Below are 46,691 nucleotides of genomic sequence, written 5' to 3'. Positions count from 1 at the left end.
ACATAAAAAGTGTAGGGAAAATGATTTGAACATTCGTTTGCATTTTGCTTGCAAATTGGTTGTTGAACAAAGTATAATTATTAAGTACGAAAATTTAGGAGGTAGCAATGGCCAAAGATGAAAAGCAAGCTGCATTAGACGCAGCTCTTAAGAAAATTGAAAAGAACTTTGGAAAAGGTGCCGTTATGCGTATGGGTGAAAAAGCAGATACGCAAATTTCAACAGTGCCAACCGGTTCACTTGCCTTAGATGCCGCTATTGGTGTTGGCGGTTATCCTCGTGGCAGAATTATCGAAATTTATGGTCCAGAATCATCTGGTAAGACTACTGTAGCCCTTCATGCAGTTGCTGAAGTGCAAAAACGTGGCGGAACAGCTGCTTATATCGATGCCGAAAACGCAATGGATCCGGCTTACGCAGAAGCTTTGGGCGTGGACATTGATTCATTGATTCTTTCACAACCTAATACTGGTGAAGAAGGTTTGCAAATTGCCGATACCTTGATTTCCAGTGGTGCGATTGACATTGTGGTAGTTGACTCTGTAGCTGCCTTAGTACCACGTGCCGAAATTGAAGGTGAGATGGGGGATGCTCACGTCGGCTTGCAAGCTCGTTTGATGAGTCAAGCTTTGCGTAAATTATCAGGTACCATTTCTAAGACTAAGACAATTGCGATCTTTATTAACCAGATCCGTGAAAAAGTTGGTGTCATGTTTGGTAACCCTGAAACCACACCAGGTGGTCGAGCACTTAAGTTCTACTCAACTATTCGTCTTGAAGTAAGAAGAGCAGAACAAATTAAGCAATCAGGTGATGTTCTTGGTAACCGCGTTAAGATTAAGGTTGTTAAGAACAAGGTTGCTCCACCATTCAAGGTTGCCGAAGTTGATATCATGTATGGCAAGGGTATTTCACAAAGTGGTGAATTGCTTGATATGGCTGCCGACAAGGATATTATTGATAAGGCTGGTTCATGGTACTCATACAAGAATGACCGGATTGGCCAAGGGCGTGAGAATGCCAAGAAGTATCTTGAAGATCACCCAGATATTTATCAAGATATTCAAGAACAGGTTCGTAAGGCTTATGGAATTGACGAAAAGTCAATTGCTGATCGCGAGAATCCTGAAAAGATCAAGGAAAAGCGTGAAGAAGCACCACAAGAAGAATCTGATACCAAAGATGCTGAAAAAACTAAATAATATTAGTCTTTACCTTGGAATTTATTCCAAGGTTTTTTTATCATGATTGACATGGACTCATAGGTTCTTTATCATAAAAGTTGTGTGAATAATTCTAAAAAAAGGCGATAGTAATCATGAATACAATAATTATGATTCCCGTCGCAACTGCCATTGTTTCACTTTTGGTGGGTACAGGCATTGGTTATGCAATTCGTAAGCATTCTTGGGAACAAAAGGCCCAGAATGCGCAAAATGATGCAGACCATATTTTGGCTGATGCTAAAGCACAGGTAGCTGCCGCTGAAGCAGAAGTTAACGCACAAAAGCAAGCAGCAGAAGCTGTTAAGCAAAGTGCTGAAAATACTAAGAAAGAAAAGATTCTTGAAGCTCAAGAACAAATTCGTGATTTTAGGCAAAAAACCGAAGATGAGTTAAATGTCAAAAAGGACAACTTAGCTCGGGAAAAGAACCGTTTACAACAACGTGAAGATACCTTAGATCATAAGACTTCTTTGTTAGATGAAAGAGAAACTGAACTCACGCAAAAAGAAGATCAATTAAAGCAGCAAGATGCTAGCTTACAGGCGAAGTTAACTGAGGCTGATGAATTAGTTGAAACCAGACGGCAAAAACTTTATGACGTAGCTAAATTAGACAGGGAACAAGCTAAAAAGATTGTTCTTGATCAATTATCTGATGAATTAGTTAAAGAACGGGCTGAAATGATCAGAAACAGCAATGAAGAAGTTAAAGCTAAAGCTGATCATTTTGCCAATCAAGTCATTGTTGATGCCATTCAAAGCAGTGCAGCAGATACTGTAGCCGAGACTACCGTATCTGTTGTTGACTTGCCAAATGAAGAAATGAAGGGACGGATTATTGGTCGTGAAGGTCGCAACATCCGTTCATTTGAGGCTTTAACTGGAATCGATCTAATTATCGATGACACACCAAAAGTTGTCACACTGAGTGGTTTCGATCCTATTAGACGTGAAATTGCCAAGAGAGCAATGGAACGATTAATCAAGGATGGTCGAATTCACCCAGCTCGCATTGAGGAAATGGTTGATAAGGCCAGAAAAGAAGTAAACGACGATATTTACGAAGCTGGTGAAAGTGCCTTGATGGAATTAGGTATCCATCGAATGAACCCTGAGTTGGTTAAGACACTTGGTCGCTTGAAGTATCGTACTTCATATGGACAAAATGTTTTGTCTCACTCAATTGAAGTCGGCAAGCTAGCAGGTACTATGGCTGCGGAACTTGGTTTAGATGAAAAACTAGCGGTTCGCGCGGGATTATTACACGATATTGGTAAAGCCATCGATCATGATATCGAAGGTTCCCACGTAGAAATTGGGGTTGAATTAACCAGAAAATATCATGAACCCGATGTTGTAGTTAACGCGATTGCTGCTCACCACGGTGATGTGCCTAAGTTATCGTTTATTGCTGAACTTGTTGTTGCAGCAGATACGATTTCTTCAGCTCGTCCAGGTGCAAGAAGCGAGAGTTTGGAAAATTACATTAGACGTTTGACTGAACTAGAAAAAATTGCTAAGAGCTATCAAGGCGTTAAGCAAGCTTATGCTATTCAAGCAGGGCGTGAAGTTCGAGTTATGGTTGAGCCTGATGAAATTTCAGATGATCGAACAGTAATTTTGGCACGTGATATACGTAATCAAGTAGAAAAGGAACTGGATTATCCAGGAAATATCAAGATTACCGTTATCCGTGAAAAACGTGTTGTAGCAATTGCTAAATAAAGAAAAAGGTTTGGAATTCAAAGTTCCAAACCTTTTTTCGCTATTTGTACAAAAGCGTGTCTACTTGTATAATTAGAACAAGTATATAAGGAAAGTAGCCACATATGTTTAAAATTATTGTTGAATTATTCTTATTAGTAATTATTTCAGCGGCAATTACGCCTTTCATCAGACGTCTGGCCTTTGTACTAGGTGCCGTTGATAATCCTAATGCTCGTCGTGTTAATAAGAAGCCAATGCCAACTATCGGGGGACTAGGTATTTTTGTTACTTTTAACATTGGCGCTTTTGTGCTTTTACGAGAGCAGTTCCCTACTCATGAAATTTTCTCGATTCTGCTAGCTTCTAGTGTGATTGTGCTTACAGGATTGATTGATGATATTTTGGAATTGAAGCCCAGACAAAAAATGTTTGGTATTTTTATTGCCGCGCTAATTATCTATTTCTTAGCGGGTATTAGAATGAACGTGTTAAAGCTTCCTTTCATTACACATGAAGTCAATCTAGGTTGGTGGAGTTTCCCAATTACCATCTTTTGGGTATTGGCATTAACTAATGCAGTCAACTTAATTGATGGGCTGGACGGTTTAGCTGATGGGGTTTCAATGATTTCCTTAACTACCATGGGAATTGTTGGATATTTCTTTTTGCATACACACCAACTTTATGTGCCTATCGCATGTTTTATGCTGGCAGCTTGTTTATTAGGTTTTCTGCCTTATAACTTTCATCCGGCTAAGATCTTTTTAGGTGATACTGGTGCGCTTTATATTGGTTTTATGATTGCCGTTTTGTCATTAAAGGGGTTAAAGAATGTAACCTTTATTTCATTGCTGGTTCCAATCATTATTTTGGGTGTACCAATTACCGATACGGTTTATGCAATGATCAGACGTAAGCTTAATAAAAAGCCAATTTCTGAAGCTGATAAACATCACCTGCACCACCAATTAATGCGGATGGGATTGACTCATAGACAAACTGTCTTAACTATCTATGCGTTGTCATTAGTATTTTCATTTATTTCATTGTTGTTCTTGCTTTCACCAGCATGGGGCACTTGGCTTTTGATTATTGGATTGCTGTTTGCGCTTGAATATTTCGTGGAATCAATTGGTTTATTGGGAGAGAAATATCATCCTTTGATGCATGTAATTCAAAGCATTATTAATCAAAAGAAGAGAACAGATCCTACTGTTGAAGTTTGGCACTTAGGAGATGAAAAGCCTGATCAGCTGAAGAGTAAAAATGATCAAAGTAAGAAGGATTAGCATTATCGCTAATCCTTTTTTATTGCTCGTGGAAATTATTGTCTTTGACGGGGATTTCGTTGTAACGTTTTTGTCCCTTTGTAAATTCGACTTGACCAGATAACAAATTGGTCAGGTCGTTTTTGGTTTTTTCTTGATCATCATCGTCTAAGAAAATATGAATTTTCACATCTACACCATATTCAGTGTTGGCAATGAAAACATCAGTTGTCTTTAAGTAGTGGTCAATTTCGTCAAAACGGTTATAAGGAACACTGAAGATTAATTCTTGTTGCAAGACGCGTTTGATTACGCCAACTTTTTCTACGGCATTGGTTACGCTGTTAGAATATGCCCGAATTAAACCACCGGCTCCTAATTTGATACCACCAAAATATCTGGTAACGACAACAGTCACGTTCTTTAACTTCATCAATTGCAATGCCTTTAATTCAGGAACACCTGCAGTACCAGAAGCTCGCCATTATCACTTTCTTTGACCTGGTCATCGTTTAAGCCGATCGTATAAGCAAAAGTATTGTGGTTAGCATCGCGGTATTTTTTAGAAATTTCTTGAATAAAGGCGTTAGCTCTTCAACGGAATTAGTTCTGGCAATGCTGGCAATAAATCTGCTCTTTTTGATAATTAATTCACCACTACCATTTTCTTTAATAGTTAAAAAATTTTCTTTTTCTGACAAAAAAATCGCCTCTTTTTGCGTAATAAATAATAGAGGGGTGAAAACAATGGAAGATTCAACTCTATTATTTGGTCGTCAATGGGTTGTTAGTCAAAAGGATTCTAGCATACTTAAGCTTTCTAGCAAAATTCCAGCGATTGAAAATAAAAAATGTAATCGTTGTGGCACGAAGGTTGAATACAGATTGCCAAGTGGTAAATTTTATTGTCGCGGCTGTATTGGTATTGGTCGAATCGTTGAAGGTGATTTTTTAGTAAGACAAAATGAAAATTATGAATATCCTGCAAAAATAAATGGCGGCATGACATGGAATGGAAAATTAACATCGCTACAGCAGAAGATTTCTGATGAATTGGTGAGTAATTTTAAGCAGAAAAAACATAGTTTGGTTCATGCGGTAACTGGGGCTGGTAAAACCGAGATGCTTTTTCAATTGATTGCAGAATGTATGAAAAGCGGCAAAAGAGCCTGTATTGCCACGCCAAGAATTGATGTGGTAAATGAACTTTTCCCTCGTTTTGAGGCGGCTTTTGCGGAAATTGAAATTGGCAAATATCATGGTCGAGAATTCAAGGAACCAGGGTTAGAGCAATTGACTATTTGTACCACACACCAATTGATGAAGTTTTATCAGGCTTTTGATTTATTGGTAATTGATGAGGTTGACTCATTTCCATATGTGGGCAATCCCCAATTACACTTTGCAGCTAAGGTAGCTGTGAAGAAGAATGGTGTCAGAGTTTATTTAAGTGCTACGCCAACGGCAGATTTATTGGAAGAAGCAAAGCAAGGAAAGATTCAGATTTTAAAATTAAATCGTCGTTTCCATGGTGGACTTTTACCTGTACCGAGTGAAAAATTATTTATTAAACCATTTTTGGATAAAAAAAAGCAGATTCATCCAAAATTATTAAATGAGATTAAAAAGGTAATCAAAAGTGGACATCCATTATTGGTATTTGTCCCAAGAATTGAGGAAATACCGGTTTATTTGCAAATCTTGCAAAAGAAATTACAAGATGAACAAATCAAAATTGCTGGCGTTCATGCGCAAGATCCTAAACGACTGGAAAAAGTACAGGCATTTCGTGAGAAAAAGATAGATTTGCTTTTAACAACAACTATTTTGGAACGCGGGGTAACTTTTAAGCATGTTTGGGTAATCATCATTGCCGCAGATGATCCGATTTATACAGCTGCCAGTTTGGTTCAAATTGCAGGACGAGTAGGTAGAGCAAAGGATGATCCAAGTGGCTTGGTGCTTTACTGTTACCATCGTTACACTAAAAATATTCGTAGCAGCATCAAACAAATTAAGGAGATGAATAAATGAAAAAATGTCTGCTTTGTGAACAAGGCTTTACTCCTGTCATTTCTTTTGCGGAGATTTTTTCATTAAAGAAATATCGCGAGCTAAAAATATGCCGGCATTGTCAAAAGCAGTTTCAACGTTTGACTGGCAAGCAATGTGCAATTTGTTCGAGAATGCTGGATAAAGGAATTATTTGTAACGATTGCGAGCGGTGGAAAAGAATTTATCAAGGGGATGTTTTGCGCAATCATGCACTATATCGCTATGATTCGACCTTTCATGATTTGATGGTTTCTTATAAAAGACGCGGTGATTATGCTATGCGTGAGATTTTACAGGAATTGTGCTACGAATATTTGGTAAAAAATAAATATGATTATTACGTGCCAGTTCCAACGTCACCAGAACACCAGCAAAGACGACAATTCGATACAATTTCTGCAATTTACGGTGATATTTTGCCGCTTACAACGGTTTTAATTAAAAAGGAAGGTAGTCATGCACAGGGCGAGAAAAACAAAGAAGAAAGGCTAAAAACGCCGCAGAGCTTTTTAGTTGATAAAACTATAAATATAAGAGAGAATAAACAAACGGGAAAAGTATTAATTCTGGATGATATTTATACTACGGGACGAACACTTTATTACGCACGGGACTGCTTAAAAGAAGTTTTTCCGGGGATGCAAATTGAAAGCTTTTCAATTTGTCGATAGATTTGTTATGAAACGCTTTCATTTTTTGTTATAATGTAAGTGTAAAGAAAAACCGCATAGCGGTGAAAGGAGAATCTTATATGTTAAAGTACAATGTTCGTGGAGAAAATATCGAAGTAACTGATGCTTTAAGAAGCTATGTTGAAAAACGTTTAAACAAGTTGGAAAAATACTTTGAATTGAATCAAGATGTGATCGCACACGTAAACTTAAGAGTTTACCGTGACCGCTCTGCTAAGGTCGAAGTCACTATTCCTTTACCATACTTGGTTTTGAGAGCTGAAGAGACCACGGATGATATGTATCGTAGCATTGACTTCGTTTCAGAGAAACTTGAACGTCAAATCAGAAAGTACAAGACTCGTGTAAACAGAAAGAGTCGTGAAAAAGGTTTACAAGATTTCTTCGTGGAACAACCACAAGAAGAAGAAAAGAAGCCTAGTGAATTCGATATCGTTCGTAACAAGCGCGTAAGTTTAAAGCCGATGGATCCAGAAGAAGCAATTTTGCAAATGGATATGTTGGAACACGACTTCTTCGTATTTGAAGATGCTGAAACCAACGGCACTAGCGTTGTTTACCGTAGAAACGATGGTCGTTACGGCTTAATTGAAACTAACGAATAATTGGGTTAAAATACTCGTTAATTAAAAACCTCGCGTTTGTTTGAGCGTGGGGTTTTTTGTTTAGAATATTTTTATTTTGCTGATAAACATGTTAAAATTATTCTGTATTTTTAGACTTTACGACATATAAGGACCGATTTAATGGTAAATATTTTAAAGAAACTATATAACGACGATAAAAGAGAACTTAAGAAATTTGAAAAAATCGCAGCTAAGGTAGAAGCTCATGCAGATGAAATGAGCAAGCTATCTGATGAACAATTGCAAGCAAAGACACCAGAGTTTCGTGACCGTTTAAAGAAGGGCGAAAGTTTGGATGATCTTTTACCAGAAGCATTCGCAGTTGCTCGTGAAGGTGCTAAGCGTGTATTAGGACTTTACCCATTCCACGTACAAATTTTGGGTGGTATTGCACTTCACTACGGTAACATTGCCGAAATGATGACTGGTGAAGGTAAGACTTTGACAGCAACCATGCCAGTATACTTGAACGCACTTGAAGGTAAGGGTGTACACGTTGTTACTGTTAACGAATACCTTTCAAGTCGTGACGAAGAAGAAATGGGTCAACTTTACAAGTGGCTTGGCTTAACTGTTGGTTTGAACTTGAACTCAATGTCACCAGACGAAAAGCGTGCAGCTTACAACTGTGATGTTACTTACTCAACTAACTCAGAACTTGGCTTTGACTATTTGCGTGACAACATGGTTGTTTACAAGGAACAAATGGTACAACGTCCATTGAACTACGCTATCATCGACGAAGTTGACTCTATCTTAATCGATGAAGCTAGAACTCCTTTGATTATTTCTGGTGAAGCTGAACAAGCAAACAGTGATTACATCCGTGCTGACCGCTTTGTTAAGACTTTGACTGAAGACAAGAGCGATGATGATGCCGACGATGATGAAGATCACGGCGATTACAAGATTGACTGGCCAACTAAGACTATTTCACTTACCAGAACTGGTATTGAAAAGGCTTGTCAACACTTTGGTCTGAAGAACTTGTACGATGTTGAAAACCAAAAGTTGGTTCACCACATTGACCAAGCTCTTCGTGCCAACTACATCATGCTTAAGGATATCGACTACGTTGTTCAAGATGGCGAAGTTTTGATCGTTGACTCATTCACTGGTCGTGTAATGGAAGGCCGTCGTTACTCAGATGGTTTGCACCAAGCTATTGAAGCTAAGGAAGGCGTTAAGATTCAAGAAGAATCAAGAACGCAAGCTACTATTACCTACCAGAACTTCTTCAGAATGTACAAGAAGTTGTCAGGTATGACTGGTACTGCTAAGACTGAAGAGGAAGAATTCCGTGAGATCTACAACATGCAGGTAATCACGATTCCTACTAACCGTCCAATTGCCAGAAAAGACATGCCAGACATTTTGTATCCAACTTTGGACTCTAAGTTCCACGCTGTAGTTGAAGAAATTAAGAAGCGTCACGCTAAGGGTCAACCTGTTTTGGTTGGTACTGTTGCCATTGAAAGTTCAGAACGTTTGAGTAAGATGCTTGATAAAGCAGGTATTCCTCACGCAGTTTTGAACGCTAAGAACCACGCTAAGGAAGCTCAAATCATCATGAACGCTGGTCAACGTGGTGCCGTAACTATCGCTACTAACATGGCCGGTCGTGGTACTGATATTAAGCTTGGGCCTGGTGTTAAGGAACTTGGAGGTTTAGCAGTTATTGGTACTGAACGTCACGAATCACGTCGTATTGATAACCAGCTTCGTGGTCGTTCTGGTCGTCAAGGTGACCCAGGTTACACTAGATTCTACTTATCACTTGAAGATGACTTGATGAAGCGTTTCGGTGGAGACCGTGTTAAGGACTTCTTGGACCGTTTGTCAGATAATGATGAAGATAAGGTAATTGAAAGTCGTTTGATTACTCGTCAAGTTGAATCTGCTCAAAAACGTGTTGAAGGTAACAACTACGATACTCGTAAGCAAACTTTGCAATACGATGATGTTATGCGTATTCAACGTGAAATCATTTACGGCGAAAGAATGCAAGTTATTGAGGCCGACAAGTCATTGAAGAACGTTTTGATTCCAATGATTCACCGTACTATCAACAGCCAAGTTGATATGTTTACTCAAGGTGACAGAAGTCAATGGCGTTTGGATTCATTGCGCGACTTTATTTCTTCAAGTTTGACTTCTGAAGAAGAAACCAATTCAATCGACTTCAAGACTATTAGTGTTGAAGATTTGAAGAAGAAACTTTATGACATCGTTGAAAAGAACTTTGAAGACAAGGAAAAGGCCTTGGGTGATCCAAGTCAAATGCTTGAATTTGAAAAGGTTGTTATCTTGCGTGTTGTAGACGATCGTTGGACTGATCATATCGATGCAATGGATCAATTGCGTCAATCAATCGGGTTACGTGGTTATGGACAACTTAACCCATTGGTTGAATATCAAGATTCTGGTTACAGAATGTTTGAAGAAATGATTTCAAATATTGAATTTGATGTAACTCGTTTGTTCATGAAGGCTGAAATTAGACAAAATCTTAGTCGTTAATAAAGAAAAAGGGGAGTTAACAGCTTCCCTTTTTTTGTAAATAGAAAAAGGAAAAATATGGAACTTAGTGAAATTCAAAGTGCGTTAGATGAGCTTAAAAAGCGTCTAAATCACTTTAGGGGGTCTCTTTGACCTTGATGCGATTGATGAAAGCATCGAAATAAACGAAGCCAAAATGGCTCAACCTGATTTTTGGAATGATCAGGAAAAAGCACAAAAATTAATTAGTGAAAATAACGTTTTAAAAGAAAAACGCGACTCCTTTTTGAAATTGCAAAAAGGATATGAAGATGAAATAACCGCAGTTGAATTATTGCGCGAAGAACCTGATCCAGATCTGCAAAAAGAAACAGAAGAGAATCTAGCTACTCTTCAAGATGAATTTCATAATTATGAATTAGATTTATTGCTGTCAGGTAAATATGATAGTCATAACGCATTGATGGAAATTCACCCAGGTGCCGGTGGTACAGAAGCAATGGACTGGGGTCAAATGCTCTTGCGGATGTATCAACGCTATTGCGATAGTGCTGGCTTTAAGTTTGAAATTAACGATTACGAGCCAGGCGAAGAAGCAGGGCTAAAGAGTGTAAGTGCCAGAATTGTAGGCAAAAATGCTTACGGGATGCTTAAATCTGAAAATGGTGTTCACCGTTTAGTCAGAATTTCACCGTTTGATGCAGCTAAGAGACGGCACACTTCTTTTGCTTCCGTTGAAGTGATTCCAGAAATCGATGACAGTATTGAAATTGATATTGATCCTAAAGATTTGCGGATTGATGTTTATCGTTCAAGCGGTGCCGGTGGTCAGCACATCAACAAGACTTCTAGTGCCGTTAGAATTACACACTTGCCAACAGGGATTGTAACTACATCACAGGCTCAACGTTCACAATTGCAAAACCGTGAAACAGCCATGAATGAATTGAGAGCCAAGCTTTTCCACTTGGAAGAAGAGAAGAAGCGTAAGCAAAAACAAGCCCTGAAAGGCGACCAAAAGGAAATTGGTTGGGGTTCGCAAATTCGGTCTTATGTTTTCCATCCTTACAATTTGGTAAAAGATTTGCGTACAGGCTATGAGACTGCCGATGCAAATGGTGTAATGGATGGGAAGCTACAACCATTTATTTATTCATATTTGCAATGGCTGCTTAGTCAAGAAAATCCAGAATAGGTGAAAAAATGAGTTTTTTAGGAATTGTAACGCTTGTTTTAGTAGCATTAATTATTTTGAGTCTGTTATTTGTATTTTTTAAAGCATTCATTTTGCTTTTGCCAGTTGCTTTAATTGCAATTGGAATCATGTGGTTGGTCTTTTGGATCTCAGGCAAGAGAAATAAAAATCGTGTACCAACCAGTGGAACATATTATGATTGGTTTAGAGCTGGTGAATCTACTCAAAAAAGTACAAGAAAACGGGCTCGTAATGTAACTGTTAAAGATATTAAGGATGACAAATAGTTAGGAGGTATATCATGGCAGATGCTGTTAAGTTAAGCAAATTAATTCAGGATAACAAGAGTATTCTTCACATTTATCAAGGCGAGGAATATATCAAAGATAAAGAAATTTTTGTCTCAGATATCTATCGTCCAGGACTAGAATTAACTGGTTATTTTGATTTTTATCCTGCACAACGTATCCAACTTCTTGGACGGACGGAAATTTCTTATGCGGCTCGACTTGATCATGACATTAGAAAACATGTTTTTACTAAAATGGCTACTAAGGCTACACCATGTTTTTTGATTTCACGTTCACTTCCAGTACCACAAGAATTAGCAGATGCTGCTGAAGAAGCACATATTCCAATTATTCATACTAGTGAATCAACAACATATATTTCTAGTGTGATGACTGAATACTTACGTGCACGTCTTGCTAAAAGAACCAGTATTCACGGCGTATTAGTTGAAATTAAAGGTATGGGTGTGCTTTTAACAGGTGCTTCCGGTGTTGGTAAATCTGAAACTGCTTTGGGTTTGGTTCAAAGAGGTCACAGATTAATTGCGGATGACCGAGTAGATGCTTTCCAAAAAGACCATAATACAGTTGTTGGAGAAGCTCCCAAAATTTTAAAGCACTTGATGGAAATTAGAGGGATCGGCATTATCGATGTAATGAACTTGTTTGGTGCCGGTGCCGTTAAGAATAGAACAGAGATTCAATTAGTAATTAATTTGGTTAACTGGGATCCTAAGGCAAATTATGACCGTTTAGGCTTCCAAGAGAATACGCGTGAAATTTGCAACGTTGCTATTCCACAAATTAATATTCCAGTTAAAGTAGGACGTAACATCGAAATTATCATTGAAGTAGCTGCAATGAACTTCAGAGCTAAGAAGATGGGTTACGATGCAACTCAAACCTTTGATAATAATTTAACTAGCTTGATTTCAGAGCACTCTAAGGAAGATACGAATAAGGTGCCACATGATGACTAAACTAGTAATTAATCCTGTAGCATTTCAATTAGGAAATTTGAGTGTCAAATGGTACGGCATAATTATGGCCGTGGCCATTGTATTAGCCGCCTTTATGGCGATTAGTGAAGGTAAAAAAAGACATATCATTCCTGATGATTTTGTAGATCTGCTCTTGTGGGCTGTTCCATTAGGCTATGTTGGTGCACGACTTTACTACGTCATCTTCGAATGGGGTTATTATTCACAGCATCCCGATCAGATAATTGCCATCTGGAACGGTGGGATTGCCATTTATGGTGGGTTGATTGCTGGTTTAATCGTGCTGTTAGTCTTTTGTTATAAAAGACAATTACCACCATTTTTGATGTTAGATATTATTACGCCAGGAGTAATGGCTGCCCAAATTTTAGGACGCTGGGGCAACTTCGTTAATCAAGAAGCCCACGGCGGCCCAACTACATTGCATTTCTTACAAAGTCTGCACTTGCCTGAATTCATTATTCAGCAAATGAAGATTGGTGGAACTTATTATCAGCCAACATTTTTGTATGAATCGTTTTTCAATTTGATTGGGTTGATTGTGATTTTATCATTGCGTCATAAAAAACATGTTTTTAAACAAGGTGAAGTTTTCATGACGTATCTTCTTTGGTATAGTGTAGTTAGATTCTTTGTTGAGGGGATGAGAACGGATAGCCTATACATTTTTGGTATAATACGTGTATCACAGGCATTAAGTTTAGTCCTCTTTATTGCTACAATTATTTTATGGATTTATCGACGCAAAGTTGTTAAACCTAAATGGTATTTAGAGGGTAGCGGATTAAAATATCCGTATACAAGAGATTAGATTATTAAAAGTACAAGTTTAGAAGGATAGAGAGATAAAAATGACAAAGATTGCAGTTTTAGGTAACGGTTCATGGGGTTCAGTATTAGGCTCAATGTTGGCCGACAATGGCAACGACGTAACTTTTTACGGTAATATTGAAAGTGTTAATGAAGAAATTAACGCAACACATACTAACAGTCACTACATGAAAGACTGGAAGTTAAACGAAACTACTAGAGCAACTGGCAACTTGGATGAAGCACTTGATGGTGCAGAATTGGTGTTATTCGTTTTGCCAACCAAGGCTGTTAGAATCGTTGCTAAGCAAGTACGCAAAGTCTTGGAAAAAACTGGCAACAAGCCACTTTTAGTAACTGCTACTAAAGGTATTGAACCAGGTACTAAGAAATTGATTTCTCAAATTTTGACTGAAGAAATTTACCCTAATGATCAAGACAAGATCGTAGCTATTTCTGGCCCAAGTCACGCAGAAAATGTAGCTCAAAAAGACTTAACTGCTATTGCATGTGCTTCAACTGATGAAGAAAATGCTAAAAAGGTACAAAAGATTTTCTCAAACGACTATGTTCGTTTCTACACTAACGACGACTTAATTGGTGTTGAAGTAGGTGGTGCTGTTAAGAACGTTATCGCTATTGCTGCTGGTATTTTAGTAGGTCAAGGCTACGGTGACGATGCTAAGGCTGCACTTATGACTAGAGGTTTAGCCGAAATTGCACGTTTAGGTGTTGGCTACTTCGGCGCTAAGCCAATGACCTTTAGTGGTTTGTCAGGTATCGGTGACTTAATCGTAACTTGTACTTCAGTAAACTCACGTAACTGGCGTGCTGGTAAGCAAATCGGTGAGGGTAAGACTCTTGACTACGTACTTAAGAACATGGGTCAAGTTGTTGAAGGCGCTACTACCGTTAAGGCTGTACATGAACTTAGTCAAGAAAAGGACATTGATATGCCAATCAGTGATGCTATTTATCGTGTTCTTTACGAAAATTCAGATGTAAAGACTGAAATCAAAAAGATGATGGGTAGAGCACCAAAGTCTGAAATTCGTTTATAATTTGTAAGCAAAACAATTGCAAAAATTTAAATCTATAGTATTATTTGCTTATGAAAGGTAAGTAAAGGAGAAAATTATGGCCGATAAATATGATGCAATTGTTATTGGTGCGGGTCCTGGTGGCATGACAGCTGCCTTATATGCTACACGTGCCAACTTAAATGTATTAGTCCTTGATCGTGGCCCTTACGGTGGCCAAATGAACAATACTGATGCAATTGACAACTATCCTGGTTTTACAGAAATCAAAGGACCAGAACTTAGTCAAAAAATGTACGATACTTTGATGAAATTTGAGCCAGATTACAAGTATGGTAATGTCCAATCTGTTGAATTGGATGGAAACGAAAAAGTTGTCAAAACTGATGATGACAAGGAATACCGTGCACCTATCTTAATCATTGCTACTGGTTCTGATCATCGTCATTTGAGTGTGCCAGGCGAGGAAGAATATTCTGGTCGTGGTGTTTCATACTGTGCTGTCTGCGATGCTGCATTCTTTAAGGATGAAGATGTAGCTGTTATCGGTGGTGGTGACTCAGCTATTGAAGAAGGAATTTACCTTTCGCAATTGGCTAAGAGTGTTACTGTTGTTCACCGCCGTGACAAGTTACGTGCACAACCTAGCTTGCAAAAGCGTGCTTTTGCTAACAAGAAGATGAAGTTTGTTTGGAATTCTCAAACAGAAGAAATTCTTGGTGATGGCAATCGTGTAACTGGTATTAAGTATCGCGATAAAGAAACTGGCGAAGAAAAAGAACTTAAAGTTGCTGGTGTATTTATCTACGTTGGTGTTTTGCCACAAACTAAGCCATTCGAAAACTTGGGTATTTTGAATGAACAAGGTTGGATCCCAACTGACGATCATATGGAAACCAATGTTCCTGGTATTTTTGCTTTGGGTGATGTTCGTGATAAAGATTTACGCCAAATCGCTAATGCTGTTGGTGAAGGTTCTGTAGCTGGCCAAGCTGCTTACAATTACTACCAAGATTTAAAAGATTAACTGAATTTAGTAAAAGTTAAATAGAAGTTTACTAACAATATAGTAAGCTTCTATTTTTTGGGATAAAAATAGATAAGCGGTTTGCCCCACCACAAGTAATTACCGAAAACACTCAAGTTTCAAATTCAATGGTTGTTGATGGTTGCTACGTTGATGGCATAATTGAGCACTCAATTCTTTCGACTAATGTTGATGTGCAAGTTAAAAGAATGCACGCATACAAGCGTCAAACTTTGAAATTGTTGCATATCTTGAAACTATATCAAGACTTGAAGGCCGGAATCGATCACTCAAAGAGAGTAGTAATTTTCAGTGCTAAGGCTGCACCAAGTTATGTCTTTGCTAAGCAAATTATCAAGGTGATCAATGAAACTGCCAACATGATCAATAACGATCCAGATATTCACGGCAAGTTGAAGGTTGTCTTCCTTGAAAACTACGATGTTTCATTAGCTGAAAAAATTATTCCTGCAGCTGATATTAGTGAACAAATTTCTACTACAACCAAGGAAGCTAGTGGTACCAGCAACATGAAGTTGATGGCTAACGGTGCTTTAACTGTAGCCACAATGGATGATGCCAATATCGAAATCAAAGATGCTGTTGGCGAAGAAAACATCTTCACATTTGGTTTAAACAAGGATTAAGTTTATAAGTATTATGCTGAAAAATTATATCATCCTAGACAGATGTATGAAGAAGGGCGTTGATGCTTTAATTGACGGTACTGTTCCTAACTGTTCATCAGAAGGACAAGCCTTAGTAAACAACTTTTTGTCAGACAAAGAACAATTCTTTGTATTAGCTGACTTTGAAGCTTACTTGAAAGCGCAAGAAAAGATTGAACAAACTTGGGCACAAAAACGAGTATGGCAACAAATGAGTTTGGTTAACATTGCTCACTCAGAACGTTTCAATCCAGATAAGACAATTGAACGCTATGCTCAAGGTATTTGGCATTTGAAGAAACTAAAGATTGAAAAAGCTGATCGCTAATGAAAGTAACTTATGATTCTTGGCAAAAACAATATAAAACTCCTTTTGGGGCAATTCAGGCCAATACTTTAGTAACTTGGGCGATCGCAATAGATCAACCAGTACAGGAAGTAGATCTATGGTTAACTAAACTTAATGAAGATCCAGTGGCTTATCCAATGAATTACAATAAGGAGACTCAAAAATATGAGACTCAAGTAAGAGTTGGTAGTTCCGGTCTATATAATTATTATTTTGCAATTAAACAAAATAATCAGATGTTTTATGTAGATCAAGGTCTCTTTGGACAAGGCAGATTAGTACAGGATGATAACAACTTGAATCAATATCAATTAACTTGCTATGAGCGCAAGGTGCCACAGGTTGATTGGTATGATCAAGGCGTTGTTTATCAAATTTTCCCTGATCGTTTTACCAATGGTAACCCTCATGGTGAGGTCACAGGTCGCAAGAAAAATAGCTTCTTGTACGCAACTGAAGAAGATACGCCATATTACATCAAAAATACTCGAGGAGAAATTACGCGCTGGGACTTTTTTGGTGGCAATTTAGCAGGCATTCGAAAGAAAATACCGTACTTGAAAAAGCTCGGCGTAACCACTATTTATCTGAATCCGATTTTCCTAGCAACCAGCAATCACCGCTACGATACGGTTGATTATATGAAGATCGATCCGATGCTAGGTGATGAAGATGATCTGCATGGTTTGATCCATGATTTACATCAAAATGGGATGCATCTTTTGCTGGATGGTGTGTTTAATCATGTAGGTCAAGAAAGTATTTATTTCCAAGAAGCCATCAAAGATAAAAGTAGTCATTATTATTCTTGGTTTAACTTCATTGATTATCCTGAAAAATATCAATCTTGGTGGGGCGTATCGTCTTTACCTGAAGTCAATAAGAGTAATAAAGAATACCAAGACTTTATCTATGGTGATCATGGAGTACTGGCTAAATGGACGAGAGATCAAGTAGACGGCTGGCGTTTGGATGTAGCCGATGAGTTGCCAATGGACTTTTTAGGCAATATCCGCAGACGCCTGATGAAATAAAATTGTCAGGTGATGATTGGCGAAGTTGGAGAAGATGCTTCGGATAAATTCGCAAATAGTGAGTATCGTCCTTATACTTTTGGTGATAATTTGACAGGGGTCATGAATTATCCCGTGCGTAATTTCATTGTTGGTCTGTTAAAAAGTGAAAATAATGATGCCGAGATAGGGTTTATGAATAGACTGGCTTTACCGGTAGAATACTATCCTACTAATTTTTTGCTAAACTGTTTAAACAACATCTGTACGCATGATACCGTGAGAATCAAAACGGCTTTGCAAAATGATGAAAAGTTAGTGACATTAGCGTTTGGACTAATGTTTATGCTGCCAGGAGTTCCTTGTATTTATTATGGGGATGAAGCTGGGTTAATTGGTGGTAAAGATCCTGATAATCGACGCTTTTTCCCATGGGGACGCGAAAGCCATAGTCTAATTTCACAAGTTAGCAAATGGATTAATGTTCGAAAACAAAATTCGGTGCTCGTAAACGGCAAAATTGGCTTTTTACATGTGGCAACTGGAATTAATGCAATTATCAGATATGATGAAAAGAATATTATGGTCTACTGCATTAACAAAAATAAAGAAGAAACTGTTTTAGCTGAAGAAAACTTTGCTTTCTATTGTTTGCCTAAGTCAGTTGCAGAAAAAGTTGCGGCTGAACTGGATCAAACCAAGCTGGCTGGTGAAGATAGTGTGCTTAGGAAAATACTAAGAAAAGCAGATATAAGTTAACCAAACAAATTTTTAGTTTTATAATTATAAGAGATAATAGAAAATACATTGATAGTAAAAAGACAGCGTTAATCCATCAATTATTTAAGTTTAATGAATAGAGGACAAAATGGACGCTAAAGAAATTTATGAAGAATGGCAAAAAGCTACTAACTTACCTGATTATTTAAAAGATCAATTAAATGAATTGGGTAAAGATGAAAAATGGATTGAAGATGCCTTTGGTCAAGATATTAATTTCGGTACTGCAGGAATGAGAGGTCGTCTTGAACCTGGTACTAACAGAATTAATTTGTTCACTGTAGGCCGAGTTACTGAAGGTCTTGCACGTTTAATTGAAGAAAACGGTGAAGAAGCTAAAAAACGTGGTGTTGTAATTTCTTTTGACTCAAGATACCATTCAAGAGAATTTGCGGAACACGCAGCTCGCGTACTTGGAGCACATGACATTCACGTTTACTTATTTGATGACTTAAGACCAACTCCAGAACTTTCATATGCAGTTCGTTATTTACATGCTTTTGCAGGGATTAACATTACTGCTTCTCACAATGCTAAGCAATACAATGGTTACAAGGTTTATGGCGAAGATGGTGCACAAATGGCACCAGAACATGCTGATCGTTTATTCAGTTACGCTCAAAAAGTTACTGATATTTTTGGCGTTAAGGCTGCGCCAGTTAAGGAACTTCGTGCAAATGGCACTTTACAATTAATCAGTGAAGATGTCGATGAAGACTACTTGAATGAATTGAAGCAAGTTACTGTCGATAAAGACATGGTTAAGGCTAACGCTGATAAATTGAAGATCATTTACACTCCACTTCATGGTACAGGTAAAATGCTTTATGATCGTGCCTTTAGACAAGGTGGTTTTGACAACGTTATTCCTGTTCCAAGTCAATCAATCATTGACCCAGAATTTCCAACAACTATTAAACCTAACCCAGAATATCGTGATGTATTTGAACCAGGCTTTAAGTTGGCAGATAAAGTAAATGCTAATGTTATTATTGCCACTGATCCAGATGCAGATAGAATGGGTGCAGCTGTTAGAAAAGCTGACGGTGACTTCCAAGTTTTGACTGGTAACCAAATTGCTACTTTGATGGCATATTACTTGCTTGCTCACCTTAAGGAAAATGGCAAGTTGAGTAGCGATTATGAAATTGTTACTTCAGTAGTTTCAAGTGCTTTGCCATTCAAGATTGCTAAGGACTTTGGCATTAAAACTAAGTATGTTTTGACCGGCTTTAAGTACATTGGTGAAGAAGTGGACCGTATGAACAAGGCTGGCGATGCTAAGTTCTTGATGGGCTTTGAAGAAAGTTATGGTTACTTGTTCAAGCCATTCGCACGTGACAAGGATGCAATGCAAGGTGCTTTGATGTTCGCCGAAGTTGCTAGCTACTATGCTTCACGTGGCATGACTGTCTTTGACGGTTTACAAGAAATCTGGAAGAAGTACGGTGTTGCTTACGAAATCACTAAGGCCATTGAAATGCCAGGTATTGGTGGTCAAAAGAAGATGGCTGAATTGATGAGTAAGTTGCGTGGTGAACATTTGACTGAAATTAACGGTCATAAGGTACTTAAGATTCAAGACTTTTTGAAGAAGGAAACCATTGAAGATGGTAAGGTAACTCCACTTGAAGGATTCCCAGAATCAAACGTTTTGAAGTACTTCCTAGATGATGAAACTTGGGTTGCTCTTCGTCCATCAGGTACTGAACCAGTTATTAAGGCTTACGTTGGTGTCAACAAGAAAGACATTGCAACTGCAGAAAAGGTTGCCGAAGATTATCAAAAAGCTTTGGCTGAACTTCTTAAATAATTAAGCATATTTAGTGCGAAAGCACGTTCGCAGTAGTAAAATATAAATACTAGTTGTAAAGTTGGACAATCAAGTCCAACTTTTTTCTTGAGGAGTAATTTATGATTAAACGACAAAAAGACCGGAAATTTGAATTAGTATCTAAATTTAAGCCCGCTGGAGACCAACAGCAAGCTATTGATAAATTAACAGCTGGTTTTAAAAAAGGTTATAAAGAACAAATTCTTGAAGGTGCAACTGGTACTGGTAAGACTTTTACTATGGCCAATATTATTGCAAAGCTTAATAAGCCAACTTTAGTAATTACACATAATAAGACTTTAGTAGGACAGCTTTACGGGGAGTTTAAAGGCTTTTTCCCACACAATGCTGTTGAATATTTTGTATCTTACTATGATTACTACCAACCAGAAGCCTATGTGCCACAATCTGATACTTATATTGAAAAGGATTCATCAATCAATGATGAAATCGATCAGTTACGTCACGCTACTACTTCAGCCTTGATGGAACGTAACGATGTAATTGTCGTAGCTTCAGTTTCGTGTATTTATGGTTTGGGTGATCCTAAGGAATATGCCCGTAGCGTACTGATGATTCATGAAGGCCAAGAATATGAACGCAATACATTATTGCGTGACTTGGTTAACCTGCAATATGATCGTAACGATATTGATTTCCAACGTGGACGCTTCCGTGTTCGTGGGGATGTAGTAGAAATCTTTCCTGCCGGCAACTCTGAACATGCTTATCGGATTGAGTTCTTTGGTGATGAAATTGACCGAATCGTTGAAATAGATTCCTTAACTGGTGAGGTAATCGGCGAACGTGAAAGTATTTCTTTGTTCCCAGCTACGCACTTCATGACTAATGATGAACAAATGAGACGTGCGCTTAAGGCTATTTCTAAAGAAATGAAAGTGCAAGTTAAGAAGTTCGAAGGCGAAGGTAAGCTACTTGAAGCTGAAAGAATTAAGCAAAGAACGACTTATGATATGGAAATGATGGGAGAAGTTGGTTATACCAATGGTATCGAAAACTATTCTCGTCATATGGAAGGCAGAAAAGCTGGTGAACCACCATATACTTTGCTTGATTTCTTCCCTGATGATTTCTTGATTTTAATTGACGAATCTCATGCTACTATGCCAGAAATTCGTGCTATGTATAATGGTGACCGTAACCGTAAGAAGACTTTAATCGACTATGGTTTCCGTTTGCCATCAGCTTTGGATAACCGTCCGCTTAAGTTGTCTGAATTTGAAAAGCATGTAAATCAAATTTTGTATGTATCTGCTACGCCTGGTGATTATGAGCTTGAAAGAACAAATCATAAGGTAGAGCAGATTATTCGGCCAACTGGTTTGCTGGATCCTAAGATTGAAGTAAGGCCGATCGAAGGGCAGATTGATGATTTAGTTGGTGAAATCAACAAGCGCATTGATCGAAATGAACGTGTCTTTGTTACTACTTTGACCAAGAAAATGGCTGAAGATTTGACCGATTACTTGAAAGACTTAGGCATAAAGGTTCGCTATTTGCACTCAGATATTAAGACGCTAGAGCGAATGCAAATATTGCGTGATTTACGGCTAGGTAAATTTGATGTCTTGATCGGAATTAACCTTTTGCGTGAAGGGATCGATGTACCGGAAGTTTCATTGGTAGCAATTTTGGATGCAGATAAGGAAGGCTTTTTGCGTGCATATAGACCGCTTGTCCAGACGATGGGACGTGCCGCTCGTAACGCAAATGGTGAGGTAATCATGTATGCTGATACGATTACCGATTCCATGAAGGCAGCTATTAAGGCAACTAAGAGACGCCGTAAGATTCAGGAAGAATTTAATAAGGAACATGGCATTACGCCTAAGACGATTATTAAACCAATCCAAGATGTGATCTCTGTTACTAAGCCTGCTGGGGATGCCAAGGAAGAGAAAACTGATAGTTTCGCTGATTTGAACTTTGACGAGTTGACAGCTAAGCAAAAGAAGACGATGATCAAGAACTTGCAAGAACAGATGAAGGAAGCAGCTAAGAAGCTAGACTTTGAGGAAGCTGCCAACTTGCGGGATGCAATTATGGAATTGCAGTCATCATCAAGAAAGCCGAAGACAAGAAAAGGGAAGAATTTTAATGGCAAATGATAAAATTGTTATTCGCGGAGCACGTGAACATAATTTAAAAGATATTAATTTAACCATTCCTAAAGATAAATTAGTAGTAATTACTGGTTTATCTGGTTCTGGTAAAAGTTCTTTAGCATTTGATACGCTTTATGCTGAAGGTAGACGACGTTATGTTCAATCATTATCTAGTTATGCTAGACAATTTTTGGGACAAATGGATAAACCAGATGTCGATTCAATTGATGGTTTGAATCCAGCTATTTCAATTGATCAAAAGACTACGTCACATAACCCTCGTTCAACTGTAGGGACGGTTACCGAAATTAATGATTATTTGCGTCTTCTTTGGGCTAGAGTTGGTCACCCAATTTGTCCTAACGATGGTACGTTAATTGAAAGACAATCCGTTGATCAAATGGTTGATCGAATTATGGAATTACCTGAAAGAACTAAGATCCAATTGTTGGCTCCTGTAGTTCGTTCCAAGCGTGGTGAACACAAAGAAGTCTTCAAGCGAGTTCAACGTGCAGGTTATGTTCGCGTTATTGTTGATGGCGAAATGCACGAAATTGGCGAAGAATTCAATCTTGAAAAGAATAAACGTCACTCAATCGACATTGTAGTTGACCGTTTAATTGTAAAAGATAGCATTAAATCTCGTCTGTTCGATTCAGTTGAAGCTGCATTGCGTTTGTCAGATGGATACATGAACGTCGATGTCATTGGCGGCGAAATGCTAAACTTTTCTGAATACTATGCTTGTCCTAAGTGCGGTTTTACAGTTGGTGAAATGGAGCCTAGACTGTTTTCATTTAACGCTCCATTTGGTGCTTGTCCTGACTGTGACGGCTTAGGTGTAAAGCTTGCTGTGGATGAAGATTTGGTTGTTCCAGATAAAAGTCTGACTTTGGCTGAAGGCGCACTTGCTCCATGGAAGACTTCTAACTATTATTCAGAAATGCTTGAACAAGCTTGTGAAGCATTGAAGATCCCAATGGACAAGCCATTTAATAAATTAACCAAGCGTCAAAGAGATATTGTTTTGCATGGCTCCACAAAGCCTGTAAAGTTCCACGTTACTGGTGATTTTGGCGTTAATGACACCACCCAACCATTTGAAGGTGTAATGGCTAATGTTGAACGTCGTTACAAGCGGCCAATGTCTAAGTTTATGCGTGATGTAATGGGTAAGTACATGACCGAATTAACCTGTGCTACTTGTCATGGCAAACGTCTTAATGAAAAGGCATTAGCAGTCAAGGTTATGGGTAAGGACATTGCTGAAGCATCAGATTTATCCATTAATAAGGCATTGGATTTCTTCAAGAGCGTTAAACTTAGTGAACAAGAAACAGTTATTGCTAAGCCAATTTTGAAAGAAGTAAAAGATCGTCTTTCATTCCTAGATAGTGTTGGTCTAGATTACTTAACCCTTTCTCGTTCAGCTAATACCTTGTCCGGTGGTGAAGCTCAAAGAATTCGTTTGGCTACGCAAATTGGTTCTAACTTATCTGGCGTTATGTATGTACTAGATGAACCATCAATTGGTTTGCACCAACGTGATAATGACCGTCTGATTGCTTCCCTTAAGCGAATGCGTGATTTGGGCAACTCACTAATTGTGGTTGAACACGATGACGAAACTATGCGTCAAGCCGATTACTTGGTAGATATGGGGCCGGGTGCTGGTGTATATGGTGGTAAAGTTATGGCACAAGGTACCCCAGAAGAAGTAGAAAAGAATCCTAACTCATTAACAGGTCAATATCTTTCCGGCAAGAAATTTGTGCCAGTACCATTGAAGCGTCGTAAGGGTAATGGCAAATTTATTACGATCACTGGTGCACAAGAGAATAACTTAAAGAATATTGACGTTAAGTTTCCATTAGGCAAATTTATTGTAGTTAGCGGCGTTTCAGGTTCAGGTAAATCAACTTTAGTTAATATGATTTTGAAACGTGCTTTAGCTCAAAAACTAAATCACAATTCAACTAAGCCTGGTAAGTACAAGTTCATTAAAGGCTACAAGAATATCGAAAAGATTATTGATATTGATCAGAGTCCAATTGGTAGAACGCCTCGCAGTAACCCTGCAACTTATACTAGTGTCTTTGATGATATTAGAACCCTTTTTGCTCAAACTAACGAAGCAAAAATGCGTGGTTATACCAAAGCTCGTTTTTCATTTAATGTGAAGGGTGGACGTTGTGAAGCTTGCCACGGCGACGGAATTATCAAAATTGAAATGAACTTTTTGCCAGATGTTTATGTACCTTGTGAAGTATGTCATGGTAGCAGATATAATTCAGAAACACTTGAAGTAACTTACCGTGGTAAGAATATTGCTCAAGTGTTGGACATGACTATTAATGAAGCATGCAAGTTCTTTGAAAACATTCCTAAGATACAACGTAAGCTGCAAACTATCGTTGATGTTGGTTTAGGCTACGTCAAATTGGGTCAATCAGCTACTACACTTTCTGGTGGTGAGGCTCAAAGAATGAAGTTAGCCGCAGAACTTCAAAAATTGTCTACTGGTAAGAACTTCTACATCCTTGATGAACCAACTACTGGATTGCATACAGATGATATCAAGCGTTTGCTTGAAGTATTACAACGTTTAGTTGATGAAGGAAACACTGTTTTAATTATTGAACACAACCTTGACGTGATTAAGAATGCCGATTGGTTGATCGACTTGGGTCCTGAAGGCGGAGATGGCGGTGGTCAAGTTGTTGCCACTGGTACGCCAGAGGAAGTTGCTCAAGTTAAAGAAAGTTATACTGGCCAATATCTCAAGCCAGTTTTAGAGCGTGATACTAAATTAACTAAAGAAGTGCAAAAATAGAATTGGAAGTTATCTTTTATCCTTAAATAAGTGTAAAATATGTAATATGTAACAAGGAGGATAAAATGGATATTTTTTCTAGTTCTAGAGATAACCGCAGATTCGACTGGGGAGCCTTTATCGCAGGTATCTTGATGGTTGTAGCTGCATTCGTGCTACTTAGACACCCTGCTAAAGGTTTACACGCATTCGTATTGATTTTTGCAATTATTTCAATTGTTCAAGGTTTAGTATGGTTAGCTGGCTATTCACGTTTTAGAGCATTCTTCTCACGCAGTTGGGTAGCAATTATTTCAGGTGTGTTAGACATTATTGTGGGTATTTTGTTCTTATGCTCATATGATGTAGGTAGCTTGACCATTGCATACTTATTTGCAATTTGGTTCTTTGTAGACTCAGCTGTTGGTATTGCGTTCTCATGGCACTTACGTGATTTCTCAGGTGGCTACTTCATCTTTAACTTGATTTTGAATATTATCAGTTTGATCATTGCAGTTTGCTTGATCTTCAACCCAGTATTAGCTGCATTAAGTTTGGTATGGCTTGTTGCATTCTGGTTGTTGGTATTTGGAATCAACGAAATCGTATTAGCATTCATGCACCGTTAATAATTAAGGAAGCCGTAAGGCTTCTTTTTTTGCTGTCAAAATGAAACGCCCGGGTGTATGATATAATTTATGCAAGGAGGAACTAACGATGGCTGATGAGAAAAAACAATTATTAATTGTCACGGGGATGAGTGGGGCAGGTAAGACTGTCGTAGCTCATGACCTTGAAGATATGGGCTATTTTGTAGTCGATAATCTTCCTCCCACATTGCTAGGAAGTTTCTGGGATTTGATCAATAATTCCAATGATTTCCATAAAGTAGCAGTAGTAATTGATTTACGAGTAAAAAGTTTTTACACAGATTTATTAGATGAAGTTAATTCGCTTGAGGATAATGGCAATGTCCAAGCAACTATTCTCTTCTTGGATGCTTCAGATGATGTTTTAGTAGCTAGATATAAAGAAACGAGACGTTTGCCACCATTAGCTAATAATGGTAAGGGACGCTTGCTTGATGGTATTCAAGAAGAACGCCATATTTTAACTCCAATTAAAAATCGTTCTAACTACATTCTCGATACTTCTAATTTGTCTACTAAGGAATTAAAGAAAAAGTTAATTAATGCCTTTAGTGATCGCAAGCGACAACCATTTTCAATTGAAGTAATGTCATTTGGTTTTAAGTACGGGATGCCAATTGATGCAGATATTGTAATGGACGTTCGTTTTTTGCCAAATCCATTCTATATTCCAGAGTTGCGTCCATTTACTGGATTAGATAAGCGTGTCTTTGACTATGTAATGAATAAAAAAGAAACACAGATCTTTTATCATAAGTTGTTAGATCTGCTTGAAACAGCGATTCCTGGTTATATCAAGGAAGGAAAAGAAAAATTCACAATTGCAATTGGTTGTACTGGTGGTCAACACCGTAGTGTATCAATTGCTCAACAGCTTGCTCGCGATTTGGCTAAAAAGTATCCAGTCGATATTACTCACCGTGAAGTGAGTCGCTATATTAGAAAGTAGGCATGATAATGTCATACGGAGAAACAAGAATCGTGCGCGTTATTAAAGGCAGACGCCCACGAGTAGTAGTGATTGGTGGGGGAACAGGACTACCAGTTATTTTGAATGCCTTAAAAAAGCAAAATGCGGAAATAACTGCAATCGTTACAGTTTCTGATGATGGTGGTTCATCCGGTTCAATCCGAAACTTTATTAACGTTGTTCCACCTGGTGATATTAGAAATGTATTGGTTTCATTGAGTGATTTACCACAAGAGGAAAAAGACATTTTCCAATACCGTTTCGATTCCTCTGATGCATTCTTCTCAGGACATGCGATTGGTAATTTAATTATTGCCGCTTTAAATGAAATGCATGGTAATATTTTCGATGCTGTTCAATCATTATCTAAGATGATGCGAGTAGACGGTCACGTTTTCCCTGCTTCCAATGAGCCATTGACTTTGAATGCGGAATTTGTGGATGGTACTACTCAAGCCGGTGAAACAGAAATTACTTCTAAAGATAAGCGAATCAAGAGAGTATGGGTTACCGATACTGATTCAGATGCGGAACCTAAAGCAGTGCTTCCAGTACTTGCTTCAATTATGCAAGCTGATGCCGTTGTTTTAGGACCAGGTAGTTTATTTACTTCAATTTTGCCTAACTTAATGATTTCTAACTTAGGTCAAGCTGTGCGCGAAACTGAAGCCGAAGTCATTTATATTTGTAATATTATGACTCAGCGTGGTGAAACTGATCACTTTAGTGATGCGGAACACGTAGAAGTAATTAATAATCACTTGGGCGGCCATTATATCAATACTGCTTTGGTTAACGGCGCCAAAATTGATATGAGTAAATTCCATCCGGAAGATTATGATGCCTATCTTGAACCTGTCAGAAATGATTTTGAAGGCTTAAGAGCACAAGAATGCCGTGTAATTACTGATGACTTTATTGACCAAAGACATGGTTTAGTCTTCCATGATGGTGAAAAAGTAGCTAAGGAAATTATTAATCTGGCATTTGAGGCAATGTCACGAAAAAGAATGAAGGAAAATGATTAATGGCTAGTTATGCTAGTGAAGTCAAAAAGGAGCTAACTTCGCTTGAGGTGCATCCAGAGCATGCAAAAGCAGAGTTAGCTGCTTTTTTGCGGATGAACGGAGTTTTGAATCTTCACGATCATCAATTTAGTTTAGATATTACAACGGAAAATCCTGCGATTGCACGGCGTATTTTTAAATTAATCAAAACAGCGTATGGTATTGAACCGTTATTGATTGTTTCACGCAAAATGAAATTAAAGAAGAATAATCAATATTTGGTTCGTCTTAATCAAAAAGTACAAGAAATTTTAGAGAACTTGCAGATTTGGGATCCTGAAAAGGGATTAGTAACTAGAATTCCTGAACGAATTAGAAAATCTCGTGAAGGAGCTATGTCATACTTACGCGGTGCTTTTTTAGCCGGCGGTAGCGTCAATAACCCTGAAACCAGTCGTTATCACTTGGAAATTTATTCAACTTACGAAGATCATAATGAAGATTTGGCTAAGATAATGAATGAATATTTCTATTTAAATGCCAAGATGACTAAGAGAAGAAGAGGTTATATCGTTTACCTTAAAGAAGCTGAAAAGATCGGTGATTTTTTGCATATCGTAGGTGCGTTAAATGCCATGCTTAATTTTGAAGATTTGCGGATTATGCGTGATATGCGTAATTCAGTTAATCGTTTAGTTAACTGTGACACGGCAAATATGAAAAAGACAGCATCAGCTTCAGCTAAGCAAGTAGAAGACATTCAAACAATTCAAGCAGAAAAGGGATTGGATGATCTATCTGAAAAATTGCAAGTCTTAGCTCGCTTTAGATTGGCTCATCCTGAATTAACCTTAAAAGAAGTAGCCGATCAAATTCCTGATGGTCCTATTTCAAAGTCAGGGGTAAATCACCGCTTTAAGAAATTACATGAAATTGCAGAAAATTTAAGAGCATAAAAAAAGATCACTTCAATCGAAGTGATCTTTTTTCGTAATCAATTAATGATTACTTCTTCTTGTTGACCATAATTTCGTCAATCAAGCCGTATTCCTTAGCTTCTTCTGCAGTTAAGTAGTTATCACGTTCAGTATCCTTTTGGATCTTTTCCAAAGGTTGACCGGTAGTTTCGTGTAAGATTTGGTTAATCTTCTTACGACTCTTTAAAATTTCGTTAGCTGCAATTTGAATATCAGTTTGTTGACCTTGAGCACCACCTAATGGTTGGTGAATAAGGACAGTGGAGTTAGGAAGTGCGAAACGCTTACCTTTAGTACCACTGGTCAAAAGGATGGAAGCCATTGAAGCAGCCATGCCAATTGCAATAGTTGAAACATCTGACTTAATAAAGTTCATGGTGTCCATAATTGCAAGACCTGAAGTGATCACACCACCAGGAGAGTTGATGTAAAGTGAAATATCCTTAGTGTTGTCTTGAGCATCTAAGAAGAGCAATTGAGCAATGATTGAGTTGGCCATTTGGTCATTAATTTCACCACTCAACATGATAATTCTGTCTTTAAGCAAACGTGAGTATATGTCGTAAGCACGTTCGCCACGAGCAGTTTGTTCAATAACTGTAGGTACTAGCATATATTTGCCTCCTAAATTTTTCGTTATATTTAATTAGCACTCATTCAAGTACAGTGCTAATTAAATCACTTCGTAATAAAAGTGTCAAATAATGAGACTTACTTGTATTGAAATTGTATTTTCGTGAGAGAATTTTATATATTATAATATCAATGTAAAATCAAGATTATGTAATATCGGAGGATAGGCTTGAAGTATACAAATAAAATTTTAACCGCTACATCAGCTGTAGCACTTAGTGTAGGTTTGTTAATGGGCTATGCTAAACCTGTTAATGCTGCTGACGCTAACTCAGCAAGCAATACAACAGATAAGAATACAACTAGCTCTAGTGATAGTAAAAAGGGACCAGTTCAAACCAGTAATTCTTACGATTTGATGGTTAAAGTAGGTAGTGGTAGACACTACAATGTTTATAAGAAGATTAGCAGTGGTAAACCTTCTGGCAAGATTGCTGATGCTAGTGACTACCAATACGCACATATCCAATCAGATCAAAGTATTAAGACTAGAGATAATGGTACTTATTGGCGTATTTACGTAGATGGCCGTAAGGTTGGTTACGTAAACCAAAACTACTTCACTAGAAATACAATTGCTGTTCCAAAGACCGTAAGTTTGGTAAGAAATAGTCACTACCTCTTTGATCCTACTGATGCAATTAGTTATGTAACCAACAATATGGGTACAGTAATCGATAATCAAGATGTAGATGTATCTGAAGACATGATCGACTGTACTGATCCAGGTACTTACAATGTTAAGTACAGTTATGGTAGTGCTAAGGCAACAGTTAAGGTAACTGTTAGAAAGAGTACCAAGGAAGGCATTGCTGACGCAGGTAAGGTTACAGCAAAGTCATTTGATGGTAACTTGAAATCTTGGAAGACTTATTATGGTAGTTCAGCTAACTATGTAACTAAGACTGATTTTGCTCCAGATAAGTCTAGACATACTTATGCAAGTGATGGTGGTAATTTAACCTTTAAGACTCGTTTCTTCCAACCAGTTTTATTGAGTGTTGCTAGAGACATTAAGGACGATGACTACATTAACCGTGTTGGTCATATTCCTGAAGGTATCACCATGTCAAATGGTTGGCTTTACACTAGTTTGTTAAGTAGTACTACCATTACTGATGGTCACATTGTAGGTTACAACTTGAACAACTTGACTAACGCCTTCAACGGTCAATACTTACTTGATATGTCACAAAAGAAGTTTAATTCTTATGCTAAGAATATCAAGGTAAGTCCTTACATTCCAATTGGTCACGGTCAAGCTATGGGTTCTACTGACAAGTATATCTATGTATTGAACAACAATAACAAGGTTTCATACAAGAGTAACTTCTCAACAGAATTGGTTCAAATCCGTAAGAGTGATATGTGCATTAACAAGATCTGGACTATTAAATGCTGGAATGGTAGTGATTCAGAGGGTCGTTACTTTCAAAACGGTGTTATCGTAAGTGATAACAAGATGTACACTACTACTTACAACAAGGCTGACGATCAAACTGAATACTGGGAATTCAACCGTAAAGGTGACAACTGGTATCCAACTATTGTAGGTGCAACTAAGGGCGGAATTGTTTCAAACACTTACACGCAAGGCTTCACTTATGATCCTAAGAACAATAACTTCTACATTGCATTTAACGATGTAATTGCTAAGATTGCTAAGAATGGTGAAGTTAAGGATACTTACCAATTCCACACTGGTCGTGAAATTGAAGGTATTGCAGTAGCAAACAACAGACTTTACACTAACTTAGCTCAACGTGCTGAATTGCTTGAAAGCAGTCAAACATTAACTAAGTAAAATTTTAGATAGAAAAAATAGCGATGATTTTAATCATCGCTATTTTTGTTTGCTTTATTAATTAAGCTTTAGCATCTTCATGTTTCTTAATTGTTGGAAGGATCAAACCTAATGCAATTAAAATAATTGGAGTTAAGATGTTCAAGAATAATGTGAATGGATCTGGTGAATAGATACCAAAGAGACAACATGCAGCAGTAACCAAGAAACACCAAATACCAGCGGTATAGGCAAGTGCTTGAGACTTAGTCATTTGATAAGTAGTCTCAAATTTTTCTTGATGCTTTCTTAAAGCAATGTAGGCTGCGAATACCCAAAGATAACGAAGTGGCATTGTAGTTGAGTTTAACTTAACAAGTTGTGCCATAACAGCTTGAGCGTTAGGTACAAGTGCTTGAATTGCAATCAAACCACCTGACAAAACAACTACCATCCAGATACCATTGATGTAAGCACCGTGCTTATTAACCTTAAGTAAACTCTTAGGAATAAATTCTTTAGCTTCTTTACTACCTAAAAGCATTCTAAGTGGAGCGTCGATACTAATTACCAAAGTTGAGAATTGGCCAATTACGTTACACCATGAATAAATGTACATGAATAAACCACCCACATGGTAATATTCACCAAGCTTTTGGAAGGCCATGTAAGCACCGTTTGAAATGTATTCGTTAAGGTTAGCGTTAACTACCTTAGGATCGAACATTAATGCCATAGCAAAGGTACCCAAGATAGCTGAAACCATAACCATGATTGCAAGAGCCATCATTGCCTTAGGGAAGTTCTTTGACGGATCCTTAACCTTATTTACATAAGGAGAGATCTTTTCACAACCACCAACGGCAAATACCAAAATTGAAAGTGAAGTAAAGTACTTAACATTAAATGTTGGCATTAAGTTCTTCCAGTTGAAGTTAATGCTGTAAAAACCAGCATGTGGGTTAATTGCTGGAGCAGCGAACATCATGATAATGAACAAAATTGACATGATGAACATTGAAGAACCAGCAACAGTAGCCAAACTCTTCAATACTGGAATACCACGACTGGCAACCCAGCAGAAGAATAAGAATACAACTAAAGTTGCAAATTGAGTCCAAGCAGTTGGCAAGCCATCGTACCAATGAGTATTACCAAAAATACCCCAAGCCATAGCTCTTAAACCACCGGTACCTTTACTTGAAATGTAAACAACGTGGCAGGCCCAGTAAGTCCAACCAGCGTAGTAAGCCCATTTCGCACCCATTGTGGCGTTAACCCAGGATGAAACCCCACCTTCAGCATTCTTGAAAGTGGCACCTAGTTCACCAACCATCAGTGCATAAGGAACAAAGTAGAGAAGGAACATTACGATCCAACTGAAGATGACCTTTGTTCCATCAAAGTAGACGTAGCCGTTAACAACGTTACCAAATCCCCATACAGTAGAGAAGGCCATCATTGCCAAGGTCGTCCACATCATCTTTTTAGGATTGTTTTGTGATTCAACCATAAACTATATCTCCTATTTGTACTAAAATATTTATGTGAACTTTCTAATTATATAACAATAGCGTTTTCAAAAATTTAATGTTAATGCTACTCTCATAAGAATTTAACGCCTTGATTTTATGTGTATAGCCTTTCTAAGAGTGGGTTTATAAATTTTGTTTTTTAATGTAAAAAATAAAATAATCTTATATATTTTTATCTTTTTGCCTAAAAAGTTAAACAAAAAGCGATGAACTACTAAAATAGTTCATCGCTTTTTATTCTATAGATGGGTCCCCTGGGAGTTGAACCCAGATTTTAAGAACCGGAATCTTACGTGCGATCCATTACACTAAGGACCCGTATAACTCTATTAGTATAACAAAAAAAGATAGCAAATAAAAATGATTTCACTTGGCTTGTAATATTTTTAAATTCGCACATCTTTTTCTTGAATTACGAAAAATACATTGTTATACTAACAGTGTCGATTGGGAAATGTATGAATGTTGGATGTACGTTTCTCTTATATTTTTAAGTATTCTGGGACATAAAACGACGCAGGAGTGGTCACTATTCGTCCCAGGGAAAGGAGGGAACGATGGATTCGGACTTTTCTTTGCTCGAAGCGCTCGTTCCCGACGTCTTAAAGATTCTTCGACAAAGGTATCTTGTCCTTGAGCAGATTGCACTACATGCACCAATAGGTCGTCGTAGTGTGGCTCAGCATTTAGGACTTTCGGAAAGAAACATTAGAACTGAAACTGAGTATTTAAGTCAGTTAGGTTTAATTGAAACTAAAAGTTTCGGAATGTTTTTAACTGAAAAGGGCGAGAAAACATTAAAAGATGCAGGACCATTGATTGACCGTCTCTTTAATGCCGGAGAGACAGAGGTAGCTCTTGCTAAGAAATTAGGAATTGATAGAACTCTGATTGTCCCTGGTAACGCTGATCTACAAGATCGTGTGTATGAAGAGATGGGTGAGAAGTTAAGTTCAGCTTTGAATTTACTCTTGCCTTTAGGACATTCAATAGTTACAATTCTAGGTGGAGCGGCTTTAGCAAAATCTGCGAAGTATTTATCTCCAGATTTAGCTAATAACCGTCAACTGGAATTTGTTCCAGGTCGCGGAGCCTTGGGCGAGAATGTTGAAACGCAAAGTAATACAATCGTTCAAGAGATGGCTGCTAAGACTTCAGGTACTTATAAGACTTTATATTTGCCTGAGCAAGTTTCAGCAGATGCGTATAAATCGCTTATACGTGAATCCTCGATTGCAGATGTCCTGCAAGATATTTCACAAAGTGATGCTGTGATTCATGGTATTGGGTTAGCCCAAGAAATGGCACAGCGTAGAGGCTATGATTCAATTAAGCTCTCTAGACTTCGTGAAAAAAAGGCCGTCACCGAATGTTTCGGGTGTTTCTTCGATGGAAATGGCAAGGTTGTTGACCGTATCACCCAGGTTGGATTGCAGTTTGAGAACCTATATAAAATACCCCACATATTTGCCTTTGCTTGCGGTAGTCGCAAGGCTGAAGCAATCAAAGCTTATATGCCTAATGCACCACATCAAACCTGGTTAATTACTGATGAAGGTGCCTCAAATATGATTTTAAAGGGGAAATAAAAATCCCGTTTAAAATAAATGTTGTTTATAGTTCTTAAGGAGGACTTTAGGTTATGACAGTTAAAATTGGTATTAACGGTTTCGGCCGTATTGGTCGTTTAGCATTCCGTCGTATTATGGACCTTGGCGAAAAGACTAAGGACATCGAAGTTGTTGCTATTAACGACTTGACTACTCCAGCAATGCTTGCTTACTTGCTTAAGTACGACACTACTCATGGTACTTTCAACCACGAAGTTTCATCAACTGATGACTCAATCGTAGTTGACGGTAAGAAGTACCGTGTTTACGCTGAACCACAAGCACAAAACATTCCTTGGGTTAAGAATGACGGTGTTGACTTTGTTCTTGAATGTACTGGTTTCTACACTAGCAAGGCTAAGTCACAAGCTCACCTTGACGCAGGTGCTAAGCGTGTATTGATCTCAGCTCCAGCAGGTAACGACTTGAAGACTATCGTTTACTCAGTAAACGAAAACACTTTGACTGCTGACGACAAGATCGTTTCAGCTGCTTCATGTACTACTAACTCACTTGCACCAATGGCTAACGCTTTGGACAAGGAATTCGGTATCGAAGTTGCTACTATGACTACCATCCACGCATACACTGGTACTCAAATGACTTTGGATGGTCCTGCACGTAGTGGTAAGGAACAAGACGCTCGTGCTGCTGCTGAAAACATTATTCCTCATACTACTGGTTCAGCAAAGGCTATCGGTTTGGTATTGCCTGACTTGAACGGTAAGATGAACGGTCACGCACAACGTGTTCCAGTTCCAGACGGCTCAGAAACTGAATTGGTATCAATCTTGAAGAAGAAGGTTACTGCTGACGAAGTTAACGAAGCTATGAAGAAGTACGAAAGCCCATCATTTGCATACAATGGTGACCACATCGTTTCAAGCGACGTTATCAACATGACTGCTGGTTCAATCTTTGACCCAACTCAAACTATGGTAACTACTGCAGGTGACAAGCAATTAGTTAAGACTGTTGCTTGGTACGACAACGAATACTCATTCACTTGCCAAATGGTTCGTACTTTATTACACTTTGCTACTCTTTAATCATTAATTAAATTTAACTGATTATAGGTTAAGTGGTAATTGAGAAGGCGGAGGGAGATTCTTCCTTCCGCCTTTTTTTGAAGGAAAAATATCAAAATAATCGGAGGATTATAATGGCTAAATTAATCGTTGACGATCTTGATGTTAATGGCAAGAAAGTCTTAATGCGTGTAGACTTTAATGTTCCTATTAAAGATGGTGTTATTGGTGATGACAACCGTATCGTTGCTGCACTTCCAACTATTAAGTACATCATCGAACACGGTGGTAAAGCAATTCTTTTGAGTCACTTGGGCCGTGTAAAGTCAGATGCTGACAAGAAAGAATTATCATTAAAGCCAGTTGCTGAACGTTTAAGTGAACTTCTTAAGAAGCCTGTAACTTTTGTACCATCAAACGAAGGTAAAGAAGTTGAAGACGCAATCAACGCTATGAAAGATGGCGATGTTGTTGTTCTTGAAAACACTAGATTCCAAGATATTGACAATGACTTTGGTAAGCGTGAATCAGGTAACGATCCTAAGCTTGGCGAATACTGGGCAAGCCTTGGCGACATGTTTGTAAACGACGCCTTTGGTACTGCACACAGAAGCCACGCTTCAAACGTTGGTATTGCTACTGCTATGAAGAAAGACGGCAAGCCAGTTGCTGCTGGTTTCTTGATGGAAAAGGAAATCAAATTCTTAGGTAACGCTGTTGAAAACCCAGTTCACCCATTCGTAACTATCCTTGGTGGTGCTAAGGTTTCAGACAAGATCGCTGTTATTAAGAACTTGATTCCTAAGTCAGACCACATTTTAATCGGTGGTGGTATGGCTTACACCTTCTTAGCAGCTCAAGGCCACAAGATTGGTAAGTCATTGTTTGAAAAGGACAGAGTTGAACTTGCTAAGGAACTTTTGAAAGAAGCTGACGGCAAGATCGTTCTTCCAGTTGACAACGTAGCTGCAACTGAATTCTCAAACGATGCCTCACGTGAAGTTGTTGGTGACGATATTCCTGACAACATGATGGGTCTTGACATCGGTCCTAAGACTGTTGAAAAGTTCACTGAAATTCTTAAGGACGCTAAGACTGTTGTTTGGAACGGTCCTATGGGTGCTTTCGAAATGCCTAACTTCGCTAAGGGTACTTACGCAATTGCTGATGCCTTAGCTAACTTAACTGATGCTACTACTATTATCGGTGGTGGTGACTCAACTTCTGCTGTTAAGAAGTCTGGAGTTGCTGACAAGATACCCACATCTCAACCGGTGGTGGTGCTTCACTTCAATACCTTGAAGGTAACGAATTACCAGGTATTGCATGTATTTCAGACAAGTAATTTAAGTTAAGGAGATAATAGACTAATGAGTCGTACACCAATTATTGCTGGTAACTGGAAATTACACATGAACCCAGAACAAACTACTGAGTTCGTTGACGCAGTTAAGGACAAGTTACCAGATCCAAGTAAGGTAGAATCACTTATTTGTGCACCTGCAGTTGACCTTGATGCTTTGAGAAAAGCTGCTAAGGGTTCAAACTTGCACATCGGTGCAGAAAACTGCTACTTTGAAGACGAAGGTGCTTACACTGGTGAAACTTCACCTAAGGTCCTCAAAGAAATGGGCATGGACTACGTAATTATTGGTCACTCAGAACGTCGTGGCTACTTCCACGAAACTGATGAAGACATTAACAAGAAGGCTAAGGCAATCTTTGCTAATGCTTGAAGCCAATTATTTGCTGTGGTGAATCACTTGAAACTCGTGAAGCTAACAAGCAAGAAGACTGGGTAGTTGCTCAAATTAAGGCTGCTTTAGATGGTCTTACTGCTGAACAAGTATCTTCACTTGTAATTGCTTATGAACCAATCTGGGCTATTGGTACTGGCAAGACTGCTTCATCAGATCAAGCTGAAGAAATGTGCAAGACTATTCGTGAAACTGTTAAGGACTTGTACAACGAAGAAACTGCAGAAAACGTTCGTATTCAATACGGTGGTTCTGTAAAGCCAGCTAACGTCAAGGAATTAATGTCAAAGCCTGACATTGACGGTGGCTTAGTTGGTGGTGCTTCACTTAAGCCTGAATCATTCTTGGAATTGGTAAACTACCAAGACTAATAATGATCATAAAGAAAATAGCTTCTGCGATTGCAGAAGCTATTTTTTTGAACTTTTAAATAACGACTTATTATAATGAAAAAGTTAATTAATATAGAAATTTAAACGTTTTTATAGATAAATAATAACGCTTAACTACTTGTATTTTGATGAAGACTAAGTATAATAAGAGTTGGAAGTTATGATAAAACGGATTATAACTTCCGAATATTCAGTCTCTGCCTAATAATTCCTTATTACTTAATAAATACAAACTTTATAGCAGAAGATACATCTATATCTATATCACTTTCTAGAGAAGCAGTTATGAAAAATTTTCATAACTGCTTTTTTGTGTTAATTAGGATTAATTTCGAACTTTTGATTAATTGGTGGGAAGGTTGGAAGTTTAAGTGGCGTGACATGCCATTGAGTAAATAAAATAGAGGTTAAGAGGATAAAGGGAACATCCTCTGGCTTATTAATTTCGCACGTCAATACAACACCTTTATCACCCATCATGGTTTTAACATTGGCTACCTTTTTGATACCAGATCTAAAGGTGTAGGTACCATGTTTGATACTCCCAGTCACAATGTAGTTAAGTTGTGTGAGATAAAAGATATTGGTACTAGGTGTATTTAATTTTTTTACACCAACAAGAGAATGATTTACCACATCAATGGTAAAAGAAGCTATCAGACCAGCACCGTCAGAAAAAAGACGGCCCACTTCCTTATTATTTATATCGTTTAAATAAAGGGTATGATTTGGATTGTCTAGGTTGCCATGAATAAAGTATTTAACCTGCCCATTTTCGGCAATGACAGGTATTTGACCATAATCCTTTTCTTGATTAAGCTCTAACCAAAACAACATATTTTTTACCTCTATTTTTGTTGATTTTCTTTGACAAATTGATTAAGAATATAGGCAACTCCATCTTCATTATTATTCTTAGTAGTAACTTGAGCGATATCTTTAATTAAAGGAATCGCGTTGCCCATTGCTACGCCGACTCCTGCCGCACGAATCATACTTTCGTCGTTTAAATTGTCACCAATAGCAGCAATTTCGTTCTGCTTTATATTCTTTAATTTAGCATAATCTAATAGGGCAAGTCCTTTTTGAGCCTTAACAGCGTTAATTTCAATGTTTGAAGATGAACTAGAAGTAACTACTAAATCACCTAATTTGGCAATCTCTTCTTTTACGTCAGCAAATGCCTCATGTCCACGTGAATCAAAGGCAATAAATTTCATTACCTCAATTTTGGGATCAGATAACAATTTCGTAAAGCTAGGGACTTGTTTCATGTTCGTGATTGTTTTGTTGCTGGCAGAAATTGCGACGGCTTGGCGAAAGTCGAGTAGAGGATTTAAATCAACCATTAAGTGTGCTACATTTGTAATTCGTTGCTCTAAATTTTCACTGTAGACTTGTTTTTCAGTAACAATTTCAAAATAAAATCCAGCGTCATGAAGGAGGTTAACGGTTTGAATGGCTTTGTTAGTAGGTATGCTATGCTTTACAATTAATTTGCCTTCTTCGTTAAATACAAGGGCTCCATTTAGGTTAATAAAACCGGTATTTAAATCTGCATCTTTTAAAATGGAACAAGACTCACGTGGTGCACGACCAGTTGCAATTAAAAACTCAATTCCATTATTTTGTGCATTTTTCACAGCTTGAGTATTTGTATCTGAAACTGTCATGTTTGAATTAAAAAGAGTGCCATCTAAATCGCAAGCAACTAATTTGATCATAAATTTCCTCCCAATTACTGTTAAATTAATGATACCATAAAGAGGATTAGAAAAGAGGGTGTAAGACTTGGCTAAAGAATTAATTGGCAATGACTGGGATCAAGTATTAGATCCGGTCTTTGCAAGTGAGAAATATCACGAACTTCACAACTTCCTAAAAGAAGAATACTCGACTAAGCAAATTTATCCTGACATGTACCATATATTTACTGCCTTTAAATTAACTCCATTCGCTAAGACGAAGGTAGTAATTTTGGGACAAGATCCATATCACAATCCTGGGCAGGCAAATGGGATGAGTTTTTCTGTCATGCCAGGCACACCACTTCCGCCATCACTTAAAAATATCTATAAAGAACTTTATGATGATGTTGGTGCACAGCCAGTTAACCATGGTTATTTGAAAAAATGGGCAGATCAAGGCGTATTACTTTTGAATGCCGTTTTGACCGTACCATATGGACACGCAAATGGCCATCAAGGTAAAGGCTGGGAAGATGTTACAGATACGGCAATTAAGGCGTTAAGTGAACGTGGCAAGGTGGTTTTCATCTTATGGGGCAGATTTGCGCAAAACAAAATCCCATTAATTGATCAAAGTAAGAACTTTATTATAAAATCATCTCATCCAAGTCCATTTTCGGCTGATCGTGGATTCTTTGGCTCAAGACCATTTTCACGTTGTAATGCGGCATTAATTAAATTTGGTGAGACACCGATTGATTGGCAATTGCCAAAAACTGTAAGTAAATCAGACATAGCATAAAAGAGGTATTAAAATGAGCGTATTTTCATTATTTAAAAAACAAGTTGAAGCAGCACCAGAAAAAAAGAGAATCGTTTTTCCAGAAAGTGACGATCTTAGAGTTTTAACTGCAGTATCAAATTTGAATAAAGATGGCATTATCGAACCAATTTTAATTGGTAAAAAAGAAGATGTTGAAAAGTTAGCTGCAGACAACAATTTAGATATTGAAGGCGTAAAGATTTATGATCAAAACAATTACGCTGATTTAGACGAAATGGCTGAAGCTTTTGTTAAGGCTAGAAGAAAGGATACCAGCATTGCTGAAGCTAAAGCCAAGTTGGCAAAAGGCAATTACTTTGGCACTATGCTGGTAAAAATGGGCCTAGCTGATGGGATGGTATCAGGTGCGGCTCATTCAACTGCCAACACTGTTTTACCTGCTTTACAGCTTATTCACGCTGCTAAGGGGATGCACAGAGTATCAGGAGCCTTCGTTATGGAAAAAGGCGATGAAAGATATATCTTTGCTGACTGTGCAATTAATATCAATCCTGATGAAGAAACTTTAGCTGAAATTGGCTATCAATCAGCATTGACCGCTAAGATGGCAGATATTGATCCTAAGGTTGCCTTTTTAAGCTTTTCAACTAAAGGTTCTGCCGAAGGCCCAATGGTAGATAAAGTTCATGATGCAGCTGCCATGTTCCAAAAAGATCACCCAGAAATCCCTGGTGATGGTGAATTACAATTTGATGCCGCATTTGTTCCTACTGTTGGTGAAAAGAAGGCTCCGGGTTCAAAGGTTGCTGGTCATGCTAATGTCTTTGTTTTCCCAGAACTTCAATCAGGTAACATTGCCTATAAGATGGTTCAACGTCTTGGTGGCTTTACTGCTGTTGGCCCAATTTTACAAGGACTTGCTGCTCCAGTAAATGACTTGTCTCGTGGCTGCAGTGAACAAGATATTTATGACTTGGCAATTGTTACCGCAGCTCAAGCTCTAGCAAAGGATGAAAATTAATGACAAAATTAGAGATTAATTCTGCTGAGGATATGCAAAAATTAGGTGCTTCTTTGGCTAAAACTGCTAAACCACATGATTTGTTATTGCTAAATGGTGATTTAGGAGCTGGTAAAACTACTATGACTCAAGGATTGGGACGTGAGCTTGGGATTCATCGCCCAGTAAAAAGCCCAACTTTTACCATTGTCCGTGAATACCGTGAAGCTGAGATGCCGCTTTTTCATATGGACTTTTACCGTTTGGAAAATGATGATTTATCTTCAATCGATTTGGAAGGTTACTTAGCAGAACCTGGCTTGGTAGTCATTGAATGGCCACAATTGGTAATGAATGATTTGCCAGATGAATATTTGCAATTGACGATTACCAGAGTTGATGATAGTTGGGACTCAACCAAGCGTGTGGTTGAATTCAATGCCCATGGTAAGCGTAACAAAGAATGGGTTAAAGACGCATTAGTAGAATATAATAGATAATAGGATTGCTAAAAAAGGTCTTGAATAAGTATTAGTGTTACTTGTTCAAGATCTTTTTGTGTAATAAATTAGTTATTATTTATTTCGCTTGCGATTAATTGTAATAAATCCTCACTTTGATTACATGAACCTGAACTATCAAGAAAACCGTGGCCCATTCCTTTGTAGAAGACTTCTTCTACATTTTTACCGGCCTGACGTAATTTTTGGACAAAGTATTTATAACTTTGTAAATAATAGTCAAATTCTGCTTCGATAATAGTAATATCTGGAAATTTGCTAAAGTCATGCGAATAAACAGGACTGATTAAAGGATTTTCGATATTCTCAATTCCAGGATAAAGCAAACGAATGACATTATTAACATAAATAAACTTGTTTAGACGAGCGCGAATAAAAGGTTCATCGGTGGGATCCATGTCATAATCAGAATATTGCCAATGATAAATTGTCTTGCTAGTGTCAGTAATATCTATAGCTGCATACATTGGAAAAAGATGCCGAGTTTGATGCTTGTTGCCTGTTAAACCGCAGGCAACGTAAAGCTCACCACCAGCACTATCGCCGATCATATAAATTTGTGTATCATTAAAACCAATTTTATTTTGGTGAGCCATAATCCAATCAATCGAATTTTTAATCTCAAGATAGGCACCTGGAAATGGAATTTCTGGAGCTAACCGATATGCTCATGAAACAATGATAAAGTCACCTGCATCTGCTAAATATCTACATCGAGGATTGAAACTATCAAGTGTTCCAGCATAAAAGCCCCCGCCATGAACAAAAATTAGACATTTGCCATTAGTTCTTTCAGGTGTGTAAATTCGAGCAGGAATAGCATGATTATCTAATGGAATTAAAATATCATTTTCTGCAACTCTTAAATTATCAGTTTTAATTTCAGGATAGCCACCAAGCATAGACTTGAAGTCCAGGTTGTCTAACGTAACGGGATGTTCAATATTCTTTTCACTATAAAGATGATTAGGATCTAGCCTTGTTTTAACTTTAGGATCAAGTAATCCAGTTTTATCATCATAAATCGTATTTTTATAATCATGAAATGCTTCTTTTTAAATTTGATAAATTAAATTCTTGATAGCTTCATCGCCGAATTGCTTTTCTTGATTAATCAAAATACCTGCACAGGCTTCGCTGTCACTTAGAGCGTTATGGTGATGCCATAATTCAACATCAAGTGCGTCAGATACCGTATCTAATTTATGGTTAGGTAATTCCGGTTCAAATCTTTTGCTAGTTGCCAAAGTATCGATTACTAAATAATGCGGCTCAGAAATATTATAGCGAGCCAAACTTTGGCTCATGACATTAGTATCAAATCTAGCATTGTGAGCTGCCACGAGCATGCCGTTGATATAGTCCTTTGATTTTAGGCCAAACTTCAGCCATAGTTGGGGCATTTTTAACATCCTCCGCTGTAATTTGGTGTACTTGAATGTTACGTGCATCAAACGGCATTTGTGGATTAATTACCGTGTAAAAACGGTCAACGATTTTAGAATTTCTAACCATAACTAAGGCGAGTGAGCAGGCACTTTCAGGATAATGGTTAGCTGTTTCGAAGTCCATTGCAATAAAGTTCATAAGATTCTCCTTTTGAAAAAGTATAACATTTTTAATGATGAAGCTAGGCCTTTTATGCGGTAAAATAAAACAAGAAACAAAACTAGGAGGCAAAATTGTGGAATTACTTGATTTAAAAGAGCAAGGAATTGATATTAAAGAGCAAATTCCATTAAGTAGATATACTTTTACCCAAACTGGTGGTGCGGCTGAATATTTAGCCTTTCCTAAAAGTACTGAAGAAGTGGAAAAATTAGTAAAAGTTACTCGTGAAAATAAAATTCCATTAACAATTATTGGTAATGCCTCGAATTTAATCATTCGCGATGGCGGAATTGATGGCTTAGTTATAATTTTAACTGACTTAAAAAAGATTGAAGTAAAAGGTAATAAGGTAACTGTTGATGCTGGTGCAAGAATTATCGATACAGCATTTACAGCAGCTCATCATGGTTTAAGTGGCATGGAATTTGCGGCAGGAATTCCCGGCAGCATTGGCGGCGGTGTGTTCATGAATGCTGGTGCCTATGGCGGTGAAATGCAAGAAGTTGTAGAGAGCGTTAAGGTTTTAACGCGCGATGGCGAATTAAAGACATACTCTAATAAGGAAATGGAATTTTCATATCGTCATTCATTGGTGCAAGATAATGGCGATATCGTTTTAAGTGCAACCTTTAGTTTGAAGCCAGGCGACAAGCTCGAGATCTTGGACCACATGCATTATTTGAATGCCTTGCGTCAATATAAGCAGCCACTCGAATATCCTTCATGTGGTAGCGTATTTAAGCGTCCAACAGGACACTTCGTAGGTCCAATGATTATTAAAGCGGGACTGCAAGGTAAACAAATTGGTGGTGCGCAAGACTCAACTAAGCATGCCGGATTTATTGTGAATAAGGGTGGCGCTACCGCAACTGATTACCTTAATTTAATTCATCTTATTCAAAAGACGATTAAAGAAAAGTTTGATATAGACTTACATACCGAGGTTCGAATTATCGGTAAGGAAAAATAGAATAGATAACGAGACAAGCTACAGGCTGCAAAGCTTGTGGCTATTTTTTATGGGGATGGAAATGGATATGGATATTATTAAGTTAAAGCATATTACCAAACAATATGATGATGGTTTTGTTGCACTTAAGGATATAAATCTAACAATTGAATCAGGTAAATTCTATTCATTGCTTGGTCCCAGTGGTTCAGGCAAGTCTACAATTTTGCGTATTATAGCTGGCTTTAGTCAACCTACTGAAGGAAAAGTCTATTTTGATGGAAAAGATATTACTGACCTAGATGCAGCAAAAAGACACATTAACACAGTTTTCCAGAATTATGCGCTCTTTCCACATTTGAACGTTTTTGAAAACGTGGCATTTGGTTTGAAAATCAAAAAGAAGCCAATGAATGAGATTAAGCCAGCAGTGAAGGATGCCTTGCACATGGTACGACTGGATGGTTACGCCAATCGTGAAATCTCTGAGCTTAGTGGTGGTCAGCAACAGCGTGTAGCTATTGCTCGGGCAATAGTTAATGAACCTAAAGTTCTTTTGCTTGATGAATCATTGTCTGCCTTGGATAAAAGATTGCGTAAGGACATGCAGTTTGAATTAAGAGCAATTCAAAAGAAGTTGGGAATCACTTTTATCTTTGTTACGCACGATCAAGAAGAAGCTCTTTCAATGAGTGACGAAATTTTCGTTTTAAACGATGGCAAGATTCAACAAAGTGGTAGTCCAGTAGCCATTTATGATGAGCCAGTTAATGATTTTGTTGCTCGCTTTATTGGCGACTCTAATATTTTGCCTGGTCGTATGATCAAGGACTACGAGGTAGAATTTGCTAATAATAAATTCAAATGTGCTGATGGTGGGATTAAACCTAACGAAAAGGTGGAAGTGGTAATTCGACCAGAAGATTTAGATATTGTTGATCCAGAGAAGGGTAAGCTTGTTGTTACAGCACAGACGCAATTATTCCTAGGTGACCACTTCGAAATTAAGGCAATTGATGCCAATGAAAATGAATGGCTGATTCATTCAACTAATGGCGTAAAGCTGGGGCAGAGAATAGGTTTATTCTTCGACCCGGAAGATATCCACGTAATGCGGCTTAATGAAAGTCAAGAAGATTTCGACGCCAGAATTGAGAAGTATGAGGGGGATGAAAATGAGGACTAGAAAAGCTTTATTTTTAATTCCTTATCTATTATGGATTTTTCTATTCGTAATTCTGCCGATTCTATTGATTCTATGGTATTCATTTACTGATAGTAATCGAAGTTTTACTTTAAATAATTATGTAGTCTTTTTTAGAAATGGTACCTTTCTGCGCATGATGATCAATTCATTTTGGTATGCTATGCTGATCACTCTGCTTACTTTGGTAATATCCTATCCTGCGGCATACTTTTTGACTAAAATGAAAAATCAGCAGCTGTGGCTACTTTTGATTATTTTGCCGACTTGGATTAATTTGCTTCTTAAAGCCTATGCTTTTATTGGAATTTTAGGTAATAACGGTTTAGTTAACCAATTCTTGCATTTATTTGGAATTGGACCTGTAAATATTTTGTTTACGGATTTTGCCTTTATCTTTGTAGCAACTTATATTGAAATTCCGTTTATGATTTTGCCAATTTTTAATGCCATTAAAGAAATCAATCCTGCAGTTATTCAAGCTTCAGAAGATTTGGGTGCAAGTCGCTGGCAAACATTTAGATATGTGCTATGGCCATTATCTCGTCCGGGCGTAGAAAGCGGCGTACAGGCGATCTTTATTCCATCGTTGTCACTATTCATGTTGACTAGATTGATTGGTGGTAACCGTGTTATTACTTTAGGTACGGCAATTGAAGAGTACTTTATGACCACGATGAACTGGAACATGGGTGCCACAATCGGCGTAATTTTGATAGTGTTAATGGTAATTGTAATGCTGATTACCAGCAGAAAAGCTAGAAGAAAGAAGGTTGACTTATGAGAAACAGACATTTAATTGCTAGAGTCTACTTGTCTTTAACGCTTGTCTTGCTTTATGTTCCTATTTTTTACTTGATTTACTTTTCTTTTTCTAGCGGAAAGAATATGAACAAGTTTGAGCATTTCACTTTTGCTCATTATCAAACACTGTTCCAAGACAATCGTTTACTAGCCATCTTTTTAGAAACAATTTTGCTTGCACTTCTTTCTAGTTTAATTGCAACTATTATTGGTACTTTTGGTGCTATTGCAATTAGCGGTATGAAAAAAGAATCGCATAAGAAAACTACTTTAGCTTTGAATAATGTATTGATGGTATCGCCAGATGTAATCATTGGTGCTAGTTTTTTGATCTTCTTTACTGCATTAGGTATTGGTTTAAACTTTGGCTCAGTTTTACTTAGCCATATCGCTTTCTCAATTCCAATCGTGGTTTTAATGGTTTTACCGCGACTTAATGAAATGGATATGTCTTTAATTGATGCTGCACGTGACCTAGGCGCCAATTCATGGCAAGTATTTAGCAATGTGTTGATTCCAGCAATTATGCCAGGGATTTTCTCAGGTATGTTTATGGCATTGACATATTCGCTAGATGACTTTGCCGTAACATTCTTTGTTACTGGTAATGGTTTTTCAACTTTGTCTGTAGAAATTTATTCAAGAGCACGTCAAGGGATCGATTTGGAAATTAACGCTTTAAGTACGGTGATGTTTTTATTCGTATTGATACTGGTAGGAATTTATTATTTCATTACTACTAAAAAAAGCAGACGCAAGAATCATAGAGTG

The 46,691-nt window shown here is 37.8% G+C and carries 35 protein-coding genes and 7 pseudogenes (1 of these 42 running past the window's edge); 34 read left to right on the top strand and 8 right to left on the bottom strand.

What is annotated here, in order from left to right:
* The first annotated feature begins 107 nt into the window (after positions 1 to 107).
* The 3 genes from recA (at position 108) to JCM1039_RS02315 (ending at position 4,221) form a co-directional block, all read left to right on the top strand.
* Positions 108 to 1,202: a recombinase RecA gene (gene recA, locus JCM1039_RS02325; protein ID WP_025014495.1), complete on the top strand. Its 1,095-nt coding sequence runs from the start codon at positions 108 to 110 to the stop codon at positions 1,200 to 1,202.
* Between the two features lie 116 nt (positions 1,203 to 1,318).
* Complete coding sequence (rny, locus tag JCM1039_RS02320) at positions 1,319 to 2,950, top strand: ribonuclease Y (RefSeq protein ID WP_025014494.1); 1,632 nt, start codon at positions 1,319 to 1,321, stop codon at positions 2,948 to 2,950.
* A gap of 104 nt (positions 2,951 to 3,054) precedes the next feature.
* Positions 3,055 to 4,221, top strand: coding sequence for a glycosyltransferase family 4 protein (locus tag JCM1039_RS02315; RefSeq protein ID WP_025014493.1), 1,167 nt, complete (start codon positions 3,055 to 3,057; stop codon positions 4,219 to 4,221).
* A gap of 19 nt (positions 4,222 to 4,240) precedes the next feature.
* Here JCM1039_RS02315 and JCM1039_RS10335 read toward each other — a convergent pair.
* Positions 4,241 to 4,901, bottom strand: a pseudogene (locus tag JCM1039_RS10335) (YigZ family protein).
* A 46-nt stretch (positions 4,902 to 4,947) separates the two neighbouring features.
* On the opposite strand from JCM1039_RS10335, the gene JCM1039_RS02305 reads away from it, so the two are divergent.
* From JCM1039_RS02305 to whiA, 19 genes and pseudogenes are all read left to right on the top strand, one after another.
* A complete protein-coding gene (locus JCM1039_RS02305) occupies positions 4,948 to 6,234 on the top strand; it encodes an ATP-dependent helicase ComFA (protein ID WP_025014492.1) in 1,287 nt (428 codons plus the stop codon).
* Positions 6,231 to 6,926, top strand: coding sequence for a ComF family protein (locus JCM1039_RS02300; protein WP_025014491.1), 696 nt, complete (start codon positions 6,231 to 6,233; stop codon positions 6,924 to 6,926). The genes JCM1039_RS02305 and JCM1039_RS02300 overlap by 4 nt, the downstream gene beginning before the upstream one ends.
* Positions 6,927 to 7,006: 80 nt before the next feature.
* Positions 7,007 to 7,552, top strand: coding sequence for a ribosome hibernation-promoting factor, HPF/YfiA family (gene hpf, locus JCM1039_RS02295; protein WP_025005160.1), 546 nt, complete (start codon positions 7,007 to 7,009; stop codon positions 7,550 to 7,552).
* A 141-nt stretch (positions 7,553 to 7,693) separates the two neighbouring features.
* Positions 7,694 to 10,093: a preprotein translocase subunit SecA gene (secA, locus tag JCM1039_RS02290; protein WP_025014490.1), complete on the top strand. Its 2,400-nt coding sequence runs from the start codon at positions 7,694 to 7,696 to the stop codon at positions 10,091 to 10,093.
* A gap of 57 nt (positions 10,094 to 10,150) precedes the next feature.
* Positions 10,151 to 11,267 (top strand): peptide chain release factor 2 gene (gene prfB, locus JCM1039_RS02285; RefSeq protein WP_155831085.1). Its coding sequence is split into 2 segments (ribosomal slippage): positions 10,151 to 10,222 and positions 10,224 to 11,267, totalling 1,116 coding nucleotides; the frame shifts between segments, so codons are not numbered across the junction.
* A gap of 8 nt (positions 11,268 to 11,275) precedes the next feature.
* Complete coding sequence (locus JCM1039_RS02280; protein WP_025014488.1) at positions 11,276 to 11,554, top strand: hypothetical protein; 279 nt, start codon at positions 11,276 to 11,278, stop codon at positions 11,552 to 11,554.
* 14 nt (positions 11,555 to 11,568) lie between these two features.
* A complete protein-coding gene (gene hprK / locus JCM1039_RS02275) occupies positions 11,569 to 12,537 on the top strand; it encodes an HPr(Ser) kinase/phosphatase (RefSeq protein WP_025014487.1) in 969 nt (322 codons plus the stop codon).
* The gene (gene lgt, locus JCM1039_RS02270) at positions 12,530 to 13,369 is read left to right on the top strand and encodes a prolipoprotein diacylglyceryl transferase (RefSeq protein ID WP_025014486.1); all 840 of its coding nucleotides are present in this window, start codon (positions 12,530 to 12,532) and stop codon (positions 13,367 to 13,369) included. Before hprK ends, lgt begins: the two co-directional genes overlap by 8 nt.
* Positions 13,370 to 13,409: 40 nt before the next feature.
* The gene (locus JCM1039_RS02265; RefSeq protein ID WP_025014485.1) at positions 13,410 to 14,429 is read left to right on the top strand and encodes an NAD(P)H-dependent glycerol-3-phosphate dehydrogenase; all 1,020 of its coding nucleotides are present in this window, start codon (positions 13,410 to 13,412) and stop codon (positions 14,427 to 14,429) included.
* A gap of 76 nt (positions 14,430 to 14,505) precedes the next feature.
* A complete protein-coding gene (gene trxB, locus JCM1039_RS02260; RefSeq protein WP_025014484.1) occupies positions 14,506 to 15,435 on the top strand; it encodes a thioredoxin-disulfide reductase in 930 nt (309 codons plus the stop codon).
* A 191-nt stretch (positions 15,436 to 15,626) separates the two neighbouring features.
* A pseudogene (locus JCM1039_RS11855) lies at positions 15,627 to 16,431 on the top strand (glycogen/starch/alpha-glucan phosphorylase); the annotation flags it as partial.
* Positions 16,431 to 18,224 (top strand): annotated as a pseudogene (locus JCM1039_RS10330) (glycoside hydrolase family 13 protein). The pseudogenes JCM1039_RS11855 and JCM1039_RS10330, both read left to right, overlap by 1 nt.
* 109 nt (positions 18,225 to 18,333) lie before the next feature.
* Complete coding sequence (locus JCM1039_RS02240) at positions 18,334 to 20,058, top strand: phospho-sugar mutase (protein ID WP_025014481.1); 1,725 nt, start codon at positions 18,334 to 18,336, stop codon at positions 20,056 to 20,058.
* Positions 20,059 to 20,159: 101 nt separating this feature from the next.
* Complete coding sequence (gene uvrB, locus JCM1039_RS02235) at positions 20,160 to 22,208, top strand: excinuclease ABC subunit UvrB (RefSeq protein ID WP_025014480.1); 2,049 nt, start codon at positions 20,160 to 20,162, stop codon at positions 22,206 to 22,208.
* On the top strand, positions 22,198 to 25,038 hold the full coding sequence (uvrA, locus tag JCM1039_RS02230; RefSeq protein WP_025014479.1) for an excinuclease ABC subunit UvrA: 2,841 nt from the start codon (positions 22,198 to 22,200) through the stop codon (positions 25,036 to 25,038). The genes uvrB and uvrA overlap by 11 nt, the downstream gene beginning before the upstream one ends.
* A gap of 65 nt (positions 25,039 to 25,103) precedes the next feature.
* The gene (locus JCM1039_RS02225) at positions 25,104 to 25,646 is read left to right on the top strand and encodes an HdeD family acid-resistance protein (protein WP_025014478.1); all 543 of its coding nucleotides are present in this window, start codon (positions 25,104 to 25,106) and stop codon (positions 25,644 to 25,646) included.
* 88 nt (positions 25,647 to 25,734) lie between these two features.
* The gene (rapZ, locus tag JCM1039_RS02220; protein WP_025014477.1) at positions 25,735 to 26,616 is read left to right on the top strand and encodes an RNase adapter RapZ; all 882 of its coding nucleotides are present in this window, start codon (positions 25,735 to 25,737) and stop codon (positions 26,614 to 26,616) included.
* Between the two features lie 8 nt (positions 26,617 to 26,624).
* Positions 26,625 to 27,665 carry a gluconeogenesis morphogenetic factor MgfK gene (mgfK, locus tag JCM1039_RS02215; protein WP_025014476.1) on the top strand — a complete coding sequence of 347 codons (1,041 nt, stop codon included), beginning with the start codon at positions 26,625 to 26,627 and terminating at the stop codon, positions 27,663 to 27,665.
* Positions 27,665 to 28,600 carry a DNA-binding protein WhiA gene (whiA, locus tag JCM1039_RS02210; protein WP_025014475.1) on the top strand — a complete coding sequence of 312 codons (936 nt, stop codon included), beginning with the start codon at positions 27,665 to 27,667 and terminating at the stop codon, positions 28,598 to 28,600. The genes mgfK and whiA overlap by 1 nt, the downstream gene beginning before the upstream one ends.
* 49 nt (positions 28,601 to 28,649) lie before the next feature.
* Here whiA and clpP read toward each other — a convergent pair whose 3' ends face one another.
* Complete coding sequence (gene clpP / locus JCM1039_RS02205) at positions 28,650 to 29,234, bottom strand: ATP-dependent Clp endopeptidase proteolytic subunit ClpP (protein WP_025014474.1); 585 nt, start codon at positions 29,232 to 29,234, stop codon at positions 28,650 to 28,652.
* 189 nt (positions 29,235 to 29,423) lie between these two features.
* Here clpP and JCM1039_RS02200 point away from each other — a divergent pair, with 189 nt between their 5' ends.
* Complete coding sequence (locus JCM1039_RS02200; RefSeq protein ID WP_025014473.1) at positions 29,424 to 31,058, top strand: SH3-like domain-containing protein; 1,635 nt, start codon at positions 29,424 to 29,426, stop codon at positions 31,056 to 31,058.
* Positions 31,059 to 31,119: 61 nt separating this feature from the next.
* Here JCM1039_RS02200 and JCM1039_RS02195 read toward each other — a convergent pair whose 3' ends face one another.
* Positions 31,120 to 32,550, bottom strand: coding sequence for an APC family permease (locus JCM1039_RS02195; protein WP_025014472.1), 1,431 nt, complete (start codon positions 32,548 to 32,550; stop codon positions 31,120 to 31,122).
* Positions 32,551 to 33,129: 579 nt separating this feature from the next.
* Between JCM1039_RS02195 and JCM1039_RS02185 the strand changes: the two genes are divergently transcribed.
* From JCM1039_RS02185 to tpiA, 4 genes and pseudogenes are all read left to right on the top strand, one after another.
* On the top strand, positions 33,130 to 34,161 hold the full coding sequence (locus JCM1039_RS02185) for a sugar-binding transcriptional regulator (protein ID WP_025014471.1): 1,032 nt from the start codon (positions 33,130 to 33,132) through the stop codon (positions 34,159 to 34,161).
* Between the two features lie 53 nt (positions 34,162 to 34,214).
* Complete coding sequence (gap, locus tag JCM1039_RS02180; protein ID WP_025014470.1) at positions 34,215 to 35,231, top strand: type I glyceraldehyde-3-phosphate dehydrogenase; 1,017 nt, start codon at positions 34,215 to 34,217, stop codon at positions 35,229 to 35,231.
* Positions 35,232 to 35,344: 113 nt separating this feature from the next.
* Positions 35,345 to 36,555: pseudogene (locus tag JCM1039_RS10325) on the top strand (phosphoglycerate kinase).
* A 25-nt stretch (positions 36,556 to 36,580) separates the two neighbouring features.
* Positions 36,581 to 37,338 (top strand): annotated as a pseudogene (gene tpiA, locus JCM1039_RS10320) (triose-phosphate isomerase).
* Positions 37,339 to 37,674: 336 nt separating this feature from the next.
* On the opposite strand, the gene JCM1039_RS02165 reads toward tpiA, so the two are convergent.
* Complete coding sequence (locus tag JCM1039_RS02165; RefSeq protein ID WP_025014469.1) at positions 37,675 to 38,196, bottom strand: hypothetical protein; 522 nt, start codon at positions 38,194 to 38,196, stop codon at positions 37,675 to 37,677.
* 11 nt (positions 38,197 to 38,207) lie between these two features.
* Positions 38,208 to 39,083: a Cof-type HAD-IIB family hydrolase gene (locus JCM1039_RS02160; protein ID WP_025014468.1), complete on the bottom strand. Its 876-nt coding sequence runs from the start codon at positions 39,081 to 39,083 to the stop codon at positions 38,208 to 38,210.
* A 67-nt stretch (positions 39,084 to 39,150) separates the two neighbouring features.
* Between JCM1039_RS02160 and JCM1039_RS02155 the strand changes: the two genes are divergently transcribed.
* Genes JCM1039_RS02155 through tsaE form a run of 3 tightly spaced genes read left to right on the top strand, consistent with a single transcriptional unit; the run spans position 39,151 to position 41,331 of the window.
* Positions 39,151 to 39,849, top strand: coding sequence for a uracil-DNA glycosylase (locus JCM1039_RS02155; protein WP_025014467.1), 699 nt, complete (start codon positions 39,151 to 39,153; stop codon positions 39,847 to 39,849).
* Between the two features lie 13 nt (positions 39,850 to 39,862).
* Positions 39,863 to 40,852: a phosphate acetyltransferase gene (gene pta, locus JCM1039_RS02150; protein ID WP_025014466.1), complete on the top strand. Its 990-nt coding sequence runs from the start codon at positions 39,863 to 39,865 to the stop codon at positions 40,850 to 40,852.
* On the top strand, positions 40,852 to 41,331 hold the full coding sequence (tsaE, locus tag JCM1039_RS02145; RefSeq protein WP_025014465.1) for a tRNA (adenosine(37)-N6)-threonylcarbamoyltransferase complex ATPase subunit type 1 TsaE: 480 nt from the start codon (positions 40,852 to 40,854) through the stop codon (positions 41,329 to 41,331). The genes pta and tsaE overlap by 1 nt, the downstream gene beginning before the upstream one ends.
* Before the next feature lie 68 nt (positions 41,332 to 41,399).
* Here the strand turns inward: tsaE and JCM1039_RS02140 are convergent.
* The 3 genes and pseudogenes from JCM1039_RS02140 to JCM1039_RS10310 form a co-directional block, all read right to left on the bottom strand.
* A pseudogene (locus JCM1039_RS02140) lies at positions 41,400 to 42,005 on the bottom strand (alpha/beta hydrolase fold domain-containing protein); the annotation flags it as partial.
* A 15-nt stretch (positions 42,006 to 42,020) separates the two neighbouring features.
* Complete coding sequence (locus tag JCM1039_RS11645; protein WP_025014463.1) at positions 42,021 to 42,254, bottom strand: alpha/beta hydrolase; 234 nt, start codon at positions 42,252 to 42,254, stop codon at positions 42,021 to 42,023.
* Between the two features lie 153 nt (positions 42,255 to 42,407).
* Positions 42,408 to 42,939, bottom strand: a pseudogene (locus tag JCM1039_RS10310) (3'-5' exonuclease).
* A gap of 97 nt (positions 42,940 to 43,036) precedes the next feature.
* Between JCM1039_RS10310 and murB the strand changes: the two are divergent.
* The 4 genes from murB to JCM1039_RS02110 form a co-directional block, all read left to right on the top strand.
* A complete protein-coding gene (gene murB / locus JCM1039_RS02125; protein WP_025014462.1) occupies positions 43,037 to 43,933 on the top strand; it encodes a UDP-N-acetylmuramate dehydrogenase in 897 nt (298 codons plus the stop codon).
* A 67-nt stretch (positions 43,934 to 44,000) separates the two neighbouring features.
* Positions 44,001 to 45,098: an ABC transporter ATP-binding protein gene (locus JCM1039_RS02120; protein ID WP_081775133.1), complete on the top strand. Its 1,098-nt coding sequence runs from the start codon at positions 44,001 to 44,003 to the stop codon at positions 45,096 to 45,098.
* On the top strand, positions 45,088 to 45,900 hold the full coding sequence (locus JCM1039_RS02115; protein WP_025014460.1) for an ABC transporter permease: 813 nt from the start codon (positions 45,088 to 45,090) through the stop codon (positions 45,898 to 45,900). Before JCM1039_RS02120 ends, JCM1039_RS02115 begins: the two co-directional genes overlap by 11 nt.
* Positions 45,897 to 46,691: the 5' portion of an ABC transporter permease gene (locus JCM1039_RS02110; protein WP_025014459.1), read on the top strand. The gene runs 21 nt beyond the window's last position; the window shows 795 of its 816 coding nt (coding positions 1–795); it begins with the start codon at positions 45,897 to 45,899; its stop codon lies off the right edge, out of view. Before JCM1039_RS02115 ends, JCM1039_RS02110 begins: the two co-directional genes overlap by 4 nt.

The organism is Lactobacillus kitasatonis DSM 16761 = JCM 1039 (assembly GCF_000615285.1).
Classification (GTDB): Bacteria; Bacillota; Bacilli; order Lactobacillales; family Lactobacillaceae; genus Lactobacillus; species Lactobacillus kitasatonis.
The sequence above is the reverse complement of the archived record's forward strand: the minus strand, read 5'-3'. Positions and strand labels throughout refer to the sequence as shown.

Coding starts and splice junctions, on each gene's coding strand:
- JCM1039_RS02115 (WP_025014460.1), top strand. CDS start 45,088: ATGAGGACTAGAAAAGCTTTATTTTTAATTCCTTATCTATTATGGATT.
- tsaE (WP_025014465.1), top strand. CDS start 40,852: ATGACAAAATTAGAGATTAATTCTGCTGAGGATATGCAAAAATTAGGT.
- uvrA (WP_025014479.1), top strand. CDS start 22,198: ATGGCAAATGATAAAATTGTTATTCGCGGAGCACGTGAACATAATTTA.
- JCM1039_RS02265 (WP_025014485.1), top strand. CDS start 13,410: ATGACAAAGATTGCAGTTTTAGGTAACGGTTCATGGGGTTCAGTATTA.
- JCM1039_RS02165 (WP_025014469.1), bottom strand. CDS start 38,196: ATGTTGTTTTGGTTAGAGCTTAATCAAGAAAAGGATTATGGTCAAATA.
- JCM1039_RS02315 (WP_025014493.1), top strand. CDS start 3,055: ATGTTTAAAATTATTGTTGAATTATTCTTATTAGTAATTATTTCAGCG.
- secA (WP_025014490.1), top strand. CDS start 7,694: ATGGTAAATATTTTAAAGAAACTATATAACGACGATAAAAGAGAACTT.
- JCM1039_RS02300 (WP_025014491.1), top strand. CDS start 6,231: ATGAAAAAATGTCTGCTTTGTGAACAAGGCTTTACTCCTGTCATTTCT.
- JCM1039_RS02185 (WP_025014471.1), top strand. CDS start 33,130: ATGGATTCGGACTTTTCTTTGCTCGAAGCGCTCGTTCCCGACGTCTTA.
- mgfK (WP_025014476.1), top strand. CDS start 26,625: ATGTCATACGGAGAAACAAGAATCGTGCGCGTTATTAAAGGCAGACGC.
- pta (WP_025014466.1), top strand. CDS start 39,863: ATGAGCGTATTTTCATTATTTAAAAAACAAGTTGAAGCAGCACCAGAA.
- JCM1039_RS02195 (WP_025014472.1), bottom strand. CDS start 32,550: ATGGTTGAATCACAAAACAATCCTAAAAAGATGATGTGGACGACCTTG.
- hpf (WP_025005160.1), top strand. CDS start 7,007: ATGTTAAAGTACAATGTTCGTGGAGAAAATATCGAAGTAACTGATGCT.
- whiA (WP_025014475.1), top strand. CDS start 27,665: ATGGCTAGTTATGCTAGTGAAGTCAAAAAGGAGCTAACTTCGCTTGAG.
- JCM1039_RS02160 (WP_025014468.1), bottom strand. CDS start 39,083: ATGATCAAATTAGTTGCTTGCGATTTAGATGGCACTCTTTTTAATTCA.
- recA (WP_025014495.1), top strand. CDS start 108: ATGGCCAAAGATGAAAAGCAAGCTGCATTAGACGCAGCTCTTAAGAAA.
- lgt (WP_025014486.1), top strand. CDS start 12,530: ATGACTAAACTAGTAATTAATCCTGTAGCATTTCAATTAGGAAATTTG.
- uvrB (WP_025014480.1), top strand. CDS start 20,160: ATGATTAAACGACAAAAAGACCGGAAATTTGAATTAGTATCTAAATTT.
- rny (WP_025014494.1), top strand. CDS start 1,319: ATGAATACAATAATTATGATTCCCGTCGCAACTGCCATTGTTTCACTT.
- rapZ (WP_025014477.1), top strand. CDS start 25,735: ATGGCTGATGAGAAAAAACAATTATTAATTGTCACGGGGATGAGTGGG.
- JCM1039_RS02225 (WP_025014478.1), top strand. CDS start 25,104: ATGGATATTTTTTCTAGTTCTAGAGATAACCGCAGATTCGACTGGGGA.
- JCM1039_RS02240 (WP_025014481.1), top strand. CDS start 18,334: ATGGACGCTAAAGAAATTTATGAAGAATGGCAAAAAGCTACTAACTTA.
- JCM1039_RS02280 (WP_025014488.1), top strand. CDS start 11,276: ATGAGTTTTTTAGGAATTGTAACGCTTGTTTTAGTAGCATTAATTATT.
- hprK (WP_025014487.1), top strand. CDS start 11,569: ATGGCAGATGCTGTTAAGTTAAGCAAATTAATTCAGGATAACAAGAGT.
- clpP (WP_025014474.1), bottom strand. CDS start 29,234: ATGCTAGTACCTACAGTTATTGAACAAACTGCTCGTGGCGAACGTGCT.
- JCM1039_RS02305 (WP_025014492.1), top strand. CDS start 4,948: ATGGAAGATTCAACTCTATTATTTGGTCGTCAATGGGTTGTTAGTCAA.
- JCM1039_RS11645 (WP_025014463.1), bottom strand. CDS start 42,254: ATGCTTGGTGGCTATCCTGAAATTAAAACTGATAATTTAAGAGTTGCA.
- trxB (WP_025014484.1), top strand. CDS start 14,506: ATGGCCGATAAATATGATGCAATTGTTATTGGTGCGGGTCCTGGTGGC.
- JCM1039_RS02120 (WP_081775133.1), top strand. CDS start 44,001: ATGGATATTATTAAGTTAAAGCATATTACCAAACAATATGATGATGGT.
- gap (WP_025014470.1), top strand. CDS start 34,215: ATGACAGTTAAAATTGGTATTAACGGTTTCGGCCGTATTGGTCGTTTA.